Below are 41,856 nucleotides of genomic sequence, written 5' to 3'. Positions count from 1 at the left end.
AAGCGCCTCTCCCTCGATGCGGCGCTGGCATCCGGTCATGTCAAAGAGCAGGATCTGGTGCAGCCGTTTATCGCAGGGCTGGCGGATATCGTCGACATGGCGGCGATTCAAAAAGCGGGCCTCAGGCTTGGCGTCGATCCGCTGGGCGGGTCCGGTATCGAATACTGGAAGCGTATCGCTGAGCACTACAAGCTGGATCTGACCATCGTTAACGATCATGTCGATCAAACTTTCCGCTTTATGCATCTCGATAAAGACGGCGCGATCCGCATGGACTGCTCTTCGGAGTGCGCGATGGCCGGCCTGCTGGCGCTGCGCGATAAGTTCGATCTGGCCTTTGCCAACGACCCGGACTATGACCGTCACGGCATCGTCACGCCGGCGGGGCTGATGAACCCGAACCACTATCTGGCGGTGGCGATTAACTACCTGTTCCAGCATCGTCCGCAGTGGGGCCAGGATGTCGCCGTCGGTAAGACGCTGGTCTCCTCGGCGATGATCGACCGCGTGGTGAACGACCTCGGCCGCAGGCTGGTGGAAGTGCCGGTGGGCTTTAAATGGTTTGTTGACGGTCTGTTCGACGGCAGCTTCGGCTTCGGCGGGGAAGAGAGCGCGGGCGCCTCGTTCCTGCGTTTTGACGGCACGCCGTGGTCGACCGACAAAGACGGCATCATCATGTGCCTGCTGGCGGCGGAAATCACCGCCGTGACCGGTAAAAACCCGCAGCAGCACTACGACGAACTGGCCGCCCGCTTCGGCGCGCCGAGCTATAACCGGCTGCAGGCTTCGGCTACTTCCGCACAGAAAGCGGCGCTGGCGAAGCTGTCGCCGGAGATGGTCAGCGCCAGCACGCTGGCGGGCGACCCGATCACCGCGCGCCTGACCGCGGCGCCGGGCAACGGCGCATCGATTGGTGGTCTGAAAGTGATGACCGACAACGGCTGGTTCGCCGCCCGTCCGTCGGGTACGGAAGACGCTTACAAGATCTACTGCGAGAGCTTCCTCGGGGAAGAACATCGTAAGCAGATCGAGAAAGAAGCGGTGGAGATCGTCAGCGAAGTGCTGAAAAACGCGTAACTTCAGTCAGAAAACCGACCTGTTCCGCATGAATAGCGGTGGTTTAAGCGTTGGTTAACTCTGGAAAGGGTTTTAGAGAAGGGTTCCCTGTTTCTTGCGGAACCCTTTTTCATGGCCATCGCCCAAGCCGGAAGACAACGCTGCGTCCAGCCCTCTGAAAACGCCCTATGGCATAAACCGGTAGCCAATCCCCGTTTCGGTCAGTAAATGCTGCGGGCGCGCCGGATCGACTTCCAGTTTTTGCCGCAGATGCCCCATATAAATCCGCAAATAGTGGCTGTGCTCTACCGCGTTGGGGCCCCATACCTGATTGAGCAACTGGCGCTGGGTGAGTACTTTACCGGGATTATTCAGCAGCGCCGTAAGCAGGCGAAATTCAATGGGCGTCAGGTGAATTTCTTGTGCGCCGCGCGCTATCCGGCGGGCGGGAATATCAATCTCAATATCCGCGAAACGCACCACCGGCTCGTCGGCCTGCGTGCCGACATGACGGCGAAGTGCGACCCGTAGTCGCGCCTGCAGCTCGCCGATACCAAAGGGCTTACTGAGATAGTCATCGGCACCGGCATCAAGAGCGGCAATTTTATCGTGCTCCTCGGTGCGCGCGGAGAGTACGATAATCGGCATCTGGCTCCACTGGCGCACTTCGCGAATAAACTCATTGCCGTCGCCATCGGGCAGGCCGAGATCAAGGATCGCTAAATCCGGTTTGCGGGTCGCGGCTTCAATAAGGCCTCGCTGCAGGGTATTGGCTTCATAGACGCGCATACCGTCGGCTTCCAGCGCGCTGCGCAGAAAGCGGCGAATAGCCTGTTCATCTTCGATAATGAGTACGTTAATCACCATTCCTCTGTTCACTCTTGCGGCCGGCAAGCGCACCGGGGCGCAGCTAACGCTTTACCCTGGCGACAGGTTACGCCGCGCCATTCCATTCATCCAGCTCAGGAGGGACTTCCGCTGGCAGTGTAACACGGAAGCAGGCGCCGCCCTCCGGACGCGTTTGCGCGCCGATCGTACCGCCGTGGACCTCGACGATAGCCTGGCAGATTGCCAGCCCCAGCCCAACGCCGGGAATGGCTGACTCTTTATGGCCGCGGGCGAATTTATCAAAGATAGCCTGTTCCTGGCCTGCCGGGATCCCGGGACCATTATCCCAGATGCTCAGGATCAGCTGGCGCTCATCGGCCTGCGCCGCGATACCGATCTGCGCCTGCGGGCCGGCATATTTCAACGCATTCTCCACAAGGTTGATCAACACCCGTTCAAACAGCGGGCCATCGACGTGTACCAGCAGCAGCGGATCCGGCAGCGCGAGCTGAATACGTTGCCCGCCAGGGCCCGGCTCCAGCATCCGTAATGCGCTACCGACCACCTCTTCGAGAGTGAGCCACTCTTTATGTAAATTAAAACCGCCGGACTGGATGCGCGCCATATCCAACAGGTTGTTGACCAGCCGCGTGGTATTGAGGACGTGCTGGCGAATTTCGTTCGCCTGCGGAGCATGCCGGGAGCCTTCGCTGGCTAAATCGAGGGTCAGAATTTCCGCCTGGCCAAACAGGACGGTTAGCGGGGTGCGAAGATCATGCGACAGCGCCGCCAGCAGCGAGTTGCGCAGACTTTCTCGTTCGCTGTTGAGCCGGGCCCGCTCTTCGCTGGCGGTCAGCGTCAGCCGCTCCAGCGCGCTGGCGGCCAGCAGAGTAAAGGTCTCCAGCAGGCGCTGCTGTTCGGGAATCATCAGCTGCCGCAGGTTATCCGGCTCAACCACCAGCACTCCCCAGCTACGGGCGGCGCTTTTCAACGGTAAAATTTGGTAGGGAACGCCGGGCAGCGTATCGGTGCCGGCGCCAGCGGGCTGGCCCTTATCGAAGCTCCAGCGCGCAATGGCATCGTCCCAGGCGCTCAGGCCCGGCTGATGGGTTAACGGATGCAGTTTACCGCTATCATCGGGTAGCAGTAGCTGGCCGCGGGCCTGGAAGGTGGAGGCGATAAAGCGTTCGCTGGTCATGGCGATATCTTCTTCGCTGCGCCCGATCGCCAGCGCTTGCGACATCTCATACAGATGACGGGTGCGTTGCTCGCGATAGCGCGCGACGCGGGCCTGGTAGCGGACGCCGGCGGTAAGATTACCGATAACCAGACCGACGGTAAGCATGACCCCAAAGGTCAACAGATATTGCACATCGGAAACCGCCAGCGTACCGCGGGGGGCGATAAAGAACAGATCGAAGCTCAGCACGTTGATAATCGTTGCCAGCACCGACGGCCAGCGACCGTAGCGCAGCGCGATGATAACCACGCCGAGCAGATAAATCATCACCAGGTTGGCGGCTTCAAAGGCCACCAGCCATTGCATCGCCACCAGCGTAATCACCGTACACAGCGCCAGGGCGACGCAGCAGCCCTGGATCTGCAGACGCCATTTCTCCAGCGTTGTCCGGCTGTCATGGCTTCGGACGGGCGGCGGATCGTTTTTTTCATCCATAGCGATCACCACCAGATCGAGATCCGGCGCAAAGCGAGCCAGGCGATCGGCGAACCCCGTACGACTCCACCAGCGGCGTCTTCCGTGGCGACCGATGACGATTTTGCCAAGGTTATGCTCGCGGGCATAGTGCAGCACGGCTTTCTCTTCAGACGGATCGGCGAGGGTGGCCGTTTCTGCCCCCAGCTCCTGCGCCAGCCGCAGCGCGGCAAGAATCGCCCGCCGTTTCGTCTCCGGCAGGCGATGCAGGGAAGGGGTTTCTACATAGATCGCATGCCAGACGCCGCCGAACCTGGCCGCCAGTCGCGCGGCGGCGCGCACCAGCTTTTCACTGCCGGTGTTGTGGCCGATGCAGAGCAGGATGGCATCGCGGGTATGCCAGACTTTCTCCTGGCCCAGACGGTCGCGCCAGGCGCGCATCTGTTCGTCGACCCGGTCTGCGGTGCGGCGTAGCGCCAGCTCACGGAGGGCGATCAGATTCCCTTTGCGAAAGAAGTTCTCGATGGCCCGTTCCGCCTGACCGCCGATATAGACCTTACCTTCATTCAGCCGCTGGCGCAGATCGTCGGGAGGCAGGTCGACCAGCATCACATCATCGGCGGCGTCAAAAAAGGGGTCGGGGATGGTCTCACGCACCTGGACACCGGTAATGCCGCTGACGACATCATTGAGGCTTTCCAGGTGCTGGACGTTAACGGTGGTAAAAACGTCGATACCGGCCTCGAGAAGCTCTTCGACATCCTGCCAGCGTTTAGGGTGGCGTGACCCCGGCGCGTTGCTGTGCGCCAGCTCATCCACCAGAATCAGCGCCGGGCGGCGCGCCAGCGCGGCGTCGAGATCGAATTCGTGGACGTAGCGCCCACGATGAGAGAGTCGGCGCGCGGGGAGAGCGCTGAGCCCCTCCAGCATGGCGGCAGTTTCTTTGCGCCCGTGGGTTTCCGCTACGCCGACCAGAATATCCAGTCCCTGAGCGCGCAGCCGCTGTGCTTCCGCCAGCATCGCCCAGGTTTTACCGACGCCGGCACAGGCGCCAAAAAACACTTTTAGCTTGCCGCGATGCGGTTCGCCGGTATGTTGCAACAGGCGGTCCGGGTCGGGACGCAGCGGCTCGTCACTCATTTTACTTATCCTTCAGGGCATCCAGCGCCATATTCAGCTGCAGTATATTTACCACAGGTTGGCCGAGAAAACCGGCCAGCGGTTTTTGTGTCGCCTCGTTCACCAGTCGGGTGACCTGTTCAACGCTGATATTGCGGGCTTGGGCGACGCGCGGCGCCTGCCAGAGCGCGGCCGCCGGCGTCAGATTATTATCCAGACCGCTTGCGGAGGTGGTGACCAGTTCGACCGGAACGCGCGGGTCGGCATCCGGATTGGCGCGACGCAGGGCCTGAACGCGTGCACCGATGGCGGTATCCAGCGCCGGGTTGCTGACGGCGAGGTTGCTGCCGCCGGAGGCGAGCGGATTATAGGGCGTCGGCGCGGTTGCCGACGGGCGACCGTGGAAATAACCCGCGGCGGTAAAGTTCTGGCCAATCAGGCTGGAGCCGCGGACTTCACCCGCGATGCGGATAAGCGAGCCGTTGGCCTGCTGCGGGAACCACCATTGCCCCAGCGCGGTGGTCAGCAGCGGATAAACGCCGCCGGTGACCAGGGTTAACAGAATAAAGAGCGTCAGTGCCGGTCGAATAAATGACATGGAATTTTCCTCACAGCAGCCCGGTCAGGGTCAGTAACAGATCGATAGCTTTAATACCGATAAACGGCACCAGCAGTCCGCCGGGGCCGTAGACCCACAGATTACGGCGCAGCATGGCCGAAGCGGACAGCGGGCGATAGCTCACGCCCTTCAGCGCCAGCGGGATCAAGAAGACGATAATCAGTGCGTTGAAGATAACCGCGCTGAGTATCGCCGATGCGGGCGAATGCAGGCGCATGACGTTGAGCATGGCGAGCTGCGGGTAAACGGCGGCAAAGGCGGCGGGAATAATGGCAAAATATTTCGCCACATCGTTGGCGATACTGAAGGTGGTCAATGAACCGCGGGTCATCAGCATCTGCTTACCGATATGCACCACCTCAATCAGTTTGGTCGGGTTAGAGTCGAGATCCACCATATTGCCCGCCTCTTTGGCCGCCTGGGTGCCGGAGTTCATCGCCACCGCGACATCGGCCTGGGCCAGCGCCGGGGCATCGTTGGTGCCGTCGCCGGTCATCGCCACCAGGCGCCCTTCGGACTGATACTGGCGAATCAGCGCCAGCTTGGCTTCCGGGGTGGCTTCGGCCAGGAAATCATCCACCCCCGCTTCGGCGGCTATGGCCGCCGCGGTCAGGCGGTTATCGCCGGTGATCATCACCGTTTTGATCCCCATTTTGCGCAGCTGGGCAAAGCGCTCTTTGATCCCGCCTTTGACGATATCTTTCAGGGAAATAATTCCCAGCACGCGCTCGCCTTCTGCGACCACCAGCGGCGTGGCGCCCAGACGGGCGACCTCTGCAACCTGTTTGTCGACGTCCGCCGGGAAGCGGCCGCCGTTAGCCTCGACGTGGCGACGAATGGCGTCCACGGAGCCTTTACGGATCATCCGCCGATCGATATTAATCCCGCTCATACGCGTCTGCGCGGTAAAGGGGATAAAGGTGGCGTGCAGCGACTGCAGATCCCGTTCGCGCAGATTAAAGCGTTGTTTCGCCAGCACCACGATACTGCGTCCTTCCGGCGTTTCATCCGCCAGCGAAGCGAGCTGCGCCGCGTCGGCCAGCGTTTTTTCTTCCACGCCGCGGGCGGGCAGAAACGCGGAGGCCTGACGGTTACCGAGAGTTATGGTGCCGGTTTTATCCAGCAGCAGGACATCGACATCGCCCGCCGCCTCCACCGCGCGTCCGCTGGTGGCGATGACGTTGGCGCCCAGCATGCGGCTCATCCCGGCCACGCCGATGGCCGACAGCAGGCCGCCGATAGTGGTCGGTATCAGGCACACCAGCAGCGCCACCAGCACCGTCACGCTGACCGTCTTCCCGCTCCAGGCAGAGAACGGCCAGATGGTGGCGGTGGCCAGCAGGAACACCAGCGTCAGGGCGATCAGCAGGATCGTCAGCGCAATTTCATTCGGCGTTTTACGACGCTGGGCGCCTTCCACCATGGCGATCATCCGATCAAGGAACGTTTCCCCGGGGTTTACGCTACAGCGGATCACCAGCCAGTCGGAGAGAATGCGCGTCCCGCCGGTGACCGACGCAAAGTCGCCGCCGGATTCACGGATCACCGGCGCGGACTCGCCGGTGATGGCGCTTTCATCCACCGAGGCGCCGCCTTCAATGACCTCCCCGTCGCAGGGGATGATATCGCCAGCTTCCACCAGTACGACGTCGCCTTTGCGTAAGTCATCGGCCGGAATAGGGTCGACTGGCGCATCATGCTGCGGGGCGCGCAGCTTACGGGCAGAGGCGGTCTTTTTTACCCCTCTCAGACTGTTGGCCTGCGCTTTGCTACGCCCCTCCGCCATCGCTTCGGCGAAGTTGGCAAACAGCACGGTAAACCATAGCCAGAGGCTGACGGCAGCGGTAAACGCGGCGCTGCCCGCTACCTGCCCGCCGGCCATGGCGATAGCAAGAAGGGTAGTGATCAGGCTGCCGATCCAGACGATAAACATCACCGGGTTACGCCGCTGCACCATCGGGCTGAGTTTTTTCACCGCGTCCAGCAGCGCCTGACGCATCAGCGTCGGCTCCAGCAGGGCTAATTGTTTGCGATTCATAACAGGTTGCTCCGCATCGCTTAAAGTAAGGAGAAGTGTTCCGCCAACGGGCCGAGCGTCAGTGCGGGAATAAAGGTCAGGGCGCCTACCAGCAGCACGGTGCCGATCAGCAGGCCGATAAACAGCACATCGTGGGTGACGAGCGTGCCGGAACTGGTGGGTTGAATTTTCTTCTTCACCAGCGAGCCGGCGATGGCCATCACCGGTACGATGACCGCGAAACGACCGATCAGCATGCAGAACGCCAGCAGCAGGTTCCAGAACGGCGTCGCTGCCCCCAGCCCGGCGAAGGCGCTACCGTTGTTATTGGCGGCGGACGTCACGGCGTACAGCACTTCGCTAAAGCCATGCGCGCCTGGGTTAAATATTCCCGCGCGCCCGGCATCGGTCATCATCGCCAGCGCGGTACCCAGCAGGACCAGGGTCGGCGTGACGAGGATCGCCAGGGCGATCATTTTCATTTCGCGCACGTCAATTTTCTTGCCGAGGTATTCCGGCGTACGGCCGATCATCAGTCCGGCGATAAACACCGCCAGCATGACAAACAGCAGCATGCCGTACAGGCCTGAGCCTACGCCGCCGAACACCACTTCGCCGATCTGCATCAGCCACATGGGGACCATCCCGCCCAGCGCGGTAAAGGAGTCATGCATCGCGTTCACCGCGCCACACGAGGCGGCAGTCGTAACCACCGCGAACAGGCTGCTGGCCAGAATGCCAAAGCGACTCTCTTTGCCTTCCATATTGAGGCTGCTATCCGCCCCCAGTTTTAGCAGGTGCGGGTTGCCCTGAGTTTCCGCCCACATCACGACCGCGGCGCAGACGATGAAGATCAGCGTCATGGCCCACAAAATGGCGTGCCCCTGGCGACGATCGCCGACGACCTCGCCAAAGGCAAAGCACAGCGCCGCAGGGAGCAAAAAGATCGCCAGCATTTGTACCAGATTGCTCAGCGCCGTGGGGTTTTCGAACGGGTGCGATGAGTTGGCGTTAAAGAATCCGCCGCCGTTGGTGCCGAGCATTTTAATCGCTTCCTGCGAGGCTATCGGCCCCATAGGCAACGACTGATGCACGCCTTCCAGCGAGGTGAAGGCCTGGTAGGAGAGCAGGTTTTGCGGCACGCCCTGCTGAATAAAGAACAGCGCGATCGGCAGGGAGAGCGGCAGCAGTAGCCAAAGGGTAATGCGGGTGAGATCGACCCAGGCGTTCCCCAGGGTCGAAACCTGCTGGCGCGACCAGGCGCGGATGAAGGCAAAAATCACCGCGATGCCGGTTGCCGCAGAGAGGAAGTTTTGTACCGCCAGCCCGGCCATCTGGCTGAGATAGCTGAGGGTGCTTTCACCGGCATAGGCCTGCCAGTTGGTGTTGCTGACGAAGCTCACCGCCGTATTCCACGCCAGATCCCAGGAGAGGCCGGGCAGATGTTGAGGGTTGAGCGGCAGCGAGCCCTGCAATATCAGCAGGGCGAACAGCGCGACCAGCCCGAGCGTATTAAACAGCAGAATGGCGAACAGATACTGGTACCCGCTCATCTCCTGCGCGCGGATCCCCGCGATCCGCCATATACCGCGTTCGATGCCGGCAAGGCCCGGCAGCGGGGTATCGTTGATCATTCTGGCCAGCAGCGTCCCGGTCAGACGCGCCAGTACCAGCACCAGCAGCAAAAAACTGGCGATAAGTAACAATCCTTGTGCGGCCATCAGAATGCCTCCGCATTGATCAGGGCATAGACCAGATAAGCCAGCAACAGGAATACCAGCGCCACGCCAGCGATTACACCTGCACTCACAATCCACCTCCGGGGGTATTTACGATTTACCGGGAGGATAGGAATTTGGCTGCAAAGATTTTGCAAAAATCAGCAGAGGCGGTGTAAAAAAAATATAAAAATCACCAAAACCACAATTTAACCAATGGTTAGTATTAATTTAACCGTTTCGTAACTTAGTTACCGGATGAATGTAAATAAAGGCTAAATTACCTGTTTTTAGTGGTCGGATGAGTAGTAAAATTACACGCAAAGCGGTATTATTTTAACCAGAGAGACATTCACACTTTTACCGGCGTTGATTGCCGGCCTGACAAAGGGGAGAGAAATTATGGCGTTGTACAAAACCTATCCTGCTCATGTTGTTTTCTTACGTCGCGCTTTCGCCGTCGTGGCTGGCGTAGTGGCGCTTCCGGTGATGCTGTTCTGGAAAGACCGGGCCCGCTATTACAGCTGGCTGCACCGCGTCTGGGCGAAAACCAGCGAACAGCCGGTATGGATGGCGCAGGCGGAAAAAGCCGCCGCTGACTTTTACTGATCGCTACCTCCAGACTGCATAACCGCCGGTTCTCCGGCGGTTTTTTTTTGCCCGGGTCGACGACCTCTGCTTGCGCCTGCGCGCCTCCTGCAACACTCTATACCTGAATTTCCTGATACTTACCCCGCGGACTACGGGTTTCTAACGCGGCCGGGGGTATCGAATCCATGAATGTTACTGATTGCAGGAGTTTTATGGCCACCCATCTGGTCTGGTTTCGCGCAGATTTACGCATCCATGATAACCTGGCGCTCGCGGCGGCCTGTCGCGATCCGCATGCCAGCGTGCTGGCGTTATTTATCGTCACGCCGGGTCAATGGCAGCAACACGGTATGGCGCCGCGTCAGGCGGCGTTTATTGCCCACCACCTGCAAAGCCTGAACGCCGTGCTGGCCGAGCGGGGGATCCCGCTGCTGGTGGCTGAAACGGCTGATTTCGCGGCCAGCGTTGAATGCCTTGCCCACTACTGCGCAGAGCAGCAGGTCAGTCATCTGTTTTATAACTACCAGTATGAAATCAATGAACGCCAGCGCGATGCGGCGGTGGAGAAAGCGCTGAGTGACGTGGTGTGCCAGGGGTTTGACGATGCGCTTTTACTGCCGCCCGGCAGCGTGCTGACCGGTAATCGTGAGATGTATAAGGTATTTACCCCGTTCAAAAATGCCTTTCTGCGCCGGCTGGGCGACGCGTTACCTGAATGCGTTGCCGCCCCCAAAGTTCGCGCCAGCGGGCCGCTGACGCCGGCGCCGCTGCCGCAAATTCGCTATCCACAAACGGCGTTTGATCCGCAGCTGTTTGCCGCTGATGAAAAAACGGCGATCGCCCGGCTGCGCGTTTTCTGTCAGCAAAAAGCCGCCAGCTACGACCAGCAGCGCGATTTCCCGGCCGAGGAGGGCACCAGCCGGCTTTCGCCCTGCCTCGCCGTTGGCGTCCTTTCGCCGCGCCAGTGTCTGCATCGTCTGCTGGCGGAGCAGCCCGGCGCGCTTGACGGCGGCGCGGGGGCGGGGTGGTTAAATGAGCTGATCTGGCGTGAGTTTTATCGGCATTTGCTGGTGTTCTACCCGGGGACAGGTAAAGGGCGTCCGTTTATTGCCTGGACCGATAAAGTGGCGTGGCGTGACGATGCGCCCGGGTTACAGGCGTGGCAAAGCGGGCAAAGCGGATTCCCGATTGTCGATGCCGCGATGCGCCAGCTCAATGCGACGGGCTGGATGCATAACCGCCTGCGGATGATCGCCGCCAGTTTCCTGGTGAAGGACCTGCGCATCGACTGGCGTGCGGGCGAGCGCTATTTTATCAGCCAGCTGATAGACGGCGATCTGGCGGCGAATAACGGCGGCTGGCAATGGGCCGCTTCGACCGGAACCGATGCCGCGCCTTATTTTCGTATTTTCAATCCCACCACCCAGGGCGAGAAGTTTGATAAGGCGGGACGCTTTATCCGCCAATGGCTGCCCGAGCTGGCGGCAGTGCCGGAGAAAGCGCTACACCAGCCGTGGGTCTGGGCCGATAAGCAGGGCGTGACGCTGGCGTATCCGCGCCCGCTGGTCGATCATAAGCAGGCGCGGCTGGAGACGCTGGCGGCCTGGGAGGCGGCCAGAAAGGGGCTTACTCCACCGCCAGAGGGCGGCGCTTAACCCGCAGAGAGTGATACAGCCAGATTGCCAGCACCAGGCCGACGCAGGCCAACGCGCCCCAGGTAATCTGGCTGAACACGTTAATGTAGGCATCAATGGCGTAGCTGGTCGCCCCGGCCTCATCGAACGACCCCTGTGAAGTCCGATCGGCAATGACGCCCGCCAGATAGTTGGCGATGGCGCCGGAGAGCAGCATATAGATCCCGGTCAGTACGCCGGTGACGCCAGGGATCTCAATTCGGGTGATTTGCGACATCGCCACCGGATCGATAAACAGTTCGGCAAAGCCCATCACCGCGAGGCCCAGTACCATCAGCGGCATCGACGATTGTCCGTAAGCGGCCGACCAGCGCGCGCTGAGGGTCAGAATGCAGAAGCCGGCGCTCATCAGGCCCAGACCCAGCGCAAATTTCCCCCAGATCCGCACGGTACGATTGCCGTTGATATGCTCTTTGACCAGCCAGGCCAGTACCATCCCGCAGAGCATGACTGCGAAAGCGTTCACCGACTGGAACATGGCGGTCGGCACTTCATAACTCATGATGTGACGATTAACGAAGCGGTCGATATACAGGCTGATGGAGCTGCCTCCCTGCTGGGCGAAGGCCCAGAACAGCAGGCTGAACCCGGTCAGAACGATAATCAGACGCAGATCTCTGCGCTGTCTGGCCGTCTGCGCCCGCAGATAAATTCTTGCCAGCACCAGCAGACCAATAATCGTCGCGACAATCAGCGCATACACCGACCACTCTTTCCAGAACAGAACGGTAATCAGCAGCGGGGCGGCGGCCAGCAGCACCAGCAGCCAGCCCCAGTTCGGCAGCACAAAGGGACGCGCGAGCAGCGCCTCGCGATTGACGCCAGAGGTATGGCGAAAATGGCGACTCCCGCAGAGGAAAATCACCAGCCCGGCAATCATCCCAATGGCGGCGAGGGCAAAGCCCATCGCCCAGCTGTACTCTTCCTGCACGTATCCGCAGGCGATCGGCGCGACGATCGAGCCGATGTTTCCCGCCGCATACATCAGCGAGAAACCGCCATCGCGGCGCGGATCGGTGGGGTCGTACAGTTCGCCCAGCAGGCAGCTGACGTTAGATTTAAACAATCCGTAGCCGCAGACGATGATGGCGAGCGACAGATAGAGGAAGGTTGGCGCTATTTCGCTGGCGCCGAGCACCAGATGGCCGATGGCCATTAATACAGCCCCGAGCATCACCGCCATCCGGTTGCCAAGCAGTTTATCGGCCAGGTAGCCGCCGAGAATCGGCGTGACGTAAACCAGGGAGCAGTAGGCGCTGAAGAGGGCGTAGGCGTGGTTATCGTCATACTTAAGCTGATTGGTGAGGTACAAAATCAGCAGCGCCCGCATACCGTAAAAACTGAAATATTCCCAAATTTGCAGCGCGACAACGTAATAGATTGCACGCGGCTGCGATGATTTTGTGTTCATGTAACGCTGAGTTCCCGCCATAAAACGAAAGACGATCTTTCTGCATGAATAGCGCTTTACTAGTGATATTCATGGTATTAAAGGCTTTCTGATTATTTAATATGCTGCAATAGTGCATAAATATACACGAATGCGCAAAGGGAGGGATAGACAATTTGCGGGATTAAGCTAAAAGTCAAAGTAGCGTATCCGCGGCGGTGCGCTATCGACGGCCTGCGCGGATCTCGTTATGTTATGTAGGCCTTCGCAAAAATGATGACCTGATGGAGCGGCAATGAAAAATAGCGAACTGGAACAACTGATTAACGAAAAGCTTAATAGCGCGGCATTCAGCGATTACGCGCCAAATGGCCTTCAGGTAGAAGGGCGGGAAACGGTGCAAAAAATCGTCACCGGCGTTACCGCCAGCCAGGCGCTGTTAGATGAGGCCGTACGCCAGCAGGCAGATGCGGTCATAGTCCATCATGGCTACTTCTGGAAAGGCGAATCGCCGGTTATCCGCGGGATGAAACGCCAACGTCTGAAAACCCTGCTGGAGAATGATATTAATCTCTACGGCTGGCATCTGCCGCTGGATGCGCACCCGGAACTGGGTAACAACGCCCAGCTGGCGCAGCTCCTGGGCATCAATATGATGGGGGAAATTGAGCCTCTGGTGCCGTGGGGGGAACTGTCGATGCCGGTTTCCGGGCTGGAGCTGGCCTCGTGGATTGAGGCGCGCCTGGGGCGTAAACCGCTGTGGTGCGGCGATACCGGGCCGGATAAAGTCGCCCGCGTAGCCTGGTGCACCGGCGGCGGCCAGGGCTTTATCGATAGCGCGGCGCGCTTCGGGGTGGATGCGTTTATTACCGGCGAAGTGTCAGAACAAACCATCCATTCCGCACGCGAGCAGGGGCTGCATTTTTATGCCGCCGGACACCACGCGACCGAACGCGGCGGGATTCGCGCCTTAAGCGAATGGCTGTCGGAAAATACCGATCTCGATGTGACCTTTATTGATATCCCTAACCCGGCCTGATGAGAGAGAGAAAAGTGCAGCGAGCGCGTTGTTATTTGTTAGGTGAAACAGCTGTCGTGCTGGAACTTGACCCGCCGGTTTCGCTGGAGAGTCAAAAGCGCATCTGGCGCCTGACCCAGCGGCTGACGGGCCATGAAGAAGTGCTGGACGTGATACCGGGAATGAACAATATCACCGTTGTACTGCGCCGTCCGCAACAGATGGCGTGGGAGGCGATTGAGCAATTGCAGCGCTGGTGGGAGGAGAGCGAGGCTCTCGAACCGGAGTCGCGGGAGATGATGATTCCGGTTATCTACGGCGGCGAAGACGGGCCCGATCTGGCGGAGGTGGCGCGTCACAGCGGGCTGAGTGAAAAACAGGTGGTGGAACTGCACTCCTCGGTGGAGTACGTGGTCTGGTTCCTCGGCTTCCAGCCGGGATTTCCTTATCTCGGCGGTCTGCCGGAGCGGCTGGCGACGCCGCGCCGCGCGGAGCCGCGACTGCGGGTCCCGGCGGGTTCTGTCGGTATCGGCGGGGCGCAAACCGGGGTCTACCCTCTGGCGACGCCAGGCGGCTGGCAGCTGCTGGGCCGCACGCCGCTGGCGCTGTTCGACGCCACGCGCCGCGAGCCGGTGCTGTTGCGATCCGGTGACCGGGTGCGCTTTGTGCCGCAAAAGGAGGGCGTATGTTGAAGATGATCCGCGCCGGGATGTACTCGTCGGTACAGGACGGCGGACGTGAAGGACAACGGCAGTCGGGGATCAGCCTCTGCGGCGCGCTGGACAGACCCGCACTGGCGATCGCCAATCTGCTGGTCGGCAATGCGGCGCATGCGGCCGCGCTGGAGATCACCTTAGGCCAGGTGGATATTCAGTTTGAACGCGACTGCTGGTTTGCGCTGACCGGCGCCGCCTGCGAGGCGACGCTGGACGATAAGCCGGTGTGGGTTGGCTGGCGAATGGCGGCGAAGGCCGGGCAGCATCTGGTACTCAAAAATCCGCAATACGGTATCCGCAGCTACCTCGCGGTGTCCGGGGGAATTGATGTCCCGCAGGTGCTGGGATCGCGCTGTACTGACCTGAAAGTGGGCATCGGCGGGCTTGAAGGCCGCCGCCTGCAGGATGGCGATCGGCTGAAGCAGGGGAAAACATCCCGGCGCTTGCGCGTTTCACGAGGCGTTAAACAGCTGCCCATCGGCAATCGCATCCGCGCCTTACCGGGGCCGGAATACCATGAATTTGATAGCGCATCCCAGGGCTCCTTCTGGCGTTCTCCGTGGCAGCTTAGCCCGCAAAGTAACAGAATGGGATACCGTCTGCAGGGCCAGCCGCTGGTGCGCACCACCGACCGGGAAATGCTGTCGCACGGTCTGCTGCCGGGCGTGGTGCAGGTGCCGCATAACGGCCAGCCGATTGTGCTGATGAACGATGCGCAGACCACCGGCGGCTATCCGCGCATCGCCTGTATTATCGAAGCCGATATGTACCAGCTGGCGCAAATTCCGCTGGGCCAACCGATTCACTTTGTTCCGTGTACCCTGGAAGAGGCGTTGAAAGCCCGCGCCGACCAGCAGCGTTATCTGGCACAACTGGCGTGGAGACTGAGCGATGAAGATTGATTTGAATGCCGACCTGGGTGAAGGCTGCGCTAACGATAGCGCCCTGTTGCAGCTGGTCTCTTCCGCCAATATCGCCTGCGGTTTTCACGCCGGCGATGCGCTGCTGATGCATCAATGCGTGCGCGAGGCGCTGAAAAACGGCGTCGCCGTGGGGGCGCACCCCAGCTTCCCGGACCGGGAAAACTTTGGCCGTACTGCGATGCAGCTGCCGCCGGAGACGGTCTATGCCCAGACCCTGTACCAGATCGGCGCGCTGGCGGCGATAGTCCGTGCCGAAGGTGGAGAACTCCAGCACGTCAAACCGCACGGTATGCTCTATAACCAGGCGGCGAAAGACGCGCCGCTGGCGGATGCGATTGCCAGGGCCGTGCGCGATTTTAACCCGCAGCTGATTCTGGTTGGCCTGGCGGGGAGCGAGTTGATTCGCGCGGGGCAGCATTACCAGCTCGCGACGCGCCAGGAGGTGTTTGCCGATCGTGGGTATATGGCCGACGGCTCGCTGGTACCGCGCTCCCGGCCCGGGGCGCTGATCGACAGTGAAGAACAGGCGTTGGCGCAGACGCTGGAAATGGTACAACACCACCGGGTGCGCAGCCTGACCGGCGAGTGGGCGCACGTGATTGCGCAAACCGTTTGTCTGCATGGCGACGGCGAGCATGCGCTGGATTTTGCGCGCCGTTTGCGGGCGGCTTTTGCCGGGAGAAATATTCAGGTTAGCGCTGAAATAGAAGAATAAAACAAAAAAAGTATCAATTATTTAACACAACACACAACCAACAGGGAGTTAATCATGGGAGAGTCGATATCTCTCTGGCCGCTGATCGGTATTGCCGTGATAGTGGTCGGATTCATTTTACGTTTTAATCCGGTTTTAGTGGTGATCATCTCGGGGATTGTCACCGGCGTGGCGGCCCATATGCCCATCGCCACCATTCTGGAAAAGCTGGGAGAGGGGTTTCTTAACACCCGTAACCTGCCGTTTATTCTGCTGCTGCCGCTGGCGGTTATCGGCCTGCTGGAACGGCACGGCCTGAAAGAGCGCGCCCAGGCGTGGATCGCGAAGATCCACAGCGCCACCGCCGGGCGTTTGTTGATCGTCTACCTGTTCGTGCGTGAAACGACCGCCGCGCTGGGGTTAACCAGCCTGGGCGGCCATCCGCAAATGGTGCGTCCGCTGCTGGCGCCGATGGCGGAAGGGGCGGCGGAGAAAAAGTTTGGTCCGCTTCCGGGCAATGTCCGCTACCGCCTGCGGGCGATGTCGGCGGCGACCGACAACGTCGGCCTGTTCTTCGGCGAGGATATTTTCGTCGCCTTTGGCGCGATCATTTTCATGCATAACTTTATGCTGGAGTCGGGCGGCATCCAGACCGAACCGCTGCATATTGCCCTGTGGGGGATCCCGACGGCGGTTTGCGCCTTCCTGATTCATTCCGCCCGCTTGTGGCGTCTCGATCGCCATCTGCAGCGCGAGCTGGATAAGGTCAACGCCGGTCAGGCGAAAGGCGGTGCGGTATGAATTTCCAACAAACCTGGCTTTACTGGCTGGCGGGCGTCGTTCTGCTGGCGGTCGCGGTGATGTCATGGCGCGATAAAGCGAACCCGCGTCGTCTGACCACCGGGCTGTTCTGGGGGCTGTATGGCCTGCTGTTTCTGCTTGGCGACTGGACTTATCAGCTGGTGGACGATAAGCGTACGGTCAATATCGCCGTGGGCGTCGCCGTCGTGGCGCTGGCGCTGATTGCCGGTTTTGGCGGCGTGCGTCTGGGGCGCTATCATCAACGCACTCCGGAAGAGCGTACCGCCAGCGCGACGCGCCTCGGCAACCGGCTGTTTTATCCGGCGCTGGCGATCCCGGTCGTGACGGTGATTGGGGTACTGTTGTTCAATAACTTACCATCGTGGCAGGGATGGGTCTTTGGTCCGGGTAATCATGCCACGTTGATTACGCTGTTCTCGATGACCGTCGGGACGCTGATCGGCCTGATGATGGCGATCCGCATGACTCACGAGCAAGTCACGCAGCCGCTGCAGGAGGCAAGACGCCTGCTGGATTCGGTGGGCTGGGCGTTTATTCTGCCGCAGATCCTGGCGGTCCTCGGGCTGCTGTTTACCTCTGCCGGCGTCGGCAGCAGCATCGCCTGGCTGACCGAACATTATCTGGCGGTGGACAGCCGCTTTATCGCCGTGGCGGTCTATACCCTCGGCATGGCGCTGCTGACCATGGTGATGGGCAATGCGTTCGCCGCCTTCCCGATCGTGACGGCAGGGATCGGGATCCCGATTCTGGTACTGCAGCACGGCGGCAACCCGGCGGTGATGGCGGCCATCGGTATGTTCTCCGGCTACTGCGGAACCTTGATGACGCCGATGGCGGCTAACTTCAACATCGTACCGGCGGCGCTGCTGGAGCTGCCGGATAAAAACGCGGTCATTAAGGCTCAGGTACCGACCGGCTTACTGCTGCTGCTCGTCAATGTGTTCCTACTCTATTTCCTGATGTTCCTGTAAGGAGGAAAGATGGCTGGCGTATTAATTACCGGTTTTGAACCCTTTGGCGGCGAGGCGCTTAACCCTTCGTGGGAAGTGGTCAGGCAGCTTGATGGCGCTATCATTGCCGGCGAGCGGGTGGTGACGAGACAGCTACCCTGCGTGTTTGGCGAAGCGCTGACGGTGCTGAATGCCGCCCTCGATGAGTTTGAACCGACGCTGACAATCGCCGTCGGTCAGGCGGGAGGACGTGTCGACATCACCGTCGAACGTGTGGCGATCAATGTCGATGATGCGCGTATTGCGGATAATAAAGGCCAGCAGCCGATCGACGTGCCGATCGTCGACGGCGGCCCCGCCGCCTGGTTCAGCAGCCTGCCGGTGAAAGCGATCGTCGCTGCGCTGCGCGAGCAGGGGATCCCCGCGTCGGTGTCGCAAACGGCGGGGACGTTCGTGTGTAATCACGTGATGTATGGCCTGCTGCACACGCTCGCGGGAAAAGCCGGGGTTAAAGGCGGCTTTATCCATATTCCGTATCTGCCGCAGCAGGCCGCGGCTCACCCCGGTGAGGCGAGTATGGCGGTACAAACGGTACGGGCGGCGCTGGAGACCGCCATTGCCGTCTCCCTGCAGCAGGAGGGGGATGTGAAAATGGTCGGCGGGGCGACGCACTAACAAACAGAAGGACGTTATTATGCCGGAAGGTCCGGAGATCCGCCGTGCGGCGGATAGCCTGGAGGCGGCGATCAAAGGCGAACCCCTTACCAGGGTGTGGTTCGCCTTTCCGCAGTTACATGTTTATCAATCTCAACTGGTGGGACAGCGGGTGACGCATATCGAGACCCGCGGTAAAGCCCTGCTGACCCACTTCTCCGGCGGTTTAACGCTGTACAGCCATAATCAGCTGTACGGCGTCTGGCGGGTGGTCGACGCCGGGGAGCAACCGCAGAGCAATCGCGTGCTGCGGGTCAGACTGCAGACGGCGGAGAAAGCGATTTTGCTCTACAGCGCATCGGATATTGCCATGCTGACCCCCGAGCAATTAGCTATACATCCGTTTTTGTTGCGAGTCGGTCCCGACGTGCTGGATATGGCGTTGACCGCAGAAGTGGTCAAAGCGCGCCTGCAGTCGGCAACCTTCCGCCGGCGGCAGTTTTCCGCTTTGCTGCTCGATCAGGCGTTTCTGGCGGGGCTGGGGAACTATTTACGCGTCGAAATTCTCTGGCAGGTGGGGCTGAGCGGGCGGCATACGGCATCAGAGCTGGACGATAGGCAGCTGGATGCGCTGGCTCATGCGCTGCTGGATATTCCCCGTCTGTCGTATCACACCCGTGGGCGGGGGGATGAGAATAAACATCATGGCGCGCTGTTCCGCTTTAAGGTTTTCCACCGCGAAGGGGAGATCTGCGAGCGCTGCGGTGGGGTGATTGAGAAGACGATGCTTGCGTCGCGGCCGTTCTACTGGTGTCCCGGCTGCCAGCATTAAGCACTTTTAGCCAATAGAAAACGCGCCGGCAGGCGTAATGGCGATCGGCTAAAGATTCATTGACCGCTTCTGTGGCGACATCACAATCCGTAATCTCATCGGGATTACGGATTTTTTACGCGGTTCAGCCCGCCTCTCAGCCAACCTCTCTTGCGGGCGAGCCTGTCACCTACCTGGGCAAGCCCACGATAAACCATAAAAAAGGCTGGCCACCTTAAGTGACCAGCCTTATCCGCAGGCGCGTTTTTGGGTTTCAGATCCGGACTTAGTCTTTGGTGACGTCGGATTTGAAGTCGCGTTTTTCGTAGCCGGTATACAGCTGACGCGGACGGGCGATTTTCATGCCATCGCTGTGCATTTCGTTCCAGTGCGCAATCCAGCCCACGGTACGCGCCATCGCGAAGATCACGGTAAACATGGAGGACGGAATGCCCATCGCTTTCAGAATAATGCCAGAGTAGAAGTCGACGTTCGGGTAAAGTTTCTTCTCGATGAAGTACGGGTCGTTGAGCGCAATGTGCTCAAGCTCCATCGCCACTTCCAGCAGATCGTCTTTGGTGCCCAGCTCTTTCAGCACTTCGTGGCAGGTTTCACGCATCACGGTGGCACGCGGGTCGTAGTTCTTGTACACGCGGTGGCCAAAGCCCATCAGACGGAACGAGTCGTTCTTATCTTTCGCGCGACGGACAAATTCCGGAATGTGCTCAACGGAACTGATCTCTTCCAGCATCTTCAGGGCTGCTTCGTTAGCCCCACCGTGCGCCGGTCCCCACAGGGAGGCGATACCCGCGGCGATACAGGCGAACGGGTTCGCGCCAGAAGAACCTGCGGTACGGACGGTGGAGGTTGATGCGTTCTGTTCGTGGTCAGCGTGCAGGATCAGAATACGGTCCATAGCGCGTTCCAGTACCGGGTTAACCTCATAGGTTTCGCACGGCGTGGAGAACATCATATTCAGGAAGTTGCCCGCGTAGGATAGGTCATTGCGCGGATAGACGAAAGGCTGACCGATAGAATATTTGTAACACATTGCTGCCATTGTGGGCATTTTAGACAGCAGACGGTAGGCGGCAATTTCACGATGGCGCGGATTGTTGACATCCAGCGAGTCGTGATAGAACGCAGCCAGCGCACCGGTAATACCGCACATCACCGCCATCGGGTGAGAGTCGCGACGAAACGCGTGGAACAGACGGGTAATCTGCTCGTGGATCATGGTGTGGCGGGTGACGATGGTTCGGAATTCTTCGTACTGGGCCTGATTCGGTTTTTCACCGTTCAGCAGGATATAACATACTTCGAGGTAGTTGGACTCGGTCGCTAACTGATCGATCGGGAAACCACGGTGGAGCAGGATACCTTCATCACCGTCGATAAAAGTGATTTTAGATTCACAAGATGCGGTTGAAGTGAAACCAGGGTCAAAGGTGAATACGCCTTTTGAACCAAGACTACGAATATCAATAACATCCTGACCGAGCGTGCCTTTTAGCACATCCAGTTCAATAGCAGTATCACCGCCTAGGGTAATTTTTGCTTTAGCATCAGACATTTATGGTCTCCTTAGCGCCTTTATTGCTTAAGACTGCCGGGTGTGGATTTGCCTTCGGCTCGTGTCTGATGACGTTACCAGTTTGTTATGTTGCACACAGCTCTGTGTCAGCGGAAATTGCAGGGTACAGAGCAAAGGCGCTTGATGGCACGTCTTCAGCCTACGACGAAACAGCAGCAAATCAGCGTTTTAGCAGTCCGAATTTGAAAAATCTGTATACCACTAATAACTGTCCTGATTACATCGGTCAATACCGTCACACTGTTGCATAACTTATTCTCAGGTGAAAGAGTGACCCCATAACTTTTGAGCATTATTGCATTTATCTGGTAATGGTTGTAACAAGAATGTTTAATATTTGTCAAATCAGGTGATTAAAATTTAAAATAATGTTGTTATCGTGACACCGATCACTGTTCCGGACAAAACCCGACAAACTATATGTAGGTTAATTGTAATGATTTTGTGAACGGCCTATACTGCCGCCAGGTCTCCGGAATACCCTGCAATCCCGAGCCACCCAGCGTTGTTTGGTCACGTTTTAGCTCTTGAAAAGGGGTTTTATCATGACTACAGGTTATAGAAAGGACGCTGTCTGACCCGCAAGCAGACCGGAGGAAGGAAACAATAAGAACAGCATGTGGGCGTTATTCATGGTAAGAAATGTGAAAAAACAAAGACCTGTCAATCTGGATCTGCAAACGATCCGGTTCCCAATCACAGCGATAGCGTCCATTCTCCATCGCGTTTCCGGTGTCATCACCTTCGTGGCGGTCGGAATTTTGCTTTGGTTGCTGGGCACCAGCCTCTCCTCTCCCGAAGGTTTCCTTGTCGCGTCATCCATCATGGATAGCTTCTTTGTGAAGTTCATCATGTGGGGCATTCTGACCGCTTTGGCTTACCACGCTGTTGTCGGTATTCGCCATCTGATGATGGATTTTGGCTACCTGGAAGAAACCCTCGAAGTAGGGACACGCTCCGCTAAGATTTCTTTTGTTATTACTGTCGTGCTTTCACTTCTCGCAGGAGTCCTCGTATGGTAAGCAACGCCTCAGCACTGGGACGCAACGGCGTACATGACTTCATTCTGGTTCGTGCTACCGCCATCGTTCTGACCCTTTACATCATCTACATGGTTGGCTTTTTTGCCACCACAGGTGAAATTTCCTGGGAAGTCTGGACGGGCTTTTTCTCCTCCGCATTCACTAAAGTCTTCACCCTGCTGGCCCTTATCTCCATTCTGATTCACGCCTGGATCGGGATGTGGCAGGTATTAACGGACTACGTTAAACCACTGGCCGTGCGCTTAATTCTGCAACTGGTTATCGTTGTCGCGCTGGTGGCTTACGTTCTTTATGGATTTGTTGTGGTGTGGGGTGTGTAATGAAATTGCCTGTCAGAGAATTTGATGCAGTTGTTATTGGTGCCGGTGGCGCAGGTATGCGCGCGGCGCTGCAAATTTCCCAGAGCGGCCAGAGCTGTGCGCTGCTCTCTAAAGTGTTCCCTACCCGTTCCCATACCGTTTCCGCGCAGGGTGGCATCACCGTGGCGCTCGGTAATACCCATGAAGATAACTGGGAATGGCATATGTACGACACCGTAAAAGGGTCGGACTATATCGGCGATCAGGACGCTATCGAATATATGTGTAAGACCGGCCCGGAAGCGATTCTGGAGCTGGAACACATGGGGCTGCCGTTCTCTCGTCTGGACGATGGCTCCATCTATCAACGTCCGTTTGGCGGCCAGTCGAAAAACTTCGGCGGCGAGCAGGCGGCACGTACTGCGGCAGCGGCTGACCGTACCGGCCACGCGCTGCTGCACACGCTTTACCAGCAGAACCTGAAAAACCATACCACTATTTTCTCCGAATGGTATGCGCTGGATCTGGTGAAAAACGCCGATGGCGCAGTGGTCGGTTGTACCGCGCTGTGTATCGAAACCGGTGAAGTGGTTTACTTCAAAGCCCGCGCGACCGTGCTGGCAACCGGCGGCGCTGGCCGTATCTATCAGTCCACCACCAACGCCCACATCAACACCGGTGACGGCGTCGGGATGGCGATTCGCGCCGGCGTGCCGGTGCAGGATATGGAAATGTGGCAGTTCCACCCGACCGGTATCGCCGGGGCAGGGGTTCTGGTCACCGAAGGCTGCCGTGGTGAAGGCGGTTATCTGCTGAACAAGCATGGCGAGCGTTTCATGGAGCGCTATGCGCCGAATGCGAAAGACCTGGCGGGTCGTGACGTGGTGGCGCGTTCCATCATGATCGAAATCCGTGAAGGTCGCGGCTGTGACGGCCCGTGGGGTCCGCATGCGAAACTGAAACTGGACCATCTGGGTAAAGAAGTTCTCGAATCCCGTCTGCCGGGGATCCTTGAGCTCTCCCGTACCTTTGCTCACGTTGACCCGGTTAAAGAACCGATTCCGGTTATCCCGACCTGCCACTACATGATGGGCGGTATACCGACCAAAGTGACCGGCCAGGCGCTGACCGTGAATGAAAAAGGCGAAGACGTGGTGATCCCGGGGCTGTTCGCGGTAGGTGAGATCGCCTGCGTATCGGTACACGGCGCTAACCGTCTGGGCGGCAACTCGCTGCTTGACCTGGTGGTCTTCGGCCGCGCGGCGGGCCTGCATCTGCAGGAATCTATCGCCGAGCAGGGCGCGCTGCGTGATGCCAGCGAAGAAGAAATCGACGCTTCTCTGGCACGCCTGAACCGTTGGAACAACAACCGCGACGGTGAAGATCCGGCCGTTATCCGCAAAGCGCTGCAGGAGTGCATGCAGCACAACTTCTCGGTATTCCGCGAAGGTGATGCGATGGCGAAAGGGCTTGAGCAGCTGAAAGTGATTCGTGAGCGTCTGAAAAATGCGCGTCTTGACGACACCTCCAGCGAGTTCAACACCCAGCGCGTTGAGTGCCTGGAGCTGGATAACCTGATGGAAACCGCTTATGCAACGGCGGTCTCTGCCAACTTCCGTACCGAAAGCCGGGGCGCGCATAGCCGCTTTGACTTCCCGGAACGTGATGACGAAAACTGGCTGTGCCATTCCCTGTATCTGCCAGAGTCGGAATCCATGACGCGTCGTAGCGTCAACATGGAACCGAAACTGCGTCCGGCATTCCCGCCGAAGATTCGTACTTATTAATGCGGAGACAGGAAAATGAAACTCGAGTTTTCAATTTATCGCTATAACCCGGATGTAGACGATGCTCCGCGTATGCAGGATTACACCCTGGAAGCGGAAGAAGGTCGCGACATGATGCTGCTGGATGCTCTGATGCAGCTGAAAGAAAAAGATCCGTCGCTCTCTTTTCGTCGTTCCTGCCGTGAAGGGGTATGTGGCTCCGACGGTCTGAACATGAACGGTAAAAATGGTCTGGCGTGCATCACGCCGATCTCCGCGCTGAATCAGCCGGGTAAGAAAATTGTCATCCGTCCGCTGCCTGGTTTGCCGGTTATCCGCGATTTGGTTGTAGACATGGGGCAATTCTATGCACAATATGAGAAGATTAAGCCTTACTTGTTGAATAATGGGCAAAATCCTCCGGCTCGCGAGCATCTGCAGAAGCCCGAGCAGCGTGAGAAACTCGATGGTCTGTACGAGTGTATTCTCTGCGCATGTTGTTCAACCTCTTGCCCGTCGTTCTGGTGGAACCCGGACAAGTTTATCGGCCCGGCTGGTCTGCTGGCGGCGTATCGCTTCCTGATTGACAGTCGCGATACCGAAACCGACAGCCGCCTGGAAGGGTTAAGCGATGCTTTCAGCGTATTCCGCTGTCATAGCATTATGAACTGCGTCAGTGTATGTCCGAAAGGGCTGAACCCGACGCGGGCCATCGGCCATATCAAGTCGATGCTGCTGCAACGTAGTGCGTAAGTAACCCGGTCGTCCCGGATGGCGCTATCGCTTATCCGGGCTACCCGAGGCAGTAGCCCCGGCAGCGTTTGTGCCGCCGGGGATATGGCAGGAAATCTTTAAAAACCGCCAAATATGTACCAGTAATCAAGGCGTTCAGAGCGAGGTAAGGCGGCAACTGAACGCATCCCCGGGAGCATAGTGAACTATGTGACCGGGGTAAGTGAAGGCAGCTAACGCAACCGCAGCCTGAACGCCGAAGATTAATGGCAGTTTTTAAAGGTTCCTTCGCGGACGCAGAAGCCACAACTCGTCCGCAACAAGTGAACCCCGGCACGCACAATTGATGTGCGTGGTAGTTTCTACGGCGAAATAAGCATATAAATGCTTAAGGGATCACGATGCAGAACGGCGCAATGAAAGCCTGGCTGGACTCTTCTTACCTCTCTGGTTCGAACCAGAGCTGGATAGAACAGCTCTATGAAGACTTCTTAACCGATCCTGACTCTGTTGACGCCAACTGGCGTTCTATGTTCCAGCAGTTACCTGGCACCGGAGTCAAACCGGATCAATTTCATTCGAAAACGCGTGATTATTTCCGTCGACTGGCGAAGGATGCCTCACGTTACACTTCTTCGATTTCCGACCCTGACACCAATGTGAAGCAGGTTAAAGTCCTGCAGCTCATCAACGCATATCGTTTCCGTGGCCACCAGCATGCGAATCTCGATCCGCTGGGACTGTGGAAGCAAGAGAGAGTGGCGGATCTCGATCCTGCATACCACGATCTGACCGAGGCCGATTTCCAGGAAAGCTATAACGTAGGCTCTTTTGCTATCGGCAAAGACACGATGAAACTGGGCGACCTGATCGCGGCGCTCAAACAGACCTACTGCGGCGCTATCGGCGCGGAATACATGCATATCACCTCAACCGAAGAGAAACGCTGGATTCAGCAGCGTATTGAATCGGTTGCAGGCAAAGCCAGCTTCAGCGCTGAGGAGAAAAAACGTTTCTTAACCGAGCTGACGGCAGCTGAAGGTCTGGAACGTTATCTCGGCGCGAAATTCCCCGGGGCAAAACGCTTCTCGCTGGAAGGCGGCGATGCGCTGATCCCGATGCTGAAAGAGATTATCCGTCACGCCGGCAAGAGCGGCACCCGTGAAGTGGTGCTGGGCATGGCGCACCGCGGTCGTCTGAACGTGCTGGTTAACGTACTGGGTAAAAAACCGCAGGATCTGTTTGACGAATTCGCCGGCAAACATAAAGAACACCTCGGCACCGGCGACGTGAAGTACCACATGGGCTTCTCCTCCGATATGGAAACCGAAGGCGGACTGGTTCACCTTGCGCTGGCGTTTAACCCGTCGCACCTTGAAATCGTCAGCCCGGTGGTTATCGGCTCCGTACGCGCCCGTCTGGATCGCCTCGACGAACCGAGCAGCAATAAAGTGCTGCCGATTACTATTCACGGCGATGCCGCCGTTACCGGCCAGGGCGTGGTTCAGGAAACCCTGAACATGTCCAAAGCGCGCGGCTACGAAGTGGGCGGTACCGTACGTATCGTTATCAACAACCAGGTGGGTTTCACCACCTCGAACCCGCTGGATGCGCGTTCCACGCCATACTGCACCGATATCGGTAAAATGGTTCAGGCGCCGATCTTCCACGTTAACGCGGACGATCCGGAAGCCGTAGCGTTCGTCACCCGTCTGGCGCTGGATTTCCGTAATACCTTCAAACGCGATGTCTTCATCGACCTGGTGTGCTACCGCCGTCACGGCCACAACGAAGCCGACGAGCCGAGCGCGACTCAGCCGCTGATGTACCAGAAAATCAAAAAACACCCGACGCCGCGCAAAATCTATGCTGACAAACTTGAGCAGGATAACGTGTCGACGCTGGAAGATGCCACCGAACTGGTTAACCTTTACCGCGATGCGCTGGATGCCGGCGAATGCGTGGTGGAAGAGTGGCGTCCGATGAACCTGCACTCCTTTACCTGGTCGCCGTACCTCAACCACGAGTGGGATGAGAGCTACCCGAGTAAAGTTGAGATGAAACGTCTGCAGGAGCTGGCGAAACGCATCAGCACGGTGCCGGACAGCATCGAAATGCAGTCTCGCGTGGCGAAGATTTATGGCGATCGTCAGGCAATGGCCGCCGGTGAGAAGCTGTTTGACTGGGGGGCCGCGGAAAACCTGGCCTACGCCACGCTGGTAGACGAAGGCATTCCGATTCGTCTCTCCGGTGAGGACTCCGGCCGTGGGACCTTCTTCCACCGTCACTCGGTTATCCATAACCAGGTGAATGGTTCGACCTACACCCCGCTGCAGCATGTTCATAATGGCCAGGAGCACTTCAAAGTCTGGGACTCCGTTCTGTCTGAAGAGGCGGTACTGGCGTTTGAATACGGCTATGCCACCGCTGAACCACGCACCCTGACTATCTGGGAAGCGCAGTTTGGTGACTTCGCCAACGGCGCTCAGGTGGTTATCGACCAGTTCATCAGCTCCGGCGAGCAGAAGTGGGGCCGTATGTGTGGCCTGGTCATGCTGCTGCCGCACGGCTATGAAGGTCAGGGCCCGGAGCACTCCTCCGCGCGTCTGGAACGCTATCTGCAGCTGTGCGCTGAGCAGAATATGCAGGTCTGCGTACCGTCTACACCGGCCCAGGTTTACCACATGCTGCGTCGTCAGGCGCTGCGCGGGATGCGCCGTCCGCTGGTGGTGATGTCGCCGAAATCGCTGCTGCGTCATCCGCTGGCCGTTTCCAGCCTCGATGAACTGGCTAACGGCACCTTCCTGCCGGCCATCGGTGAAATCGACGATCTCGACCCGAAAGCCGTCAAGCGTGTGGTGCTGTGCTCTGGTAAGGTTTATTACGACCTGCTGGAACAACGCCGTAAGAACGACCAAAAAGATGTCGCTATCGTGCGCGTAGAGCAGCTCTATCCGTTCCCGCATCAGGCGGTACAGGAAGCGCTGAAGCCTTATGCCCACGTGCATGATTTTGTCTGGTGCCAGGAAGAACCGCTCAACCAGGGCGCGTGGTACTGCAGCCAGCATCACTTCCGCGAAGTGATTCCGTTTGGGGCCTCTCTGCGTTACGCAGGCCGCCCGGCCTCCGCCTCTCCGGCGGTAGGGTACATGTCCGTTCACCAGAAACAGCAACAAGATCTGGTCAATGACGCGCTGAACGTCGATTAATTAAAGGATACATAATGAGTAGCGTAGATATTCTGGTTCCCGACCTGCCTGAGTCCGTAGCTGACGCGACCGTTGCGACCTGGCATAAAAAACCGGGCGATAGCGTCCAGCGTGATGAAGTGCTGGTGGAAATCGAAACTGACAAAGTGGTACTGGAAGTACCGGCATCAGCGGACGGCATTCTGGATGCAGTGCTGGAAGATGAAGGCGCCACCGTGCTTTCTCGCCAGATCCTTGGTCGCCTGCGTGAGGGCAATAGCGCGGGCAAAGAGTCCGCCGCGAAATCCGACGCCAAAGAGTCCACCCCGGCTCAGCGTCAGCAGGCGTCTCTGGAAGAGCAGAGCAACGATGCCCTCAGCCCGGCGATCCGTCGCCTGCTGGCTGAACATAATCTTGATGCCAATGCCATTAAAGGCACCGGCGTCGGTGGCCGTCTGACCCGTGAAGATGTTGAGAAACACCTGGCCGCGGCGCCGGCGAAAACCGAAGCGAAAGCGCCGGCAGCGGCGGCAGCAGCACCGGTTGCTCAACTGGGCCACCGCTCGGAAAAACGCGTGCCGATGACCCGTCTGCGCAAACGCGTCGCCGAGCGTCTGCTGGAAGCGAAAAACTCTACCGCCATGCTGACGACCTTCAACGAAGTCAACATGAAGCCGATTATGGACCTGCGTAAGCAGTACGGCGACGCGTTCGAAAAACGTCACGGCATCCGTCTGGGCTTTATGTCCTTCTACGTGAAAGCGGTGGTTGAAGCGCTGAAACGCTATCCGGAAGTGAACGCCTCGATCGATGGCGATGATGTGGTGTACCACAACTACTTCGACGTCAGCATGGCGGTCTCTACGCCGCGCGGTCTGGTGACCCCGGTTCTGCGCGATGTGGATCTGCTGGGTATGGCGGACATCGAAAAGAATATTAAAGAGCTGGCAGTGAAAGGCCGTGACGGCAAGCTGACCGTAGATGACCTGACCGGCGGCAACTTCACCATTACCAACGGCGGCGTATTCGGTTCTCTGATGTCCACGCCGATCATCAACCCACCGCAGAGCGCCATTCTGGGTATGCACGCCATTAAAGATCGCCCGATGGCGGTCAATGGCAAGGTAGAAATTCTGCCGATGATGTACCTGGCGCTCTCCTACGACCACCGTCTGATCGATGGACGTGAATCGGTAGGCTTCCTGGTAGCAATCAAAGAGCTGCTGGAAGACCCGACTCGTCTGCTGCTGGACGTGTAGTGATAATGGCCCGGAAGCGTTCAGCTCTCCGGGCCAATAAAAACATCATCTGCGCTGGAGGCTTTGCGCCTTACAGACTCAATGATAACGATTACCTGAAGGATGGACTGAACACATGAACTTACATGAATATCAGGCAAAACAACTGTTTGCCCGCTATGGCTTACCGGCGCCGGTGGGTTATGCCTGTACTACTCCGCGTGAAGCAGAAGAAGCCGCATCAAAAATCGGTGCAGGTCCGTGGGTAGTGAAATGTCAGGTTCACGCTGGTGGCCGCGGTAAAGCGGGCGGTGTGAAAGTAGTTAACAGTAAAGAAGACATTCGCGCATTTGCTGAACATTGGCTGGGCAAACGCCTGGTGACCTACCAGACAGATGCTAACGGCCAGCCGGTTAACCAGATTCTGGTTGAAGCCGCGACCGATATCGCTAAAGAGCTGTATCTGGGCGCGGTGGTCGACCGTAGCTCCCGTCGCGTGGTGTTCATGGCCTCCACCGAAGGCGGCGTGGAAATCGAAAAAGTGGCGGAAGAAACGCCGCACCTGATTCACAAAATTGCGATCGATCCGCTGGCAGGCCCGATGCCTTACCAGGGGCGCGAGCTGGCGTTCAAACTGGGCCTGGAAGGTAAACAGGTTCAGCAGTTCACCAAAATCTTCATGGGGCTGGCGACCATTTTCCTTGAGCGCGACCTGGCGCTGATCGAAATCAACCCGCTGGTTATCACTAAGCAGGGCGACCTGATCTGCCTCGACGGCAAACTGGGCGCTGACGGCAATGCGCTGTTCCGCCAGCCGGATCTGCGTGAAATGCGCGACCAGTCTCAGGAAGACCCGCGTGAAGCCCAGGCGGCACAGTGGGAACTGAACTACGTTGCGCTGGACGGCAACATTGGTTGCATGGTTAACGGCGCGGGCCTGGCGATGGGGACCATGGACATCGTTAAGCTGCACGGCGGCGAACCGGCTAACTTCCTCGACGTGGGCGGCGGCGCAACCAAAGAGCGCGTTACCGAAGCGTTCAAAATCATCCTTTCCGACAGCAATGTTAAAGCCGTGCTGGTGAACATCTTCGGCGGTATCGTGCGTTGCGATCTGATTGCTGACGGCATCATCGGCGCAGTGGCGGAAGTCGGCGTGAACGTGCCGGTAGTGGTACGTCTGGAAGGTAACAACGCCGAACTGGGCGCGAAGAAACTGGCTGACAGCGGCCTGAATATTATTGCAGCGAAAAGTCTGACGGACGCAGCACAGCAGGTTGTTGCCGCAGTGGAGGGGAAATAATGTCAGTTTTAATTAATAAAGACACTAAGGTTATCTGCCAGGGTTTCACCGGTAGCCAGGGCACATTCCACTCTGAACAGGCGATCGCTTACGGTACCCAGATGGTTGGCGGCGTAACCCCAGGTAAAGGCGGCACTACGCACCTGGGCCTGCCGGTGTTCAACACCGTGCGCGAAGCCGTGGAAGCGACCGGCGCCACCGCGACCGTTATCTACGTTCCGGCACCGTTCTGCAAAGATTCCATTCTGGAAGCTATCGATGCGGGCATTAAGCTGATTATCACCATTACCGAAGGTATCCCGACGCTGGATATGCTGACCGTGAAGGTGAAGCTGGATGAAGCTGGCGTACGTATGATCGGCCCGAACTGCCCGGGCGTTATCACGCCGGGCGAGTGCAAAATTGGCATCATGCCGGGCCACATTCATCAGCCGGGTAAAGTGGGCATCGTTTCCCGCTCTGGCACCCTGACCTATGAAGCGGTTAAGCAGACCACCGATTACGGTTTCGGTCAGTCTACCTGCGTCGGCATCGGCGGCGACCCGATCCCGGGGTCAAACTTCATCGATATCCTGAAACTGTTCGAGGAAGATCCGCAGACCGAAGCGATCGTGATGATCGGCGAGATCGGCGGTAGCGCGGAAGAAGAAGCGGCGGCGTACATTAAAGATCACGTGACCAAACCGGTTGTCGGTTACATCGCCGGCGTCACCGCGCCGAAAGGTAAGCGTATGGGCCACGCAGGCGCCATCATCGCCGGCGGTAAAGGTACGGCGGATGAGAAATTTGCCGCGCTGGAAGCGGCGGGCGTGAAAACCGTGCGTAGCCTGGCTGATATCGGCGAAGCGCTGAAATCAATTATTAAGTAAACCCTCTCTGCTCACGATGAGCAGTTAAATGTCCGATTTCGACATGGTTGGCCACCGTCAGGTGGCCTTTTTTATGCCTGTCTCTTCCGGCGCCGGATGAAGGTCGGGCGCGTCTGCGGCCTCCGCCATCTTCGCTCGTACCGAAAAACCTTTCCTATTGTATTGATTTAACACCTTTTTATTAAAATAATTCGCGGTTATTTACCGGGTAGCAGAGGAAATGATTCTCATCCCTGTTTTTTTATAATGCCAAAGTCCAAAATAAAAATGCTGTATTAATTGATGTGCCCACCGGGAAAAATACTCACAGACGTCTACCATTAATCAGATCGCTATTTTTTTCATCCTACGCGCCTTAAAGTTAAATCATATTACCTATACTTCGCATATCTCTCTTTTCAGTAACTATTGCAGGCATACTTTAAACATGTATTTAACATTAAATTCACCATTATTCTTTGTTGGGATACATAATTAACATAGAAGAGAAAAATTGATTTATATCAATATTTAAGGCTTGGAAAAGATCGCAAAAAAACGTTAAATTGTCGCAAATCAAATTGGCCTAAACCGGTCATTTTCGCTATATATTGATCACCGTCGTAAATGTAAAACTGATTCAATAAAATCCTGTTTATTGTAAGGTTATTGCAGCGTAATATATCGGGGAATCAATTGGGTTTTTCGTTAACGTATTTGTAACCTTTGCGAGGAGCTGTTTCATCTGGCGACGAAACGGTAACGAAGCGGGAAGCAAGTTATTTTGTATTGGGGCATGCGTATGAATCCAATGAGCAGGGTTCATTCTCGGAGTCTTCATGCGATGAGCAAGGAGTCATAATGTTAGATATAGTCGAACTGTCGCGCTTACAGTTTGCCTTGACCGCGATGTACCACTTCCTTTTTGTGCCACTAACGCTCGGTATGGCGTTCCTGCTGGCCATCATGGAAACGGTCTACGTCCTTTCCGGCAAACAGATTTATAAAGATATGACCAAATTCTGGGGCAAGTTGTTTGGTATCAACTTTGCGCTGGGTGTGGCAACCGGGTTGACCATGGAGTTCCAGTTCGGGACAAACTGGTCTTACTATTCTCACTACGTGGGCGATATCTTCGGTGCGCCGCTGGCCATTGAAGGTCTGATGGCCTTCTTCCTCGAATCTACCTTTGTAGGTCTGTTCTTCTTCGGTTGGGATCGTCTGGGCAAAGTTCAGCACATGGCGGTGACCTGGCTGGTGGCCCTGGGTTCCAACCTGTCGGCATTGTGGATCCTCGTCGCTAACGGTTGGATGCAAAACCCGATCGCCTCGGATTTCAACTTCGAAACCATGCGTATGGAAATGGTCAGCTTCTCCGAGCTGGTCCTGAACCCTGTCGCGCAGGTGAAATTCGTCCACACCGTCGCCTCCGGCTACGTCTGCGGCGCGATGTTCGTGCTGGGGATCAGCTCTTACTATATGCTGCGCGGCCGCGACTTCGCCTTCGCTAAACGCTCCTTTGCCATTGCTGCCAGCTTCGGTATGGCGGCGATTCTTTCGGTTATCGTGCTCGGGGATGAGTCCGGTTACGAAATGGGCGACGTACAGAAAACGAAACTCGCCGCGATCGAAGCCGAATGGGAAACGCAGCCCGCGCCGGCTTCCTTCACCCTGTTTGGTATTCCGGACCAGGATGCGCAGACTAACCACTTCGCTATCCAGATCCCTTACGCGCTGGGTATTATTGCCACACGCTCCGTGGATACGCCGGTCATGGGTCTGAAAGACCTGCTGGCGCAGCACGAAGCGCGTATTCGTAACGGGATGAAAGCTTACACCCTGCTGGAAGAGCTGCGCGCTGGCTCAACCGATCGGGCGGTTCGCGATCAGTTCAACGACGTGAAGAAAGATCTGGGCTACGGTCTGCTGCTGAAACGCTATACCCCGAACGTCTCCGACGCGACGGAAGCGCAGATTGCGCTGGCGACCAAAGATTCTATTCCTCGCGTTGCTCCGCTGTACTTCGCGTTCCGTATCATGGTGGCCTGCGGCATCCTGATGCTGGGGATTATCGCGGCGTCCTTCTGGACCGTTATCCGCAATCAGATCGGTGAGAAAAAATGGCTGCTGCGCATCGCGCTGTATGCGATTCCGCTGCCGTGGATTGCTATCGAGTCCGGTTGGTTCGTGGCGGAATATGGCCGTCAGCCGTGGGCGATAGGTGAGGTACTGCCGACGGCGGTGGCGAACTCGTCGCTGACCGCGGGCGATCTGATCTTCTCGATGCTGCTGATTTGCGGTCTGTACACCCTGTTCCTGGTAGCGGAGCTGTACCTGATGTTCAAATTCGCACGCCGTGGACCCAGCAGCCTGAAAACCGGTCGCTACCACTATGAGCAGTCTTCCACGACTACTCAGCCGGCACGCTAAGACAGGAGTCGTCAAATGATCGATTATGAAGTATTGCGTTTAATCTGGTGGCTACTGATCGGCGTTCTGCTGATTGGGTTTGCCGTCACCGATGGTTTCGACATGGGGGTGGGGATGCTCACCCGTTTCCTCGGCCGTAATGACACCGAGCGTCGAATCATGATCAACTCCATTGCCCCGCATTGGGACGGAAACCAGGTGTGGCTGATCACCGCGGGCGGCGCGCTGTTTGCCGCGTGGCCGACGGTCTATGCCGCGGCGTTCTCCGGTTTCTATGTGGCGATGATCCTGGTGCTGGCCTCCCTGTTCTTCCGTCCGGTCGGGTTTGACTACCGTTCGAAGATTGAAGACACCCGCTGGCGTAACATGTGGGACTGGGGCATCTTCATCGGTAGCTTTGTGCCGCCGCTGGTGATTGGCGTCGCCTTCGGTAACCTGCTGCAGGGCGTACCGTTTCATATGGATGAATATATGCGCCTGTTCTATACCGGCAATTTCTTCCAGCTGCTGAACCCGTTTGGTCTGCTGGCCGGTATTGTGAGCGTGGCGATGATCCTGACTCAGGGGGCAACCTATCTGCAGATGCGTACCGTCGGCGAACTGCACCTGCGCGCCCGCACGACCTCCCAGGTCGCGGCGCTGGTGACCCTGGTGTGCTTCCTGCTGGCAGGCGTCTGGGTGGTATACGGTATCGATGGTTATGTGGTGACCTCGGCTATCGACCACTCCGCACCGTCGAACCCGCTGACAAAAGAAGTCGCTCGTCAGGCTGGCGCATGGTTAGTTAACTTCCAGAATATGCCTGCGCTGTGGGCTATCCCGGCGCTGGGCGTCGTTCTGCCGCTGTTGACTATCCTGACCTCGCGGATGGAGAAGGGCGCGCTGGCGTTTGTCTCTTCTTCCGTGACCCTGGCTTGTATCATCCTGACCGCGGGGATCGCCATGTTCCCATTCATCATGCCATCCAGCACGATGATGAACGTGAGCCTGACCATGTGGGATGCGACCTCCAGCCAGAGAACGCTGAACCTGATGACCTATGTTGCGATTGTCTTCGTGCCGATTATTCTGGGCTACACCAGCTGGTGTTACTGGAAGATGTTTGGCCGCATTACTCGTGAAGACATCGAAAAGAACACCCACTCGCTGTACTAAGGGAAGGAGCTATATATATGTGGTATTTCGCATGGATTTTGGGAACGCTTCTTGCCTGTGCCTTTGGGGTCATTACCGCGCTGGCGCTTGAGCAGGTAGAAGCCAGCAAAGCAGGTAAAGAAGAACACTGATGAGTCAGATTATCACAACGCTATATGTGATAATGGATAAGCGCCCGCTAAGGGCGCTTTCTCTGCTGATGGCGCTGCTGCTGGCAGGCTGCATCTTCTGGGACCCGTCGCGCTTTGCGGCTAAGACCAGCGAACTGGAAATCTGGCATGGTTTCCTGCTGATGTGGGCCGTTTGCGCCGGCGTTATCCACGGGGTGGGATTCCGCCCGCGGGCCATCCACTGGCAAGGTATTTTTTGTCCACTTATCGCTGATATTGTCCTCATTACAGGGCTGTTTTTTTTCTTCTTTTGAAAGAGAAGAGAATAAGAGAACTCTGTTAACCTCATGGGCTTGCATAAGCCCATAAAAATTTACTCGCCGTTTACTTTCTCCCATTCCAAAGCACGTTCCCCGCGCGTATAGTAGCGAAGTTTGAAAGCACTAATCTTTTTTTGCATTACCGGGATGTAAAGTGAATACAACGCGATATACAACGGCATTTTTGATGCATCGCGGCGGCCAGTACGCGAATCACCGGGAGCTTACAAGAGTAAGTGACGGGTGTGAGTGGACGAAGCCAACACAGAGGCAGCAGGAATGAATAAGTATATGTTTCGATGGCCGGTGCGTGTCTACTATGAAGATACCGATGCCGGTGGTGTGGTTTACCACGCCAGTTACGTCGCTTTTTATGAAAGAGCACGCACCGAGATGCTGCGTCACCATCACTTCAGTCAGCAGGTTTTGCTGGCTGAGCGAGTTGCCTTCGTGGTTCGCAAAATGACGCTGGAATATTTTGCGCCCGCCAGACTCGACGACATGCTCGAAATCCAGACGGAAATTACCTCGATGCGAGGCACCTCTTTGGTTTTCACGCAGCGAATCGTCAACGCCGAGAATACAGTTTTGAACGAAGCTGAGGTTCTCATTGTGTGCGTTGATCCACTCTTAATGAAGCCTCGTGCGCTTCCCAAGTCTATTGTCGCGGAGTTTAAGCAGTGACTGACATGAATATCCTTGATTTGTTCCTGAAGGCAAGCCTTCTGGTTAAACTTATCATGTTGATTTTAATTGGTTTTTCTATCGCTTCCTGGGCTATCATTATTCAGAGAACGCGTATCCTCAACACGGCAAGCCGCGAGGCGGAAGCCTTTGAAGACAAATTCTGGTCGGGAATTGAGCTCTCTCGCCTGTACCAGGAAAGTCAGAGTCGTCGCGATAACCTGGTGGGGTCTGAACAAATTTTCTATAGCGGCTTCAAAGAGTTTGCCCGTTTGCACCGCGCCAACAGCCATGCGCCGGAGGCCATCGTAGAAGGGGCGTCGCGTGCAATGCGCATTTCAATGAGCCGGGAGCTGGAAACGCTGGAAACGCATATCCCGTTCCTGGGAACCGTCGGCTCCATCAGTCCGTATATTGGCCTGTTTGGTACCGTCTGGGGGATCATGCACGCCTTTATCGCTCTGGGCGCGGTCAAGCAGGCGACCTTGCAGATGGTAGCGCCGGGTATCGCCGAAGCGCTGATCGCCACGGCTATCGGCCTGTTTGCGGCAATCCCGGCGGTTATGGCCTACAACCGTCTGAACCAGCGCGTGAACAAACTTGAACTGAACTACGACAACTTTATGGAAGAGTTCACCGCGATTCTGCACCGTCAGGCGTTTACCAGCAGCGAAAGCAATAAGGGGTAAGCCATGGCCAGAGCACGTGGACGCGGACGTCGCGAACTGAAGTCCGAGATCAACATCGTTCCGCTGCTGGATGTCTTGTTGGTGCTGTTGCTGATCTTTATGGCGACGGCGCCGATCATTACGCAGAGCGTAGAGGTCGACCTGCCGGATGCGACAGAATCGCAGGCGGTCAAAAGTAATGATGAACCGCCGGTGATTGTTGAAGTTTCCGGGGTAGGGCAGTACAGCATCAAAGTTGGCCAGGAAACCCTGTCGCAACTGCCGCCGGAGCAGGTGATTGCCGAAGCGAAGCGCCGACTGGAGGCGAATGAGAAAGCGGTGTTCCTGATCGGCGGTGCGAAAGATGTACCTTACGATGAAATTATTAAAGCGCTTAACCTGTTGCATAGCGCAGGGGTTAAATCGGTTGGCTTAATGACCAAGCCTATTTAATCGCTTCAGATTTGTGCGCCCGCCGGTTCGCTGGCTGTGAGAGTTGAATCCTCGCGGCCAGCGAGAATAGCGGGAACAGGCGAACAGTTTTTGGGAACCGATAGTGTCAAAGGCAACCGAACAAAACGACAAGCTTAAACGAGCGATCATAGTTTCAGTCGCGCTGCACATCATTCTGATCGCGCTGCTGATCTGGAGTTCGTTCGATGAGCATCTGGATACCTCAGCCGGTGGCGGCGGAGGCTCTTCCATCGATGCGGTAATGGTTGATCCCGGGGCGGTGGTGAATAACTACAACCGCCAGCAGCAACAGCAGGCCAGTTCGCGCCGCGCCGCCGAGCAACGCGAAAAGCAGGCTCAGCAGCAGGCAGAAGAGCTGCGTGAAAAGCAGGCCGCGGAACAGGAGCGTCTGAAGCAGCTTGAGCAGGATCGCCTGCAGGCGCAGGAAGCGGCCCAGCAAGCGAAGGAGCAACAAAAACAAGCTGAAGAGGCGGCGGCGAAAGCGGCGGCAGCGGCGAAGGCCAAAGCGGACGCTCAGGCGAAAGAAGCCCAGCAGGCGGCAGAGAAAGCCGCTGCTGATGCCAAAGCGAAGGCCGATGCCCAGGCGAAAGCGGCGGAAGCTGCGGCAGCAAAAGCCGCAGCCGATGCGAAGAAACAGGCGGAAGCCGAAGCGGCGAAAGCGGCTGCCGACGCTCAGAAGAAAGCGGAAGCTGAAGCGGCGAAAGCGGCCGCCGAGGCCCAGAAGAAAGCCGAAGCTGACGCGGCTAAAAAAGCGCAGCAGCAGGCCGAGAAAAAAGCCCAGCAGGAAGCGGCTAAGCAGGCGGTGGCCGAGAAAGCCGCTGCTGAAAAGGCTGCTGCTCAGAAGGCCGCTGCTGAAAAAGCTGCCGCTGACAAAGCCGCAGCCGCCGAGAAAGCAGCGGCTGAAAAAGCGGAAAAAGCCGCCGCAGCTAAAGCTGCCGCAGCCGAAAAAGCCGCCGCAGATAAGGCTGCTAAGGCCGCTGCGGCAAAAGCGGCTGCAGCGAAAAAAGCGGCCGCCGCGAAAGAGGCTGACGGCGTTGATGACCTGCTCGGTGACCTGAGTTCAGGTAAGAATGCGCCGAAAGGCGGCGGGGCGAAAGGTCAGGGGCAACCCGCGAATGCCGCTGGAACGTCGGGTAGCAATGGTGGAGCATCTGGTGCCGATATTAGCGCCTATGCGTCACAAATTCGTAATGCTATTCAAAGCAAGTTGTATGGTGCAGACCTGTATGCAGGTAAGTCTTGCGTATTGCATATTAAGCTGGGGGCTGATGGTCAACTGCTTGATGTTCAACAAGAAGGAGGTGACCCAGCGCTTTGCCAGGCTGCGTTAACCGCCGCTAAAACTGCACGGATTCCTAAACCGCCTAGCCAGGCTGTTTATGAGAAGATAAAAGATGCCAAACTGGACTTTAAACTGTAAGGATTCTCCCCGTGCAAACGGGGAAAAACAAACTATGGTAGTCACTGGGTTTCGGTAGTTTTGTGTATTTGAGTTTGTTAACATTCTGCTAAATTATCGTGGGCTTTCCGCCCGGATAAGGGAGATATGATGAAGCAGGCATTACGAGTAGCATTTGGTTTTTTAATGCTGTGGGCGGCGGTGCTGCACGCAGAAGTACGTATCGAGATCACCCAAGGGGTGGATTCGGCACGCCCAATCGGCGTTGTGCCGTTCCAGTGGGCGGGGCCGGGGGCTGCACCTGAAGATATCGGCGGTGTCGTGGCGGCTGACCTGCGTAACAGCGGCAAGTTCAACCCACTGGATCGCTCGCGTCTGCCTCAGCAACCGGCTACGGCGCAGGAAGTACAGCCGGCGGCATGGTCCGCGCTGGGTATTGATGCCGTGGTCGTAGGCCAGGTCACGCCAAACCCGGACGGTTCGTACAACGTGGCTTACCAGCTGGTGGATACCGGCGGCGCACCGGGTACGATTCTGGCGCAGAACTCTTATAAGGTCACTAAACAGTACCTGCGCTATGCGGCACACACCGCCAGCGATGCGGTATTTGAAAAGCTGACCTCGATTAAGGGCGCTTTCCGTACCCGTATCGCGTACGTTGTGCAGACTAACGGCGGCCAGTTCCCGTATGAGCTGCGCGTATCCGACTATGATGGCTACAACCAGTTTGTCGTCCACCGTTCACCTCAGCCGCTGATGTCACCGGCATGGTCTCCGGACGGTTCTAAACTGGCTTACGTGACCTTCGAAAGCGGTCGTTCTGCCCTGGTGGTCCAGACTCTGGCTAACGGTGCAGTGCGTCAGATCGCCTCGTTCCCGCAGCATAACGGTGCGCCGGCTTTCTCTCCGGACGGCAGCAAACTGGCTTTCGCCCTGTCGAAAACCGGTAGCCTGAACCTGTATGTGATGGATCTGGGCTCGGGTCAGATTCGTCAGGTGACCAACGGTCGCAGCAATAACACCGAACCAAGCTGGTTCCCGGACAGCCAGAACCTGGCCTTTACTTCTGACCAGGCCGGTCGTCCGCAGGTGTATAAAGTCAGCGTTGGCGGCGGTACTCCGCAGCGTATCTCCTGGGAAGGTTCGCAGAACCAGGATGCGGACGTCAGCAGCGACGGTAAATTTATGGTAATGGTCAGCTCGGCCAACGGCCAGCAGCACATTGCCAAACAAGATCTGGTAGCGGGTGGCGTACAAGTTCTGTCGTCAACGTTCCTGGATGAAACGCCAAGTCTGGCACCTAACGGCACTATGGTTATCTACAGCTCTTCTCAGGGGATGGGATCCGTGCTGAATCTGGTTTCTACAGATGGGCGTTTCAAAGCGCGTCTTCCGGCGACTGATGGACAGGTAAAATTCCCTGCCTGGTCTCCGTATCTGTGATAATAAATAATTGATTATTAAAGGAATCAAAGAAATGCAACTGAACAAAGTGCTGAAAGGGCTGATGATCGCTCTGCCGGTTATGGCAATCGCGGCATGTTCTTCTAACAAGAACGCCAGCAACGACCAGAGCGGTGAAGGCATGCTGGGTGCCGGCACTGGTATGGATGCTAACGCTAACGGCGGCAACATGTCTTCTGAAGAGCAGGCTCGTCTGCAGATGCAGCAGCTGCAGCAGAACAACATCGTTTACTTCGATCTCGACAAGTACGATATCCGTTCTGACTTCGCTGCAATGCTGGATGCACACGCTAACTTCCTGCGTAGCAACCCATCCTACAAAGTGACCGTTGAAGGTCACGCGGATGAGCGCGGTACGCCGGAATACAACATCGCTCTGGGTGAGCGTCGTGCTAACGCCGTTAAGATGTATCTGCAGGGCAAAGGTGTTTCTGCTGACCAGATCTCCATCGTTTCTTACGGTAAAGAAAAACCTGCAGTACTGGGTCACGACGAAGCGGCTTATGCCAAAAACCGTCGCGCCGTACTGGTTTACTAAGAGAATTGCATGAGCAGTAACTTCAGACATCATCTGTTGAGTCTGTCGTTACTGGTTGGCATAGCGGCCCCCTGGGCCGCTTTTGCTCAGGCGCCAATCAGTAGTGTCGGCTCAGGTTCGGTCGAAGACCGGGTCACTCAACTCGAGCGTATTTCTAACGCTCACAGTCAACTTTTAACCCAACTTCAGCAACAGCTCTCCGATAACCAGAGTGATATTGATTCTCTGCGCGGTCAGATCCAGGAAAGTCAGTATCAGCTTAACCAGGTCGTCGAGCGCCAGAAGCAGATTCTGCTGCAGATTGACGGTCTGAGCAGCGGCGGTGCGGCGGCAGGTGCGCAGACCCAGACATCCTCGGCTTCAGGCGATCAGGGCGCATCCGCGACTACGGCGGCGCCAGGGGCCTCTTCAGGCGCGCCAGCGATGACCGGAGATGCCAATACTGATTACAATGCGGCGATTGCGCTGGTGAAGGATTCGTCCCGCCAGGATGATGCGATGGCGGCATTTCAGAATTTCGTCAAAAAGTACCCGGATTCAACCTATCAACCGAACGCCAACTACTGGCTCGGTCAGTTGAATTACAATAAGGGGAAAAAAGACGATGCAGCCTACTATTTTGCTTCCGTGGTGAAGAATTACCCTAAATCGCCGAAAGCGCCCGATGCGATGTTTAAGGTCGGCGTGATTATGCAGGACAAAGGTGATACCGCGAAGGCGAAGGCCGTTTACCAGCAGGTAGTCAGTAAATTTCCTGGCACCGACGGCGCAAAACAAGCTCAGAAACGTCTTAACGCCCTTGGCTGATTATGGCATGACCAGAAATCGCATTATTTCTGGTCTTGTCGGGTGAAACCTAAGCAGTCAGATGTTTTTTATCGAAATACTTGTTGCGCTGAATTCTTAAATCAGTAATATATGCCGCCGTTGCCACGGGATATCAAACAAGCCTGCAGCGACGAAAAAAGCGGGTCGTTAGCTCAGTTGGTAGAGCAGTTGACTTTTAATCAATTGGTCGCAGGTTCGAATCCTGCACGACCCACCAATCGTTCTGGTGGAACGCGATAGTAAAACGTGAAGGATAACGTTACGTCAGTAACGGTCAGTAACGGCCCACCGCTTACTTAGTAAGCTGTAGTATCCAGCGCAGTATCGGGTGATTAGCTCAGCTGGGAGAGCACCTCCCTTACAAGGAGGGGGTCGGCGGTTCGATCCCGTCATCACCCACCACTCGGGTCGTTAGCTCAGTTGGTAGAGCAGTTGACTTTTAATCAATTGGTCGCAGGTTCGAATCCTGCACGACCCACCAGTTTTATACTGGTGACGAGT

The 41,856-nt window shown here is 57.1% G+C and carries 38 protein-coding genes and 3 tRNA genes; 33 read left to right on the top strand and 8 right to left on the bottom strand.

Going from position 1 to position 41,856, the window contains the following annotated elements; genetic code table 11:
- Positions 1–1,077: alpha-D-glucose phosphate-specific phosphoglucomutase (locus EDF73_RS08070; RefSeq protein ID WP_132728082.1), on the top strand; the 1,077-nt coding region annotated here is incomplete at its 5' end.
- 165 nt (positions 1,078–1,242) lie between these two features.
- Here the strand turns inward: EDF73_RS08070 and kdpE are convergent.
- From kdpE to kdpF, 6 genes are all read right to left on the bottom strand, one after another.
- Positions 1,243–1,920 carry a two-component system response regulator KdpE gene (gene kdpE / locus EDF73_RS08065; RefSeq protein ID WP_132728145.1) on the bottom strand — a complete coding sequence of 226 codons (678 nt, stop codon included), beginning with the start codon at positions 1,918–1,920 and terminating at the stop codon, positions 1,243–1,245.
- Between the two features lie 70 nt (positions 1,921–1,990).
- The gene (gene kdpD, locus EDF73_RS08060) at positions 1,991–4,678 is read right to left on the bottom strand and encodes a two-component system sensor histidine kinase KdpD (protein WP_132728080.1); all 2,688 of its coding nucleotides are present in this window, start codon (positions 4,676–4,678) and stop codon (positions 1,991–1,993) included.
- Between the two features lies 1 nt (position 4,679).
- Positions 4,680–5,255: a potassium-transporting ATPase subunit KdpC gene (kdpC, locus tag EDF73_RS08055; RefSeq protein WP_132728079.1), complete on the bottom strand. Its 576-nt coding sequence runs from the start codon at positions 5,253–5,255 to the stop codon at positions 4,680–4,682.
- A 10-nt stretch (positions 5,256–5,265) separates the two neighbouring features.
- Positions 5,266–7,314 carry a potassium-transporting ATPase subunit KdpB gene (kdpB, locus tag EDF73_RS08050; RefSeq protein WP_132728077.1) on the bottom strand — a complete coding sequence of 683 codons (2,049 nt, stop codon included), beginning with the start codon at positions 7,312–7,314 and terminating at the stop codon, positions 5,266–5,268.
- 20 nt (positions 7,315–7,334) lie between these two features.
- Entirely contained in the window at positions 7,335–9,014 is a 1,680-nt protein-coding gene (gene kdpA, locus EDF73_RS08045; RefSeq protein WP_132728075.1) for a potassium-transporting ATPase subunit KdpA, read from the bottom strand.
- Positions 9,014–9,103 (bottom strand): K(+)-transporting ATPase subunit F, encoded by a 90-nt coding sequence (kdpF, locus tag EDF73_RS08040; protein ID WP_015584874.1) that lies wholly within the window; start codon positions 9,101–9,103, stop codon positions 9,014–9,016. The genes kdpA and kdpF overlap by 1 nt, the downstream gene beginning before the upstream one ends.
- A 310-nt stretch (positions 9,104–9,413) precedes the next feature.
- On the opposite strand from kdpF, the gene EDF73_RS08035 reads away from it, so the two are divergent.
- The gene (locus tag EDF73_RS08035) at positions 9,414–9,620 is read left to right on the top strand and encodes a DUF2517 family protein (RefSeq protein ID WP_132728073.1); all 207 of its coding nucleotides are present in this window, start codon (positions 9,414–9,416) and stop codon (positions 9,618–9,620) included.
- Positions 9,621–9,814: 194 nt separating this feature from the next.
- Complete coding sequence (gene phrB, locus EDF73_RS08030) at positions 9,815–11,257, top strand: deoxyribodipyrimidine photo-lyase (RefSeq protein ID WP_132728072.1); 1,443 nt, start codon at positions 9,815–9,817, stop codon at positions 11,255–11,257.
- Here phrB and dtpD read toward each other — a convergent pair.
- Positions 11,229–12,707: a dipeptide permease DtpD gene (dtpD, locus tag EDF73_RS08025; protein WP_132728071.1), complete on the bottom strand. Its 1,479-nt coding sequence runs from the start codon at positions 12,705–12,707 to the stop codon at positions 11,229–11,231. The genes phrB and dtpD overlap by 29 nt on opposite strands.
- Before the next feature lie 274 nt (positions 12,708–12,981).
- Here dtpD and EDF73_RS08020 point away from each other — a divergent pair, with 274 nt between their 5' ends.
- From EDF73_RS08020 to nei, 8 genes are read left to right on the top strand one after another with little or no spacing between them, the layout of a single operon-like run.
- Positions 12,982–13,725 carry a type 2 GTP cyclohydrolase I gene (locus EDF73_RS08020; protein ID WP_132728069.1) on the top strand — a complete coding sequence of 248 codons (744 nt, stop codon included), beginning with the start codon at positions 12,982–12,984 and terminating at the stop codon, positions 13,723–13,725.
- A gap of 14 nt (positions 13,726–13,739) precedes the next feature.
- Positions 13,740–14,396 (top strand): 5-oxoprolinase subunit PxpB, encoded by a 657-nt coding sequence (pxpB, locus tag EDF73_RS08015; RefSeq protein WP_132728067.1) that lies wholly within the window; start codon positions 13,740–13,742, stop codon positions 14,394–14,396.
- Positions 14,390–15,322, top strand: coding sequence for a 5-oxoprolinase subunit PxpC (gene pxpC, locus EDF73_RS08010; RefSeq protein ID WP_132728065.1), 933 nt, complete (start codon positions 14,390–14,392; stop codon positions 15,320–15,322). The genes pxpB and pxpC overlap by 7 nt, the downstream gene beginning before the upstream one ends.
- Entirely contained in the window at positions 15,312–16,058 is a 747-nt protein-coding gene (pxpA, locus tag EDF73_RS08005; RefSeq protein ID WP_132728063.1) for a 5-oxoprolinase subunit PxpA, read from the top strand. The genes pxpC and pxpA overlap by 11 nt, the downstream gene beginning before the upstream one ends.
- Before the next feature lie 54 nt (positions 16,059–16,112).
- Positions 16,113–16,838: a DUF969 domain-containing protein gene (locus EDF73_RS08000; protein WP_132728061.1), complete on the top strand. Its 726-nt coding sequence runs from the start codon at positions 16,113–16,115 to the stop codon at positions 16,836–16,838.
- Positions 16,835–17,830, top strand: a complete 996-nt coding sequence (locus EDF73_RS07995; protein ID WP_132728059.1) for a DUF979 domain-containing protein — start codon at positions 16,835–16,837, stop codon at positions 17,828–17,830. The genes EDF73_RS08000 and EDF73_RS07995 overlap by 4 nt, the downstream gene beginning before the upstream one ends.
- Before the next feature lie 9 nt (positions 17,831–17,839).
- Positions 17,840–18,484, top strand: coding sequence for a pyroglutamyl-peptidase I (pcp, locus tag EDF73_RS07990; RefSeq protein ID WP_132728057.1), 645 nt, complete (start codon positions 17,840–17,842; stop codon positions 18,482–18,484).
- A 19-nt stretch (positions 18,485–18,503) separates the two neighbouring features.
- Positions 18,504–19,295: an endonuclease VIII gene (gene nei / locus EDF73_RS07985; protein ID WP_132728055.1), complete on the top strand. Its 792-nt coding sequence runs from the start codon at positions 18,504–18,506 to the stop codon at positions 19,293–19,295.
- Positions 19,296–19,560: 265 nt separating this feature from the next.
- Here nei and gltA read toward each other — a convergent pair whose 3' ends face one another.
- Entirely contained in the window at positions 19,561–20,847 is a 1,287-nt protein-coding gene (gene gltA, locus EDF73_RS07980; protein ID WP_132728053.1) for a citrate synthase, read from the bottom strand.
- A 638-nt stretch (positions 20,848–21,485) separates the two neighbouring features.
- Here gltA and sdhC point away from each other — a divergent pair.
- The 22 genes from sdhC to EDF73_RS07865 all read left to right on the top strand — a co-directional run bounded on the left by sdhC (position 21,486) and on the right by EDF73_RS07865 (position 41,836).
- Positions 21,486–21,890, top strand: a complete 405-nt coding sequence (sdhC, locus tag EDF73_RS07970) for a succinate dehydrogenase cytochrome b556 subunit (protein WP_165905667.1) — start codon at positions 21,486–21,488, stop codon at positions 21,888–21,890.
- On the top strand, positions 21,884–22,231 hold the full coding sequence (sdhD, locus tag EDF73_RS07965) for a succinate dehydrogenase membrane anchor subunit (protein WP_132728047.1): 348 nt from the start codon (positions 21,884–21,886) through the stop codon (positions 22,229–22,231). The genes sdhC and sdhD overlap by 7 nt, the downstream gene beginning before the upstream one ends.
- On the top strand, positions 22,231–23,997 hold the full coding sequence (gene sdhA, locus EDF73_RS07960; protein ID WP_132728045.1) for a succinate dehydrogenase flavoprotein subunit: 1,767 nt from the start codon (positions 22,231–22,233) through the stop codon (positions 23,995–23,997). The genes sdhD and sdhA overlap by 1 nt, the downstream gene beginning before the upstream one ends.
- 15 nt (positions 23,998–24,012) lie before the next feature.
- Positions 24,013–24,729 (top strand): succinate dehydrogenase iron-sulfur subunit SdhB, encoded by a 717-nt coding sequence (gene sdhB, locus EDF73_RS07955; protein ID WP_004859670.1) that lies wholly within the window; start codon positions 24,013–24,015, stop codon positions 24,727–24,729.
- 380 nt (positions 24,730–25,109) lie between these two features.
- Positions 25,110–27,917 (top strand): 2-oxoglutarate dehydrogenase E1 component, encoded by a 2,808-nt coding sequence (gene sucA / locus EDF73_RS07950; RefSeq protein WP_132728043.1) that lies wholly within the window; start codon positions 25,110–25,112, stop codon positions 27,915–27,917.
- Positions 27,918–27,931: 14 nt separating this feature from the next.
- Positions 27,932–29,155 (top strand): 2-oxoglutarate dehydrogenase complex dihydrolipoyllysine-residue succinyltransferase, encoded by a 1,224-nt coding sequence (gene odhB, locus EDF73_RS07945; RefSeq protein ID WP_132728041.1) that lies wholly within the window; start codon positions 27,932–27,934, stop codon positions 29,153–29,155.
- Positions 29,156–29,270: 115 nt separating this feature from the next.
- Positions 29,271–30,437, top strand: coding sequence for an ADP-forming succinate--CoA ligase subunit beta (gene sucC / locus EDF73_RS07940; protein WP_004859677.1), 1,167 nt, complete (start codon positions 29,271–29,273; stop codon positions 30,435–30,437).
- Positions 30,437–31,306, top strand: coding sequence for a succinate--CoA ligase subunit alpha (gene sucD, locus EDF73_RS07935; protein ID WP_132728039.1), 870 nt, complete (start codon positions 30,437–30,439; stop codon positions 31,304–31,306). The genes sucC and sucD overlap by 1 nt, the downstream gene beginning before the upstream one ends.
- Before the next feature lie 840 nt (positions 31,307–32,146).
- Positions 32,147–33,715 carry a cytochrome ubiquinol oxidase subunit I gene (gene cydA / locus EDF73_RS07930; protein ID WP_132728037.1) on the top strand — a complete coding sequence of 523 codons (1,569 nt, stop codon included), beginning with the start codon at positions 32,147–32,149 and terminating at the stop codon, positions 33,713–33,715.
- 15 nt (positions 33,716–33,730) lie between these two features.
- On the top strand, positions 33,731–34,870 hold the full coding sequence (cydB, locus tag EDF73_RS07925) for a cytochrome d ubiquinol oxidase subunit II (RefSeq protein ID WP_132728035.1): 1,140 nt from the start codon (positions 33,731–33,733) through the stop codon (positions 34,868–34,870).
- A 17-nt stretch (positions 34,871–34,887) separates the two neighbouring features.
- Positions 34,888–35,001: a cytochrome bd-I oxidase subunit CydX gene (gene cydX / locus EDF73_RS07920; protein WP_132728033.1), complete on the top strand. Its 114-nt coding sequence runs from the start codon at positions 34,888–34,890 to the stop codon at positions 34,999–35,001.
- Entirely contained in the window at positions 35,001–35,294 is a 294-nt protein-coding gene (ybgE, locus tag EDF73_RS07915; protein ID WP_132728031.1) for a cyd operon protein YbgE, read from the top strand. The genes cydX and ybgE overlap by 1 nt, the downstream gene beginning before the upstream one ends.
- A gap of 285 nt (positions 35,295–35,579) precedes the next feature.
- Positions 35,580–35,984 (top strand): tol-pal system-associated acyl-CoA thioesterase, encoded by a 405-nt coding sequence (gene ybgC, locus EDF73_RS07910; protein ID WP_132728029.1) that lies wholly within the window; start codon positions 35,580–35,582, stop codon positions 35,982–35,984.
- On the top strand, positions 35,981–36,673 hold the full coding sequence (tolQ, locus tag EDF73_RS07905; protein ID WP_132728026.1) for a Tol-Pal system protein TolQ: 693 nt from the start codon (positions 35,981–35,983) through the stop codon (positions 36,671–36,673). The genes ybgC and tolQ overlap by 4 nt, the downstream gene beginning before the upstream one ends.
- A gap of 3 nt (positions 36,674–36,676) precedes the next feature.
- On the top strand, positions 36,677–37,105 hold the full coding sequence (tolR, locus tag EDF73_RS07900; protein WP_132728024.1) for a colicin uptake protein TolR: 429 nt from the start codon (positions 36,677–36,679) through the stop codon (positions 37,103–37,105).
- Between the two features lie 103 nt (positions 37,106–37,208).
- Entirely contained in the window at positions 37,209–38,546 is a 1,338-nt protein-coding gene (gene tolA / locus EDF73_RS07895; protein WP_132728021.1) for a cell envelope integrity protein TolA, read from the top strand.
- 129 nt (positions 38,547–38,675) lie between these two features.
- Complete coding sequence (tolB, locus tag EDF73_RS07890) at positions 38,676–39,968, top strand: Tol-Pal system beta propeller repeat protein TolB (protein ID WP_132728143.1); 1,293 nt, start codon at positions 38,676–38,678, stop codon at positions 39,966–39,968.
- Between the two features lie 34 nt (positions 39,969–40,002).
- On the top strand, positions 40,003–40,527 hold the full coding sequence (gene pal / locus EDF73_RS07885) for a peptidoglycan-associated lipoprotein Pal (protein WP_004859700.1): 525 nt from the start codon (positions 40,003–40,005) through the stop codon (positions 40,525–40,527).
- A gap of 9 nt (positions 40,528–40,536) precedes the next feature.
- The gene (gene cpoB, locus EDF73_RS07880) at positions 40,537–41,334 is read left to right on the top strand and encodes a cell division protein CpoB (RefSeq protein WP_132728019.1); all 798 of its coding nucleotides are present in this window, start codon (positions 40,537–40,539) and stop codon (positions 41,332–41,334) included.
- Between the two features lie 162 nt (positions 41,335–41,496).
- A tRNA-Lys gene (locus EDF73_RS07875) sits at positions 41,497–41,572 on the top strand.
- A 109-nt stretch (positions 41,573–41,681) separates the two neighbouring features.
- Positions 41,682–41,757, top strand: a tRNA-Val gene (locus EDF73_RS07870).
- Positions 41,758–41,760: 3 nt separating this feature from the next.
- Positions 41,761–41,836 (top strand) — tRNA-Lys (locus EDF73_RS07865).
- The last annotated feature ends 20 nt before the right edge of the window (positions 41,837–41,856 follow it).

Origin of the sequence: Klebsiella sp. BIGb0138, from assembly GCF_004342285.1 — a bacterium.
GTDB lineage: Bacteria > Pseudomonadota > Gammaproteobacteria > Enterobacterales > Enterobacteriaceae > Klebsiella.
Note: the sequence above shows the minus strand (reverse complement) of the source record. Positions and strands in the feature narration are given on the sequence as shown.

What these genes read in the sequence shown, in the direction of transcription:
- EDF73_RS07995 (WP_132728059.1), top strand. Translation starts at nt 16,835, where the DNA reads ATGAATTTCCAACAAACCTGGCTTTACTGGCTGGCGGGCGTCGTTCTG.
- sucC (WP_004859677.1), top strand. Translation starts at nt 29,271, where the DNA reads ATGAACTTACATGAATATCAGGCAAAACAACTGTTTGCCCGCTATGGC.
- dtpD (WP_132728071.1), bottom strand. Translation starts at nt 12,707, where the DNA reads ATGAACACAAAATCATCGCAGCCGCGTGCAATCTATTACGTTGTCGCG.
- cpoB (WP_132728019.1), top strand. Translation starts at nt 40,537, where the DNA reads ATGAGCAGTAACTTCAGACATCATCTGTTGAGTCTGTCGTTACTGGTT.
- kdpA (WP_132728075.1), bottom strand. Translation starts at nt 9,014, where the DNA reads ATGGCCGCACAAGGATTGTTACTTATCGCCAGTTTTTTGCTGCTGGTG.
- pcp (WP_132728057.1), top strand. Translation starts at nt 17,840, where the DNA reads ATGGCTGGCGTATTAATTACCGGTTTTGAACCCTTTGGCGGCGAGGCG.
- sdhD (WP_132728047.1), top strand. Translation starts at nt 21,884, where the DNA reads ATGGTAAGCAACGCCTCAGCACTGGGACGCAACGGCGTACATGACTTC.
- nei (WP_132728055.1), top strand. Translation starts at nt 18,504, where the DNA reads ATGCCGGAAGGTCCGGAGATCCGCCGTGCGGCGGATAGCCTGGAGGCG.
- kdpD (WP_132728080.1), bottom strand. Translation starts at nt 4,678, where the DNA reads ATGAGTGACGAGCCGCTGCGTCCCGACCCGGACCGCCTGTTGCAACAT.
- sdhC (WP_165905667.1), top strand. Translation starts at nt 21,486, where the DNA reads ATGTGGGCGTTATTCATGGTAAGAAATGTGAAAAAACAAAGACCTGTC.
- cydX (WP_132728033.1), top strand. Translation starts at nt 34,888, where the DNA reads ATGTGGTATTTCGCATGGATTTTGGGAACGCTTCTTGCCTGTGCCTTT.
- sucA (WP_132728043.1), top strand. Translation starts at nt 25,110, where the DNA reads ATGCAGAACGGCGCAATGAAAGCCTGGCTGGACTCTTCTTACCTCTCT.
- pxpA (WP_132728063.1), top strand. Translation starts at nt 15,312, where the DNA reads ATGAAGATTGATTTGAATGCCGACCTGGGTGAAGGCTGCGCTAACGAT.
- tolR (WP_132728024.1), top strand. Translation starts at nt 36,677, where the DNA reads ATGGCCAGAGCACGTGGACGCGGACGTCGCGAACTGAAGTCCGAGATC.
- kdpC (WP_132728079.1), bottom strand. Translation starts at nt 5,255, where the DNA reads ATGTCATTTATTCGACCGGCACTGACGCTCTTTATTCTGTTAACCCTG.
- EDF73_RS08000 (WP_132728061.1), top strand. Translation starts at nt 16,113, where the DNA reads ATGGGAGAGTCGATATCTCTCTGGCCGCTGATCGGTATTGCCGTGATA.
- tolB (WP_132728143.1), top strand. Translation starts at nt 38,676, where the DNA reads ATGAAGCAGGCATTACGAGTAGCATTTGGTTTTTTAATGCTGTGGGCG.
- odhB (WP_132728041.1), top strand. Translation starts at nt 27,932, where the DNA reads ATGAGTAGCGTAGATATTCTGGTTCCCGACCTGCCTGAGTCCGTAGCT.
- kdpB (WP_132728077.1), bottom strand. Translation starts at nt 7,314, where the DNA reads ATGAATCGCAAACAATTAGCCCTGCTGGAGCCGACGCTGATGCGTCAG.
- sucD (WP_132728039.1), top strand. Translation starts at nt 30,437, where the DNA reads ATGTCAGTTTTAATTAATAAAGACACTAAGGTTATCTGCCAGGGTTTC.
- ybgC (WP_132728029.1), top strand. Translation starts at nt 35,580, where the DNA reads ATGAATAAGTATATGTTTCGATGGCCGGTGCGTGTCTACTATGAAGAT.
- sdhB (WP_004859670.1), top strand. Translation starts at nt 24,013, where the DNA reads ATGAAACTCGAGTTTTCAATTTATCGCTATAACCCGGATGTAGACGAT.
- pxpC (WP_132728065.1), top strand. Translation starts at nt 14,390, where the DNA reads ATGTTGAAGATGATCCGCGCCGGGATGTACTCGTCGGTACAGGACGGC.
- cydA (WP_132728037.1), top strand. Translation starts at nt 32,147, where the DNA reads ATGTTAGATATAGTCGAACTGTCGCGCTTACAGTTTGCCTTGACCGCG.
- pal (WP_004859700.1), top strand. Translation starts at nt 40,003, where the DNA reads ATGCAACTGAACAAAGTGCTGAAAGGGCTGATGATCGCTCTGCCGGTT.
- ybgE (WP_132728031.1), top strand. Translation starts at nt 35,001, where the DNA reads ATGAGTCAGATTATCACAACGCTATATGTGATAATGGATAAGCGCCCG.
- phrB (WP_132728072.1), top strand. Translation starts at nt 9,815, where the DNA reads ATGGCCACCCATCTGGTCTGGTTTCGCGCAGATTTACGCATCCATGAT.
- cydB (WP_132728035.1), top strand. Translation starts at nt 33,731, where the DNA reads ATGATCGATTATGAAGTATTGCGTTTAATCTGGTGGCTACTGATCGGC.
- EDF73_RS08020 (WP_132728069.1), top strand. Translation starts at nt 12,982, where the DNA reads ATGAAAAATAGCGAACTGGAACAACTGATTAACGAAAAGCTTAATAGC.
- EDF73_RS08035 (WP_132728073.1), top strand. Translation starts at nt 9,414, where the DNA reads ATGGCGTTGTACAAAACCTATCCTGCTCATGTTGTTTTCTTACGTCGC.
- sdhA (WP_132728045.1), top strand. Translation starts at nt 22,231, where the DNA reads ATGAAATTGCCTGTCAGAGAATTTGATGCAGTTGTTATTGGTGCCGGT.
- gltA (WP_132728053.1), bottom strand. Translation starts at nt 20,847, where the DNA reads ATGTCTGATGCTAAAGCAAAAATTACCCTAGGCGGTGATACTGCTATT.